Origin of the sequence: Actinomadura spongiicola (genome assembly GCF_003432485.1) — a bacterium.
In the GTDB taxonomy this organism is placed as follows: domain Bacteria; phylum Actinomycetota; class Actinomycetes; order Streptosporangiales; family Streptosporangiaceae; genus Spirillospora; species Spirillospora spongiicola.
The window spans coordinates 54,032-108,033 of sequence record NZ_QVNQ01000005.1 but is presented as its reverse complement, the minus strand read 5'-3'; the positions used below and the strand labels follow the sequence as shown (position 1 = coordinate 108,033).

The following is a 54,002-nucleotide window of genomic DNA, read 5'->3' as shown; positions in this document are numbered from 1 at the left end:
CTGGGCTCCGATTCTGTTGATGGCGAGGCCATGTGGACGATATCGGGGCAGGTGGAGTCGTTGTTCGCCTGGGTTCGGCGTTCACCGTCCGGTCGGCGGCCGTCGGGCTCGCAAGATCGTGTCGTGGGTGTGGTGTGTGCCCGCGGGGGCGGGGGTGGTCCGTCGGCGGGTTTCGTTGATCAGGACGGTCCAGTTCTGGTCGAGGAGTTCGGCGATGTCGCCGGGCTGGTAGTAGTCGCCGTAATCGACGCCGTTGTCGTCGCGCGGGGGGAGGCCGGCGAGGTCGTGGCCGACGACGAGGAGGGTGCCGCCGGGTGCGACGGCGCCCAGCAGGCCGCGCAGCGCGGTGTGGCCGGGCTGGTGGGCCAGGGGGAAGTACTGGACGGACACCAGGTCGAACGCGGCGGAAGGGGGTGGCGTGACGGTCAGGTCGGCCCGCGCCCAGGCCACCCGGCCGGCGACGTCCCCGGCCGTGGCGGCGGCGCGTCGCAGGGCGGTCAGGGAGATGTCGACGGCGGTGACCTGCCAGCCGTGGCGGGCCAGCCAGAGCGCGTCGGCGCCCTCACCGCATCCCACGTCGAGGGCCTGACCCGGCGGCAGGTCGGTGATCTCGGTGACGAGCACCGCGTTGGGCGCGCCGCTGAAGACTCGGGCGCGGCCGGAATACCGCTCTTCCCAGAACCGAGCGACCTTTTGTCTGTCCATTTGCCCGTCCACTTTCCGGTCCATGGTGGTGACCACCTCCGCCGGCGACCCTGCTCCTTCCTCGACGGGTTGGCAAAGTTCTTTGCGAGAAGTGCAAAGCGTGGGCACAGTGGCCTGTATGAGCGAGGAGTTCGATGCCGTGGTGGCCGCGGTCGGACCCCGGTTGCGTGCGTTGCGTCGCCGCCGCGGAGCCACCCTGACCGCCCTGTCGGAGACCACCGGTATTCCGATCAGCACCCTCTCCCGGCTGGAGTCCGGGCAGCGCAAGCCGGGCCTGGATCTGCTGTTGCCCCTGGCGAAGGCGTACGGGATGCCGCTCGACGAACTCGTCGGCGCGCCCGCCCGCGTCGATCCCCGGGTGTTTCTCCGGCCGTTCACCCACGAGGGCATGACCGTCATTCCGTTGACCCGCAAGCCCGGCGGGTTGCAGGCGTACAAGCAGATCCTTCCGGCGGGCCCGATCGATCGTGAGCCCGATCCCCGGTCACATGAGGGGTATCACTGGCTGTACGTCCTCAATGGGCGATTGCGCCTGGTGCTCGGTGACCAGGACTTCGTCCTCAGCGCCGGTGAGGTCGCCGAGTTCGACACTCACCTCCCGCACTGGTTCGGCAATGCCGACGCGGAGCCGGTGGAGTTCTTGAGCATCCTGGGGCCGCAGGGTGAACGCGTTCACATCAAGGCTCGTTTCCGTCCCGTCTGATTTCCCGCACAGGGTGTCGGGACGGTCAGGTGGTCCAGTCGCGCCGGCGGGCCTCGGCGAGGGCGATGGCGGCGGCGACGGCGACGTTGAGGGAGCCGACGCGTCCGATCTGGGGGATGTAGGCGACGGCGTCGGCGGCGGCGAGCAGGGCGGGGGAGCAGCCGTGGTCCTCGCCGCCGACGGCGAGGCAGACGTCGCCGTCCAGGGGCGCCTCGTGGAGGGGGACGGCGTCGGCGGTGAGTTCGACGGCGACCAGCCGCAGGCCTTCCTTGCGGACGGCCGCGGCGGCGTCCGCGGCCCCGCCGGCGTGTTCCCAGGGGACGAGGCGGGTCGTGCCGAGCGCGGTCTTGTCGACGCTCTTGTGGGTGGGGGGTGTGGCGTTTCCGGCGAGCCAGAGGCGTTCGACGCCGAACGCGGCGGCGCTGCGGATGATGGAGCCGATGTTGAACGGCTGGGTGACCGATTCCACCAGCAGGTGGAGGCGGGCGTCGGTGCGGCGCCGCCAGTCGCGGTTGAGGCGCTTGACGTCGGTGCCGCGCAGTTGCCTGCGTCCCTGCGCGGGAGGGTGCGGGCGGTGCGGGTCGCTCATCGGGTGCCGCCTTCGACGCGGGGCGCGACGCGCAGGACGCGGTAGGCGGATCGGGACGCGATCCGCTCGGTGGGGTGGCCCTGGTCGTTCAGCCAGCGTTGCAGGGAGTCGGAGCCGAGGTGCTTCTGGACGACGAGGTGGGCGAGGCCCGTGGGGGTGAGGCGGCCGAGCCAGGTGAGCAGGAGCTCGTGGAGGGCGTTCTTGCCGATGCGGATCGGCGGGTTGGACCAGATCGCGGCGAAGCGCAGGTCGGGGTCGAGGTCGTCGATCAAGCTGAACCTTACATTGTCAAGGCCGGCGGCGTGAGCATTATCCTCAGCGAGTTCCAAGGCTCGCTGATTAACATCCACACCCCAAATACTCGCCTGAGGGGAACGCTTCCCGAGAGTGAGGGCGATGGGGCCGTATCCGCAGCCGAGGTCGAGGAGGTCGCCGTGCTGGGGCGGCGCGGGGACGGTTTCCAGCAGGATGCGGGTGCCGGGGTCGATGCGGTCGGGGGAGAACACGCCGCTGTCGGTGTCGAGCCGCAGGTGCAGGTCGGGCAGGACGAGGTCGACGGTGCGGCGGTTGGACGCCGCGTCCGGCCGTGCGGCGAAGTAGTGTTCCCCCACGTCGGTCGACCGTATCAGCGTTCGGCGGGTCGCGGGGCCGTCAGGGCAGGCGGGAGAACCAGGCCAGGGAGGCGCCGGCGGCGGCGAGCGCGAACAGCAGCGCGACGCCGGTGTAGCGGGCGGCGACGTCGCGGTGCTCGATCTTGAAGCCGAGGCTGGTGCCGATGTTGCCGTAGACGTCGCGGAGCTCGTCGGAGTCGGCGGCCTCGTAGGCCTTGCCCTCGGTGCTCTCGGCGAGGCTGCGCAGGGTCTCCTTGTTGACCGAGACGCTGGTGGTCTCGCCTTCGATGTCGACGGTGCCGTAGGGGGTGCCGAACGCGATGGTGGAGACCGGGACGTGGGCGGCGCGGCTGGCGTCGATGGCCTCCTGGACGGAGCGTCCGGTGGTGTTGTCGCCGTCGGACAGCAGGACGATGTGGGCGGGTGGCGGGTCCTGGGAGGCTTCGGCGTCGAAGGATCGGACGGCTTGGAGGCCGGTGAAGACGGCTTCGCCGATGGCGGTGCGTTTGGCCATGACGAGCTGGTCGATGGAGGCGATGGCGGTGGCGCGGTCGGTGGAGGGCGCGGCGATGAGGTTGGCGCTGCCGGCGAAGGCGACGACGCCGACGTTGAAGCGGGCGGGAAGGTCGTCGATGAACTTCTTGGCGGCGGCCTTGGCGGCGTCGAAGCGGCTGGGTGGGACGTCTCTGGCCATCATCGACAGGGAGACGTCGATGGCGACGAGGATGGTGGCGCGGTCGCGGGGGACCTTGACGGAGTCGGCGGGGCGCGCGAATCCGATCATCATGAGGGTCATCATGACGAGGAAGAGGGCGGCGGCGAGGTGGCGGCGCCAGCCGGGGCGGCGGGGGGCGACCTGGGAGAGCAGGGCGAGGTTGGTGAAGCGGACGGCGTGCCGGCCGCGGCGTAGTTGGAGCAGGACGTAGAGGGCGGCGAGGAGGGGCAGTACGCCGAGGAGCCAGAGGCGTTCGGGTGACAGGAAGGTCATGGGCGCGCTCCCGCGGTGGTGGCGTGCCGGCCCGCGGCGCGGCGTTGGCGGAGGGCGAAGCGTGCGATGTCGGCGATCCAGTCGCGGTCGGTGCGCAGGACGAGGTGGTGGGTGCCGGCGCGGCGTAGGGCGGCGCGGATGTGGTCGCGTTGCGCGGTGGCGGCGGCGGCGTACCGTTCGCGGACGCGGCGGTTGAGGACGATCTCGTGGACGGTTCCGGTTTCGGGGTCGGTCATCTCGACGAGTCCGACGTCGGGGAGGTCGAGTTCGCGGGGGTCGACGATCTCGATGGCGAGGACCTGGTGGCGGGCGGTGAGGCGGCGGAGGGGGCGTTCCCAGTCGGGTCGGGCGGGGTGGTCGTGGCCGGTGGGGGTTCCGGTGGGGATGGGGCCGGTGCCGTCGGGGGCGAGGAAGTCGGAGATGACGACGCGGAGGCCGCGTCGGGTCTGGCCGCGGTCGAGGGAGCTGATGGCGGTGGCGAGGTCGGGGGACGGTGCGGGGCGGCGGGTGGGGGTGCGGGGGGTGCCGTCGTCGGCGGATTGGGAGTCCAGGGCGGCGTGGAGGAGGGCGTAGAGGGCGGCTTTGCCGGTGCGGGCGGGCCAGCGGCGCGTGCCGTCGGTGTGGAGGAGGTAGGCGCCGGCGCGGTCGCCGAGGCGGACGGTGAGGAATCCGACGGCGGCGAGGGCGGCGACGGCGAGGTCGCGTTTGGTCATGGTGGCGGTGCCGAAGTCCATGCTGGGGGTGAGGTCGAGGAGGGCCCAGGCTTCGAGTTCGTGGTCGGCGATGAGGTCGCGGACGTGGGGGGTGGTGGTGCGGGCGGTGACGGCCCAGTCCATGTGGCGGACGTCGTCCTCGCCGGGTTGGTAGAGGCGGGCTTCGGCGAGTTCGGTGCCGGGGCCGGGGAGCAGGCCGAGGTGTTCGCCGCCGAGGAGGCCGTCGAGGCGGCGGGTGACCTGGAGTTCGAGGCGGCGCAGGGTGCGTTCGGGGGCGAGGTGGGCGAGTTTGCCGCCGTGCCGTCCGGTGCTGTGCCGTCCGGTGCCGTGCCGTCGGGTGGTCATGCGGTGGTCACCGCCGCCGCTCCGTGGTTCCACACGACGCGGGGTGGGGGGACGGCGGCGAGGATCTGGTTGGTGACGTCGGTGGCGTCGATGCCGTCGGCGAGGGCGTCGAAGGTGAGGACGAGGCGGTGGGCGATGACGTCGCGGGCGACGGCGCGGACGTCGTCGGGGAGGACGTAGTCGCGTCCGGACAGGAGGGCGAGGGCGCGGGCGGTGGCGGCGAGGCCGAGGGTGGCGCGGGGGCTGGCGCCGATCTCGATGACGCCGCGGAGGTCGGGGAGGCGGTACTGGTCGGGTTCGCGGGTGGCCATGACGAGGCGGACGATGTAGTCGGCGATGAGTTCGTGGACGGCGACTTCTTCGGCGGCGCGTTGGAGTCCGGCGAGGCGGTGGGTGTCGAGGATCTGGGTGGCTTCGGGTGGGTCGACGCTCATGCGTTGGAGGATTTGGAGTTCTTCGTGGGCGGCGGGGTGGTGGACGTCGATTTTCATGAGGAAGCGGTCGCGTTGCGCTTCGGGGAGGGGGTAGACGCCTTCGGATTCGATGGGGTTCTGGGTGGCGAGGACGATGAAGGGGGTGGGGAGGGGGTAGGTGTTGCCGCCGAGGGAGACCTGGCGTTCGGCCATGACTTCCAGTAGTGCGGATTGGACTTTGGCGGGGGCGCGGTTGATTTCGTCGGCGAGGACGAAGTTGACGAAGACGGGGCCGAGTTCGACGTCGAACTGTTCGGTGGAGGGGTGGTAGATGCGGGTGCCGACGATGTCGGAGGGGACGAGGTCGGGGGTGAACTGGAGGCGGGCGAAGGTGCCGCCGACGACGTGGGCGAGGGTGTCGACGGCGAGGGTCTTGGCGACGCCGGGGACGCCTTCGACGAGGCAGTGTCCGCGGGCGAGAAGTGCGACGATCATGCGTTCGACCATGTGGTCCTGGCCGACGATGACTTTTTTGACTTCGGCGAGGGTGGTTTGCAGGAGGGCCGCGGCTTCGTCGACGTCGGTGGCGGCGATGGTCATATGGGGTGCTATCATTGTCGTCCCTTGGGTGCCGGGCTCGGGCGCCTTTTGACCCTACGCGATCGCTTGTACCCGTTCGCTGGGGATACGTGCGTGGTGGTGGTGATCGGTTCGGGGTGGTTGGGGGAGGTGGGGGTTGGTGCGGTTCGGTGCAGGTGGGGGTGGGGGGTGGGGGTCGGCGGGGTCGCCGGTGGGGGAGTCGGTGGGGGTGGGGGGTTGTTAGGGTTGCGGCCATGTCGAGGCCGTTGCCCCCGGGTGATCCTGTTCGGCTGGGGCCGTTTCGTTTGTCGGCGCGTTTGTCGGAGTCCGCGGCTGGGATCGTGTTCCTGGGGGTGGACGACGAGGGGCGTCGGGCGAGTGTGGCGGTGTTGAACCGTGGTGCGGCTGAGGACGCGGCGGCGCGGGATCGTTTTCGTGCGGCGATCAACGCGGCGGTGCCGGGTCCTGGTGGGCGGTCTGGTGAGGGGGGTTCGGCCGGTGGGGGGTCGGGTGGTGTGGCGCCGGTGGTGGCGGCGCAGCCGGAGGGGTCGGCGCCGTGGGTGGCGACGTCGTACGAGGCGGATCGGGTGGGGGCGGAGCGGTTCTTGGAGCCGGTGGAGTTCCAGGGGCCGGGGGGTTCGGGTTGGGGTGGTCGGTGGTTGGGGCGGAGGCGTGGGCCGCAGTTCCAGCCGTATTGGTCGGGGTCGGCGGAGCCGGCGTTGGAGGGTCCGGTTCCGCGGCCGGGGCCTCCGGTGGGTGCGGGGCCGGTGTCGGAGGTGGCGCCGCGGCGGAGTGCGGTGAGCGTTGTGTTGACGTTGGTGGCGTTGTTGGTGGTGGTGGCGTTGCTGATGGGGGTGTTGTTCGCGTGTCAGCCTGAGGTGAAGGCGCCGCCGCCTCCGCCGCCGGAGCCGACGCCGTCGTTTCCGTCTCCGTCGCGGCCGCCGGGGTCGCCGCGTCCGTTGCCGTCCCCGTCTCCGTCGCGGCCGCCGTCGACGCCGCCGAGTGTCCCGCCGGGTGACGGCGGGCCGCTGTGACGGTTGTCTGAGACGTTTCGTGCGGGGGGAAAGGGGTTTGCCGGGGCGGTGGTGAAGCGGCCAGCATGGGGTGATGCTGGAGACTTTGGTCGCTTTTGTGGGTGCGGCGGTGTTGATCGCGATGGCGCCGGGGCCGAGCACGGTCGTGATCATGCGGGAGTCGATGCGGTCGGGGCGGCGCGGGGGTGTGGCGGCGGTGCTGGGGAACGAGACCGGGGTTCTGGCGTGGGGTGTGGCGGCGGCGGTGGGGTTGTCGGCGTTGCTGGCGGCGTCGCGGGTGGCGTATGACGGGTTGCGGGTGGTGGGTGCGGTTGTGCTGGTGTGGTTCGGGGTGCGGGCGTTGTGGCATGCGCGCCGCGGCGGCGCTGCTTCGGCGGACATCGGGGACGGGAGCGGTGTCCCGTCGGATGCTGGGCGGCGGGGTGGTGGACGGTCGTGGTGGGGGTCTTACCGGTTGGGGCTGGTGACGAATTTCGCCAATCCGAAGGCGGGGGTGTTCGCGGTGTCGTTCCTTCCGCAGTTCGTGCCGGAGGGGTGGTCGGTTCCGGTGGCGCTGGTGGGGTTGTCGGTGCTGTGGGCGTTGATCGATCTGGTCTGGTACGCGGTGGTGGTGTGGGTGGTGGGTGCGGCTCGGCGGGTGCTGGGCCGTCCGGGGGTGCGGCGGCGGTTGGATCAGTTGTCGGGGGTGGTCCTGGTGGCTCTGGGTGTGCGGTTGGCGGCCGAGACACGGTAGGGAGCCGCCGCTGCCGGAGGACATGTGCGCGGACACGTGCGCGGGCGGCGTGTGCGGGGACGGGAAAGGGCACGTGGAAAGGCACGTCGTGGGGTCCGCCGCTTTGGCACATTTTCATGATCGATCTTTGGGTGGGTGAGCCTTAGCCTGGGGCGGTGAACGCACTGGATGACCTCGCAGACCGGTATGTGGACGAGTTCGCCGCGGTGGACCCGTGCCTGGCGGCGATCATGGGGATCGCCGGTCAGGACGGGCGGTTGACCGATTACGGGCCGGAGGGGTCGGCGGCGCGGGTGGAGCTGGCGCGGCGGACGTTGGGGGAGTTGGCGCGGACGCCGGTGGAGGGTGACGCGGGGCGGGTCGCGGCCGCGGTGTTGCGGGAGCGTCTTGAGGTCGAGGTGGAGGTGGCGGAGTCGGGGGTGTCGGAGGGTTTTCTGGACACCACCGACGGTCCGGTTCAGCGGCTTCGTACGGCGGTGGAGTTGTTGGATCAGGGGCCGGCGACGGACTGGGAGTCGGTTCGGGCGCGGGTGGCGGCGTTGCCGGGGGCGTTGGGCGGGTTGCGGGTGTCGTTGCGGCGGGCGTGTGAGCGGGGGCGGGTGGCGGGGCGGCGGCAGGTGGTGCGGAACGCTCGTGAATGCTTGGACACTCCGGCGTATCTGGTGGAGTTGGCGGGCCGGTATGGGGACGGGCCGTTGCGGGACGGTTTGGACGCGGCGGTGCGGTCGGCGTCGGCGGCGTTGGGGGAGTTCGCGGCGTTCCTGACCGGTGAGCTGGCGTGGCGGGCGCCGGAGCGGGACGCGCTGGGCGAGGACCGGTACACGCTGGGGGTGCGGGATTTTCTGGGCATGGAGCTTGATCTGCGGGAGACGTACGTGTGGGGGTGGGAGGAGCTGGCGCGGGTCAAGGCGGAGATGGCGGAGGCGGCCGGGCGGGTGATGCCGGGTGAGCCGCTGCCGGCGGTGGTGGCGGCGTTGGACGCCGACCCGGCGCATCGGCTCAAGGGCGCGGACGCGTTCCGTGGGTGGATCCAGGAGTTGGCGGACCGGGCGATCGCGGACCTGGACGGGGTGCATTTCGACATTCCGGAGCCGTTGCGGCGGATCGACTGCCGGATCCCGCCGGTGGAGTCGGGGATCTACTATCTGGCGCCGGCGGAGGACCTGTCGCGTCCGGGGACGGTGTGGTGGACGGTGGACGACCCGTTCGGGGAGATCGTGACGTGGAGTGTGCCGTCGACGATGTTCCACGAGGGGGCGCCGGGTCATCATCTGCAGTTGGGTGTGACGGCGTTGAACCCGGGGTTGAACCGGTACCAGCGGGTGGCGAGTGAGCTGCATCCGGGACATTGCGAGGGGTGGGGCCTGTACGCGGAGCGGTTGATGGACGAGTTGGGGCTGTACAGGGATCCGGCGCATCGGCTGGGGATGTTGGCGGGTGGTCAGCAGTTCCGCGCCGCCCGGGTGATCCTGGACATCGGGATGCATCTGGAGTTGGAGATCCCGGCGGGGACCGGTTTCCATGAGGGGGAGCGGTGGACGCCGGAGTTGGGGCTGGAGTTCCTGCGGGCGCATCGGCCGGGGACGGACGCGGAGGCGGCGTTCGAGATCGACCGGTATCTGGGGCGTCCGGCGCAGGCGATCGCGTACAAGCTGGGGGAGAAGGTCTGGTTGGAGGCGCGGGAGGCGGCGCGGCGGCGGGACGGGGCGGCGTTCGATCTGAAGGGGTTCCATCGTCGGGCCCTGGATCTGGGTCCGATGGGTTTGGACGCGCTGCGCGCCGAACTGGCTCATTCCTGACAGAGGCCGGGACGTCCGCCGGTGCCCGGGCCCGGGGGGCACGTGCCGCGCGGTCGCCCGTCAGAGGGTTACCAGAGGGGTTCTGCCGGAGGGGTTCTGTCAGAGGGGCTTCGTGGGGCCGAGGTGGGTCCGTGCGGGCGGCGGCGTCGACGTTGGGGCCGACGCCGGGGCCGGTGACGCCGCCGCCGCGGGACCGTGCGGCGGGGCGGGCATGTCGTAGACGCCGGTCTCGCGGAGCCAGCGGCGCGCGTCGCGCCACTGCCGTCGACCGGTCTCCTGCCGTTGCCCGGTCGTCACCGGGGGGACGGTGGCCGGGTCGTCGGCGGCGCGGCCGACGTGGCAGGCCCGTTCGTCGCCGGTTTCCATGACCTGTTTCTCGTAGTGCGGAGGCCAGCGCAGGAGTATCCGTCGGCCGCAGGTGGGACAGGCCCATTCCTCGCGCCCGGACTGTTCGGTCCGGATTTTCCGCATCTCGTGTGTTCGGTACACGACGGGTCCTCCTTGACCTCGGCGGGTTCCGGTCACCGGGGGTTGTGGTTTTGTGATTGCCCACGTCAAGAGGGTTAAACGGGGAGTCGGGCGGGCTTTAACTACGAAAAATCCGGTGGGGGCGGCGGTGCGGGTCGTCTACCCTGTCGGTCATGTCAGCTTTTACCAAGAGCGCGGTCCGGGTGACCGTCTTCGTGGCCGCGTACGTACGGCTGCGTGAGGGTCGTCCCGTCCTGGACCGCCCGGTGCGCCTCGGCGCCTGACTCTTCTGACCCTTTCCGGCGGTGCACGGTCGTCGTGGCCGTCCGCCGATGTCGACGGGCACGCGTGTCGTGCCCGTGGGCGACGCCGCCGCGTCGCGGCGTGGCCCGTTTCAGGGTGCTTCCCCGTGCGGTGTGTCCCGCGTGGGTGTCGGTTTCACTCGCGGTGTGTCCAGGGCTTCCGAGCGTCCCCCGACCGTTTCGGACGGGCCGCCCGGTCCCGGGTCACGCCGCGCGCCTGTCCGGTGAGCCTCGGGTGAGGCCCGTCCCGCCCGGCCGTCCACGGCCGGAATCCGAGGACACCCACCGTGAACCCACGCACCCGCAACACCCGCAACACCCGCAGTGCCCGCGCCACGCCCAGCACTTCGGGCACTTCCAACACCCCGGGCGCGGCCCGCGGCGCCCGGAACGGCACCGCGCGTGGTCGTGCGCGCCGTGAGCTGTCGCAGAACTTCCTCGCCGACCCCGCCGTCATCGCCCGCTACGCCCGCGCCGTCGGTGACGGGCCGGGCGACCTGGTCGTGGAGGCCGGTGCCGGCGACGGCCGGATCACCGCCGCGTTGGCGGCCCGGGCCGGGCGCGTCATCGCCTACGAGATCGACCCGGTCCTGGCGCGGCGGCTGGCCGAGCGGTGCCGGGACCTGCCGAACGTCCGGTACGTGACCGGTGACTTCCTGCGCGCCCGGCCCCCGCGCGGCCCGTTTCACCTGGCGGGCAACATCCCGTACGCGGCCACGTCCCGGATCGTGGCGTGGGCGCTGGACGCGCCCGGTCTTGAGTCGGCGACGCTGGTCACGCAGGTGGAGTACGCCCGTAAACGCGCCGGGGACTATGGGCGGTGGAGCCTGGTGACGGTGCGGACGTGGCCGGTGTTCTCCTGGCGGATGGGCATGCGCGTGCCCCGTGACCGGTTCCGTCCGGTCCCGCGGGTGGACTCGGCGGTGCTGCGGTTGGACCGCCGGGACCGGCCGCTGCTGCCGCCGACGGCGATGGACGCCTACGTCCGGTGCGTGGAGGTGGGGTTCACCGGTGTGGGCGGCACCCTGCACGCGTCGCTGCGGCGGGCGTATCCGCGGGCGAGGGTGGACGCGGCGTTCGCCGTGGCGGGGGTGCCGCGCGGCGCGGTCGTCGCGCACGTTCACCCCGACCAGTGGGTCGCGGTGGCACGCGTCCTGCACGGGCACGCCCCGTGAAACGTGCCGGGTCAGGACAACGCGTGTCCGGGTCCGGGGCCTTCGAGGTGGATCTCGGCGTTGCCTCGCGCAGCGAGCCATCGGCGAGCCGGCCCGCGGCCCGCTCGCTCGTCACGCCGCTCGTCACGCCGCGTCCCGGCGCGTGACCAGTTACGCGGCGCCCGGTCGCGGCGGCTGCGGCCGGTCTGCGTCCAGGTCACGCGCACATCCCCCAGCGACCTCGGCGCGGGCGGAAGGACGCGGCGGGAAGGTGGGGTCAGAACGGGTAGGTGGGGATCTTGTCGCGGACCGTGACCCACTGGGTCTCGGTGAACGCCTCGATGTTGGCGTCGGCGCCGCCGAACCGGGCTCCGTTCCCGGACGCGGCGACGCCGCCGAACGGGACGATGGGTTCGTCGCTGACGGTCTGGTCGTTGATGTGGACCATGCCGGTCGGGACCGCGTCGGCGATCCGCATCGCCTGCCCGACGTCGCCGAGGATGCCGAGGGACAGGCCGTACTCGCTGGCCGAGGCCAGCGCGATCGCCTCCTCGGTCGTGGTGAACGGCACGACCGGCGCGACCGGCCCGAACACCTCCTGCGCGTAGGCGGGCATGCCGGGGGTGACCTCGGCCAGGACGGTCGGGCGGTAGAACAGGTCCTCGTGGGTGCCGCCGGCCGCGAGCCGGGCCCCGGCGGCGACGGTGCGGCGGACCAGGTCGTGGACGCGGTCGAGCTGGGTGTGGTCGATGAGCGGGCCGAGCGCGACGGGGGAGGTGGCGGGGTTCCCGACGGGGAGTTTGTCGGCCTTGTCGGCGAGGGCGGCGACGTACTCCTCGTGCAGGCTCTGGTGCACCAGGTGCCGTCCGGCGGTGACGCAGATCTGCCCCTGGTGCAGGTAGGAGCCCCAGGCTCCGGCCGACACCGCGTCGGTGACGTCCGCGCCGGGCAGGACGATCAGGGCGTTGTTGCCGCCGAGTTCCAGGTGCGCGCGTTTGAGGAGCCGGCCACAGCTCTCGCCGATGGCGCGTCCGGTGGTGGTGGAGCCGGTGAACGACACCACCCGCACCTCGGGCGCGGCCACGACCGCCTCCCCGGTCTCGCGGCCGCCGGGCAGCAGGTGCAGCAGCCCCTCGGGCAGCCCGGCCTCCTGGAAGATCCGCGCGATGATCACGCCGCCGCTCACCGCGGTGCGCGCGTCGGGTTTCAGCAGGACCGCGTTGCCGAGCGCGAGCGCGGGCGCCACCGACCGCATCGCCAGGATGAGCGGGAAGTTGAACGGGGAGATCACGCCGACGACGCCGGCGGGGCGGCGTCGCGCCAGGCTCCACCGGGGTTGTGTCGACGGCAAGACCAGGCCCTGGGGGTGGGAGGCCAGGGCCGCCGCCTCGTGGCACAGGCTCGCGGCGAAGTGCGCCTCCACGTCCCCCTTCGCCGGGATCGACCCGGCCTCGCGGACGATCCAGTCCTGGATGTCGGAGGTGTGGGTCTCGAACAGCCGCCCGGCGCGGCGGAGCACGGACGCGCGTTCCTCGTAGGAGCGGGCGGCCCAGTCCCGTTGCGCGGACGCCGCGGTCTCGGCGGCGTGCTCCACGTCGGCGGCGTCGGCGCGGCCGAGGGCGCCGAGCGTCGCGCCGGTCGCGGGCTCGGTGACGTCGTAGACGCCGCCGGCGGCGGCGGCCCAGCCGCCGTCGAAGACCTTGCCGGTCCACACGCCGGGGTCGAGCAACGCCATCGTTCCTCCTCGGTGCCGGGCACGGGCCCGCGCGTGGCCCGCGGATCCCCGGGTCCAGCCTCGCCGGGCCGGCCGGCGCGCCGGAACCACTCCGTTCCACTCAGTGGAAAGTTCGCCACCGGCGATACCGCGTCGCGGGCGATATTGCGTTGCGGGCGGCGGTGCGGGCGGGGCACCCTGAGGGTACTCCGGGCGGTCCGGTTGGACCGTATCCGGGGCTTTCGGGCAGCCCCGTCCCCGCTGTCACCCTGGGGGCGGGGTCCGCCTCCCCGTAGCTCAGCGGACAGAGCACCGGCCTCCGGAGCCGGGAGCGCAGGTTCGATCCCTGCCGGGGAGACCCCGCACGCCACGTCCGGCACCCCGGACCCCGCGACCCCGCTCGCCGGGCCCACCACTGCGCCCACCGCCGTCCGCGCGCCGGTCAGCGGGTCAGGTGACGGCCGCCCGTCACGGCCAGAACCTCACCGTTGACGTGCCCGTTCGCGGCCGAGCCGAGGTAGGCGACGGTGGACGCGACGTCCTCGGGGGTGCCGATGCGGCCGGTCGGCGTCTTGGCGGCCTCGGCGTCCACCGCCTTCTGCCCGAGCCAGGGCGTGGTCAACGCCCGCTCGGTCAAGGTGAAGCCGGGGCGGACGACGTTGGTGAGGACGCCGTGCCGGGCCTCACGGACGGCGAGCACCTTCGCCGCCGTCTCCAACGCGGCCTTGGCCGCGGGGTAGGCGACGGCGACGGGCACCGGCTGGTCGACCACGTCGGAGGAGACCAGCACCAGCCGCCCCCAGCCCGCGCTCCTCATCCCGGCCAGGACCGCGTCGACCACCGCCAGCGGCCCGACCGCGTTCGCGGTGAGGCCGTCGGTCAGGGTGTCCCACGTCTCCGCGGGCCCCGCCGGCCAGGAGACGGCGTTGGCGACCAGGACCTCGACGTTCCCGAGTTCACGCTCGACCTGACGCACCGCAGCGTGGATCGTCCCCTCGTCCCGCTGGTCGATCCGGACCGTCGTGCCCGTCCCGCCCTCCCGGGTGACCGCGTCGATGAGGGCCCGGGCGCGGTCCTCGCCACGGTGCCAGCCCGCGGCCACCACGGCGCCCTCCCGCGCGAACGCCCGCACGACCGCGCCGCCGATGGCGCCGGACGCACCCGTCACCAGGACGACCCGCCCCTTCACTCCGAGATCCACGATCCCTCCAATGGTTAGCCGACTAATTATTAGCCGACTATACACCCGTATGATCGGTGCGTGGATGTCAGCGAGGCGATCCGCGTCAACCGGGCGCTGAACAAGATGAGCAAGCTCTACCGTGCCGCGAAGGCCCGCGAGCTCGCCGCGCTCGGACTGCACCCGGGACAGGACGTCCTGCTGTGGATCCTGGCGCAGGAGCCCGAGGGGATGACGGTCTCGCAACTGGCGGCACGGCTCGGCATCGAGCCGCCGACCGTGACCCGCAGCCTGGCCCGGCTGGAGACGGGCGGCTGGTTCCGGCGCGAGAGCGTCCCCACCGACCGCCGCCGGGTCCGCATCGTGGTCACCGACGCCGGACACCGCCTCGTCCCCGCCATCGAACACGCCTGGGCCCGGCTCGCCGACCAGACCCTCGGCCCGGCCACCGCCCACGAGCGCGAGATCACCCTCACCGCCCTCGAAAACGCCAACGACCGCCTCCGCGGCCTCGTCGGAGAGGTCGCCCTCACCGAAGAATGAGACCCCACGCCCCGGCACGTCGCGGCACGTCGCGTCCCGGCGAGCGGCCGCGATACCGAACACGGCGGGCTCCAGGACGGCGTTCACGACGCGCGGCCCTCGAAGAAGCGGCCCGGGTCCACACCACCGGCGAGGACGCACCCAACGCGAGATCGTCCACGGCGTCGCCCGCCGACACCGGCACTCGTCGCGGCGGAGAACGGCCGCGACGCCCTGGCGCGGACGAGGGTCGACCGTGCCGACATGCGACCGCCTCGGCCACGTGGCGCGGCCACGTCGCGCGGCCGCGCCGGCTTCCGCAGCGGAATGCCGACGCGAGGTGGGACAAGGTCGTGCCGCCACAAAGCGGTCGGCGGGTGCTCGGCCGAGCGCGGGGAAGCCGAGCAGCTCCGGGACGCGATGAAGGAGAACGACCGGCGTCCCTCGACGCGGTGGGGCGGCGCGCGGCAGGGCCGCCACGACGCCGGCGAGATCGCCGGCGACACACCGTGTCGGGGCGCGGGGCGTCCCGAAGCGGGACGCCGTAGGATCGCACCGGCGACCCGGATGTGCGGCACCGAGCGGAAAGAGCCACGGCCCGACCCATGTTACGGACATCCCCCCACACGGCACCCCACGGACACCGCCGCGGACACGGCCGTGCGAGCGGACCGGCACTGCTGGGCGCCGCCGCGCTGGTCCTGGCGGCCGGTACGGCCTGCGCCGCGGCGCAAGAGCACGGCGACGCCCGGCCACCGCCCGCCGAGTCTCCCGGCTGGACGGCCACCGTCTACTACACGGCCGTGGAGTCGTTCCACCACGGCCCCCGGCGCGCCGTGCGGGGATGCCCCCGACTGGAATGCCACCGCGGACGCGACGCCCTCGGCGCCTACCCGGCCGACTTCGTCCAGGCCGTCCACGACGAGGGCACCGGACGCATCACCAGCGGCCCCCACCGCGGCCGCTACCTCAACTGGTCCTACGACGTCGGCTACTGGCTGGACACCGCGCCCCGCGACACCGCGGGCCGCCCCCTGCGCCCCTGGCGGTCGGCCGCCGCCGACCGCTCGGTGCTGCCGCCCGGCCACCACTTCACCATCACCCGCTGCGGCCACGACGACGACGGCGCCGCCATCGACGACGCCGTCTGCGCCCGGTTCCGCACCACCCGATGGACCATCGTCGACGAGTTCACCCCCGGCCTCGGCGGCACCCGCCACATCGACCTCTACATCGGCGAGGAGACCGGCCCCGGGTTCACCGACACCCCCCTCTACACCACCCTCCGCGACGCGTCCCTACGCCCCGCCCCCACCTGACCCACCCTGAGCCGACCCGCTCTGACTCGACCCATCCCGACCTGAAGCGGACGTGCCCCGATCTGCCCCGTCGTGACCCGACACGGCATGACCCGACACGGCATGATTCGGCCCGCCGTGATGGGACCCGCCGTGATGGGGCTCGCAGGGGTCGGTCAGGCCGTGGCGCATGAGCGCCAGCAGGTCGCGGGCGTGGTCGGGGCCGTGACCGGCCACCGCCACGGCCGACGCCAGCGCCAACAGGTCCTCGACCGACACCTCGGCGCGCACGCCGCCCTCGCCCCGGGCCCGTTCCAGCAGCCGACCGGCGGTCACGCGCATCGCCTCGTGCCAGCGGCCGAACAGCGCGGTCCGCCGCCCCGCCGCGCCCGCGGTGCCCGCCAACGCCAGGTCCCGTTTCGTCGCGACATGGACGACGAAGCCGTCCAGCCACCCGAACAGCGCCTCCACCGCAACCGGGGCGTCGAGCAGGGCGGCGCCGCGTGCGCACAGGGCGTCCACCTCGTCGGCGTACACGGCGACCAGCAGGTCGCCGCGCGTGGGGAAATGCCGGTAGAGGGTCGCGTTGCCGACCCCCGCGCGCCGCGCGACCTCGTCCAACGCGACCTCGGGACCGTGCTCGTCGAACAACTCCCGGGCCGCGGCGAGCAACAACCCGGCGTTGCGGGCGGCGTCGGCCCTGCGCGCCATCACACGGCTCCATCGGCAGCGAAACGGGGAACTCCCCACCTATGCTAGGACACGAATGAAAACGGGGATATCCCCGTTTCGGCGCGGCGAGGGAGTTCGCATGGACGTGACGCACGAGGACCGGGCCGCCATCACCGAGGTGCTCCACCTGCACGGACACCTGTGCGACGCCGGGGAGCTCGACCGGCTGGACGAGGTGTTCACCCCCGACGTCGTCCACGACCTGTCGGGCCTCGGACGGCCGCCGCTGCGCGGCGTCGCGGCCTGCGCGCGGGCGGCGCGGGAACTCGGCGCCGGCAACCCGGTCGGACACCACGTCACCAACGTGGTGCTCACGGCGCTCGGCGACGGCCTGGTCGGCGCCCGCTCCAAGGGCATCGGCGTCGGCGCCGACGGCACCTGCGCGAGCGTCACCTACGAGGACACGCTGGTGCGCGGCGCCGACGGCTGGCGGATCCGCCGCCGCGCCGTCGTGCCCCGGGGGGTGCCGCTCGGCGGATGACCCGGCCCCGGGAACGGGGATGACCCGGCCCGGGGAACGTCGCGGGACGGTCAGCGGGACGGGAGGGTGGCGGCGATGCAGTCCAGGACGCGGTCCAGCCCGTAGCGGAAATGCTCGTCGGGGGTCATGTGCGGCAGGCGCGCCTCCCTGATGAGCCGTTCGAACATCGGGTACGCGCCGGACGCCAGCAGTTCGCGGACGTAGGGGGCGCTGAGCATCATCTGGCGTTCGGGCGTCAGGCCGCTTTTCTCGGTCTCGCGGGTCCAGTCCAGCTCGCCGCGCACCGCCCGCTCGACATAGCCGTTCAGCATCTCCAGCAGCGCGAACATGTCGTCGATGGGGATGCCGAGGTCCAGGGCGCCGAACGCGAACTCCGTCAGCCGCAGCCGGTTGGGGCCGAGCGCGGGGCCCGGCCGGCGCAGGGCCGCCAACCAGGGGTGGCGCAGCCACAGCGCGCGGGTCCGGTCGGCGATCAGGGTGAGGTCGGCGCGCCAGTCGCCCGAGGGGCGGTCCGGGATGTCCATCTCGGCCAGGACGTGGTCGGCCATCAGGTCGAGCAGGTCGCCGCGGGAGGGGACGTACCGGTACAGCGACATCGCGCCGGTGCCGAGCTCGGCGGCGATGCGGCGCATGGACGCGGCGTCCAGCCCGTCGGCGTCGGCGACGCGGATCGCCGCCTCGGTGATCCGCCCGCGGCTGTAGGCGGGGCGGGGGCCGCGGCCCCGCCACTCGGGGACCGACCAGATGCTGACATGGTCGCCGGTCAACGAACCTCCTCCTCGTCGATCTGAGCAGTCTAGTTGCGTACGTCGTACCCAGATGTCTACCCTGGCGGCACACCCGTTGCGTACGCCGTACCCAGAGGAGGTTCCCGTGACCGACGAACCGGCCGTGGTCGCCGAGGCGCTCCGCAAACGCCACGGCGACGTCCAGGCCCTGGACGGGCTCGACCTCACCGTCCCCGCCGGAACGGTCTGCGGGGTCCTCGGCCCCAACGGCGCCGGAAAGACCACCGCCGTGCGGATCCTGGCCACCCTCGCCGACGCCGACTCCGGCCGCGCCCGCGTCGCCGGATACGACGTCGCCCGGCATCCCGACCAGGTGCGGGCCCGGATCGGCCTGGCCGGGCAGCGCGCCGCCGTCGACGAGAAACTCACCGGCCGCGGCAACCTGCGGATGTTCGGCCGCCTGCACCACCTGTCGCGCCCCGCCGCCCGCCGCCGCGCCGACGAACTGCTCGAACGCTTCGGCCTCACCGCCGCCGCCGACCGGCGCGTCGCCGGCTACTCCGGCGGGATGCGCCGCCGCCTCGACCTGATCGCCAGCCTCATCCTGCGGCCCCAGGTGCTGTTCCTGGACGAACCCACCACCGGCCTGGACCCCCGCAGCCGCGGCGACATCTGGGACAACGTCCGCGAACTCGCCGCCGACGGCACCACCGTCGTCCTCACCACCCAGTATCTGGACGAGGCCGACCGGCTCGCCGACGACATCGCCGTCGTCGACCACGGCCGCGTCATCGCCACCGGCCCACCCGACCGGCTCAAGGCCTCCATCGGCGACCGCCTCGACGTCGTCCTGGACGACCCCGCCACGGCCGGCACGGCCGCCGCCCTCCTGCACACCCTCACCGGAAACCACCCGGCCCTGGACGGCGACCGCCTCACCGTCCCCCTGGCCCCCGGCACCGTCCGGCTCGCCGACGTCGTCCGCGAACTCGACGGCGCCGGCGTCACCGCCGCCGACGTCGCGCTCCGCCGCCCCACCCTCGACGAGGTGTTCCTCCGCCTCACCGACACCCCCCGCCCCGACACCGACACCGCCGTCACGGGTCCCGCGCCGGTGAACGGCGGCACCCGATGACCGCCGCCCCCGCCACCGCCTGCCCGTCCCGGGCGGCGCGGGCGCGCTGGGCCCTCACCGACGGTCTCACCCTCGTCGAACGCGAACTCGGCCGCCTGCGCCAGGAACCCGGCCAACTCATCACCGCGCTGATCTTCCCCGCGATCATGGTGGTGCTGTTCGGGTACGTGTTCGGCAGCGCCATCGACGTGCCCGGCGGCGGGAACTACCGCGAATACCTGATGCCCGGCCTGTTCGCGATGGTCACCTTCACCTCCACCATGGCCGTCACCCTCCGCGTGGCCACCGACGCCTCCCGCGGCGTCATGGACCGGTTCCGGGCCCTGCCCATGGCCCGCTCCGCCGTCCCGTTCGGGCACACCGGAGCCGAGGCCCTCAACGGCGTCCTCGGCCTGACCATCATGGCCGCCACCGGGCTCGTCGTCGGATGGCGCGCCCACGGCGGCCTCGTACCGACCGCCCAGGCGTTCCTGCTGCTGCTCCTGGCCCGGTACGCGCTGAGCTGGGTCGGCTGCTACCTCGGCCTGGTGGTGAAGAACGAGCACACCGCCGACCAGCTCCTTCCCCTGGTGTTCCCGATCACCATGCTGTCCAACGCGTTCGTCCCGACCGGCGAGATGCCCACCGTGCTGCGGGTCATCGCCGAATGGAACCCCGTCAGCGCCCTCACCGCCGCCTGCCGCGACCTGTTCGGCAACCCCGGCGCGCCCACCGCGGGCCCCACCGTCGACCCGGCGGCCGGCCCCGCGGGCGATCCGGCGTGGCCGCTGGCGCACCCCGTCGCAGCCACCCTCGGCTGGACGGCGCTCCTCCTGGTGATCTTCGTTCCGCTGTCGGTGCGGACCTACCGCCGCCGCGGCCGCTGACCGACCGGCCGACCCGGGATCGACGATCTCGGGTCGACCGGCCGGTCACCGGTTCAGGGGCCGCGCCCGGTCACCGCCGGACGCTGCCCCCCGGCCTCACCCGCGCCCTACGGGTTCGGCACCCCGAACGGCGCCGGATAGGCGACAGGGCCGGACGGGACCGGGCCCGGCCCGTCCAGCACCATCACCATCAACGCCTCGTCCGGCACCTCAAACGCCACCGACACCCCGAGCGTCGACGCCCGCACGAACCCGAACCGCGGGTAGTACTCCGGATGACCGAGCACGACCACCAGCCGCTCCCCGCCTCCGGCCGCACGCGCCGCCGCCGCGTCCAGGACGCCCCGGACGACCGCGCCGCCACAGCCCCGGCTCTGCGCCTCGGGCGCCACCGCCACCGGCCCCAACGCCAGCGCGTCCACCCCGCCGACCCGGCACCGCGTCGCCAACGCGTACCCGGCGACACCGGTGATCTCGGCGGGACCGCCGTCCGGCGCCCCGGCGACCTGCGGCTCGGCGACCTGCGGCTCGGTTACCATCGACAGGCCCGGCACCCACGCCGCGTCACCGCGCAACGCCTCCACCAGGTCCGCCTCCGCGGGAGTGGGGAACGCCGCCGCGACCACCGCGCGCACCGCCGCCCGGTCCTGGGGCGTCTCCGGCCTGACCGTCCACGTCATCGGCCCCGTCACCGGCCCCGCCCCCGATCGCGCTCCTGGTATCTGCGTCGCTGCTCGCGCATGACGACCTTCCACCGGTTGTTGCGCTCGGCGCGCAGCCGCGCGTCGGTCCGCGCCGCCGCCCACTCGTTCTCGCGCAACAGCTTGTGGTAGCTGTCGAGGCGGCGGCGCGGCAGCACCCCGTCCTCCACGGCAGCCAGGACCGCGCAGCCCGGCTCGGCCCGGTGCGCGCAGTCACCGAACCGGCACCCGGCCGCCAGGTCCTCGATGTCGGCGAACGTCCGCTCCAGACCCGCGGACGCCTCGACCAGACCCACGCCCCGCAGCCCCGGCGTGTCGATCAGGACACCGCCGCCCGGCAACGGCAGCAACTCCCGCCGCACCGTGGTGTGGCGGCCCTTGCCGTCCCGGTCCCGGACGGCGTCCGTCGCCAGGGCCTCCGCGCCCAGCAGCGCGTTGCCCAGCGTCGACTTGCCCGCGCCTGACGGGCCGAGCAGCACCACCGTCCCGGTCAAGACGGCGCGGACCACGTCGACGCCGTCGCCGGTCGAGGCGGAGCACGCCACCACGTCCACGCCCGGCGCGACGGCGGCGACCCGCTCCAACGCCGACGCCGTGTCGTCGTCGCGGTCGGACTTGGTGAGCACGACCACCGGCCGTGCCCCGCTCTCCCACGCCAACGCCAGCAGCCGCTCCACCCGCCCCAGATCCAGGCGGGTCTCCAGCGACACCGCGATCGCGACGGTGTCGACGTTGGCGGCCAGCACCTGGCCGTGCGAGTCCCGCGACGCCGACGAACGCACGATCGCGGTCCGGCGCGGCAGCAGCGCCGCCACCGCGGGACGACCGTCCGGGCCGTCCGGACGCAACGCCGCCCAGTCGCCCGTGCACGGCGCCGCAACCGGATCATCAGACCCGGCGGTGGACCCGGTGACGGAACCGGTGACGGGCCCGAAGGTGGCCCGCTGCGGGCCGGACTCGGTGACCACGTCGCACAGGCCGCGGTCGACCGCGGCCACACGCCCGGGGACCAGCCCCGCGGCGCGGTAGGAAGTGAACTCGTTCTCCAGGGCCGTACCCCAGCCGTATGCGGCCAGGGACGACCCCGCTGATGGGGAAGACAATGCTTTGGAACCTTCGTGTGAGAGGGCCCCGGCGCGGACACGCCGCAACGACGACGACGTCGGATCGACGCCGAATCGGTGATTGCGGGGAACGGGTCAGCCGGCGGCCCGGAACATGAGGACGGGCTGAACGCTGCCGCGGGCAGCGGTCACCGCAGTGACGGCCATTCGTCCTCACCTCCTCACGGGTCCGCAGGCGACACTACCCTCCGGCGGAGGGCACCGCCAACCCCTTTTTCTCGGTCCACCGCACGGGGGACGAGGATCGGCCGCGGCGGGGAGGCACCGGCCCGCGGCCGGCGCACATGATCGGGCCATGGCCCCCATCCTCGGCAAGCACCCCCGTCCGGACTTCAGTGACCGTCCGGACCTCAATGACCGTGGTGACCGCGCCGGCACCCCCACCCCCGACCCCACCCCCGACCACGACCACGACCACGGCCGGCGCTTCGCCGCGGGCCGGGCCGCGCGGGGGCGTCTGCCGCTCGTCGCACTCGCCTGGGTCGCCGCCTACGGCGCCCTGCGCGTCCACTGGGCGTCCGGGCACCAGCCCGACGACCTGTCGCCCGTCGGCACCGACCTGGTCGCCTTCACCGGCTGGGCCGCCGCCGCGCTGTGCGGGGCCGCCGCGGTGATCCTGGCCGCGCTCGCCGTCCCGCGCGCCGACACGCTCGGGCCGCTGCCCCGCCGGGCCCTGTCGGCGGCGGCGTGGACGGCCGCGGTGTGCCTGGTCGCGTCCGGCGCGCTGCTGCTGCTCGACGTCATCGGCGCGGTCCTGCCCGGCCTCGGCGTCCGGTTCTACCCGCTCGGCGCGCTCAGCCGCGCCGCCTGCGTCACCGGCGGGATCCTCACCGGCCTGTCCGCCCGCGCCCACACCCGCCGCACCCGCCCCGGATGCATCCGCTGCGGGCGCCGCCGCGGCGCGGCGGGGCCGCTCGCGCGCACCCCCGCGTGGGCGTTCTGGGCCGCCTACCTCGCCGTCGCCGGATGCCTCACCCGCGTCGCCGCGCAGGCCGTCGTCGGGTTCGACCGGTCCCCGCTGTCCGGCGGGCCCTCGGCGGTCCTGTTCGAGGCCGGGTTCCTGCTCGGCGGCTGCCTCCTGCCGCCGGCGCTGGTGCACTCCTTCGGACGTACCTGGCCACGGTTCGTGCCCGCCCTGCGCGGACGCCGCGTCCCCCGACCGCTGGTCCTGTGGCCCGGCACCGCGATCTCCGGCGGCCTCACCGTCTACTTCGGGCTGATGCTGCTGCAGATGATCTGGGAGCGGCTCCACGGACGCAACCCGTTCCCCGCCGAGGGCGGCCTGGACCTGCCCGAGTCCTTCTTCTGGGTCGCCGTCCCCGCCTACCTGCTGTGGGGCGCCGGAATGGCCGTCGCCGCCCACGCCTACGCCCGCCGCACCCGCGTCCCCTGCCCGTCCTGCGGACACTGAGCGGACACTGGGCGGACAGTGACCGGAACCGGCGACCGACTTCGGAAGTTATGGTGAATTGGGGGCGGATCACGACAAGGGGAGTGGCCGTGGACGACAACGACACCCGGGACGACGCCCCGGACGACACCTTGCACGGCACCCTGCGCGGCACCGTGGAATCCGCCGACTCGCGCGCTGAGCGAACCGACGGCACCGGCCGTCCCGGCACCGGCCTCGCCGAACGCGCCGATCGGGCCGCCGCGGCGCGGCTGGAAGAGATCTGGGACGCCCTGGCCCCCGCCGCCGCGCGGATCGCCGCCACCGCCGGTGAGCCCGTCGCCGCGGCGGCCCGCGACGCCGCCGCGGTCGCCGCGACCCGCGTCCTGGACCAGATGGCGGGAACACCGGTGATGAGGGCGATCGAACAGGCCGCCCGCGACGCCGCCGTCCGGACCGCGACCGCCGTCGCCGAACGCGCCGTCACCGAGGCCCGCGACGCCGCCGCGGCCAACCCCGCCACCGCGACCGCGTTCGAGGCCGCCGCCACCGCCATGACCCTCGCCGAACAGGCCGCGCAGCAGGCCGCCCGGCACCCCCTCACCGCCGCCGCGCGCCGCCTGGCCACCGGCCACCCCCTCGCCCGCGCCGCCACCGCCACCGCCCGCGACGTCGCCGGACGCACCGTCACCGCGACCGTGTCCGCGACGGTGTCGACACCCATCGTGCAGGCCGCGACCAAGGCCGTCGTGGACGCCGCGGTCGACGCCGTCACCGACGCCGCCGTCGACGCCGCCATGATCGTCGGCCGGGACGTCATCGCCCGCGTCGTCCGCGAGACCGCCGAGCAGACCGCCCGCGACCTGGCCGGCACACTGCGCGACCGCGCCCGCGCCGCCACACACGCCGCCGCCCAGGCCGCCGCGCCCCCCGGCGGCGTCCCGGCCGAACTCGCGCCCCTCACCGGCGCCGCCCGCGCCGCCGGGGATCTGCTCACCGCCGCCGCGGGCAGCGACCTGGCCCGCACCGCCCGGGACCTGGCGCTGCGGACCGCCGCCCGCGCCGCGTCCGCCGCGATCGAGGCCGTCCTGCGCGAACTGATCCGCGACGCCCTCAAACTCGCCATGAAGGACGCCCTGCGCGGCCTCATCGTCGAGGTCTCCCGAGACGTCGTCGTCGACGTCGCCAAGACCACCTGGACCACCGCCACCCGCTCCACCCCGGCACCCGCCGCGCCCGGAGCGCCCGCGGGGGCCGTCGTCGTCGAGGCGACCGTGGAACCGGCCACCGACCCGTGGGCCGACGCCACCGCCGACCCCCTCGACTCCGTCGAGGTCCACGTGGAGATCACCGCGCCGACCCCACCCGACGACACCACACCACGCCCCTAGATCGTTACTGGGGGATCCCGAGTGCTCTGGTCAGTGGTCGTAGGCGATCAGTGATCGCTTGGTCGGGGCGTCGTTGAGCACCCGGCCGGGACCGCGTCCGCGGGGCCGGTCTTCACACACTGATCATGGGCGCCCCCTCACCATGCCCGCGACCTGCTCAGCAAACCCCCAACAACGATCTAGCCCGGCCCCCGACCACACGGCCGGTCCAGCCGAGGCGCCGGGCCCGTGCGCCGGCCCGCCGGACCTCACGGTCACCGACGTGCGGCTTCTCACCGACGACTACGACGCCGAGTCGTCCGCGCGGGACCCGGACGCGGCGTGTGGTCCGGCCGTCGAGTAGGGGAGTCCGCTCGGGTCGCGGGCGTTCGCCGCGCCGTCCCACGAGACCCGGCACCCCGGGCCGCTGACCTGGGCCCGGCCGGGACGACGACGCGTGATGTACTCGAAAACGGGGACCGGACGTTCCCGGACGAGCACGGGCCGACGAAACGGAGGCACACCTCATGGGCGACACCCTCGACGACACCGCCGTCACCGACCGCCTACGCGACCTGCCCGCCTGGAACCGCGACGGCGACCGGATCCACCGGCAGGTGAAAGCACCCTCGTTCCTCACCGGCATCGACGTGGTCACCGACGTCGCCCGCGCCGCCGAGGACGCCGACCACCACCCCGACATCGACATCCGCTGGCGCACCCTGACCTTCACGCTGACCACCCACAGCGCCGGCGGCCTCACCGCCCGGGACTTCGACCTCGCCGCCGAGATCGACCGGATCGCCGCCCGGCACGGCGCCCGGTAACGCTCGCCATGTCCGAACACGGAGCGGAGCGGAGGGCCGAACCCGGGGCCGTGCAGGTGGCGGTGTGCGGGCCCGCCGACTGCACGGAACGGCAGTGGGACCACGCCTACCAGACCGGGCGGCTGCTGGCCGGGCACGGCGCCGTCGTGCTCTGCGGCGGGCTCGGCGGCGTCATGGCCGCCGCGGCGGCCGGCGCCCGCGCCGCCGGAGGCGTCACGGTCGGGATGCTGCCCGCCGCCGACCGCGCCGCCGCCGGACCCGACCTGACCATCGCGCTGCCCACCGGCCTCGGCCAGGGCCGCGGCGCCGTCATCGTCAACGCCGCCGACGCCGTCATCGTCGTCGGCGGATCCTGGGGGACGCTCGCGGAACTGGCACTGGCGATGCGCCGCGGCACCGTCCCCGTCGTCCAACTCGGCGGATGGCGGATCCACGACGAGGACGGCCACCCCGTCGGCGGAATCGTCCACGCCACCGACCCGGCCGCCGCCGTCCACGCCACCGGCCTGTTCGACCCCTGACCCCGCCCTCCCAGAGCCGGGACGAGCCACCCGCCGGTTGCTCTGTCCCGGGAGGCTGTGAACGCGGCCGGCGGGTGGGAGGCCGCCGGGCGCGGTGCGACCGCGGTGGTGATCGTAGGGCGCCGACCGCTCGCCGCCACCCGACCGCCTCCCAGGGCCCAGGTGGACTGGATGAGCTGACGCCCGCTAAGGGATCACGCGGTGTGCCCCGACGACAGGCAGTCGATCCACGCGATCGTCGCGCTTCGGTCCGGTCCAGCCGCAACGGTGAACGGAACGCGGCCTGATCGTCGGGGTGTGGCCGGTGCGGGAGTGCTCGGCGGCGGTCGGTCTCGGAACGGCAGGGCCGGCAGCCACCTAGTGGGCGGAGTAGCCGCCGTCCACGAAGATCGACTGTCCGGTGACATAGGACGCCGACGCCGACGCCAGGAACACCGCCGCGCCCGCGAAGTCCACGGCCAGGCCGTTGCGGCCGGTCATCGTCCGGGCGGCCAGGGCCCGCGTCATCTCCGGGTCCGACGCCAGCCGCGCGTTCAGCGGCGTCATCACGAACCCCGGCACCAGCGTGTTGGCGGTGACACCGCGGCTCGACCACGCCTCGGCCTGCGACCGGGCCAACGCCACCAGCCCCGCCTTCGACACCCCGTAGGCGCCGCTGGTCACCGACGCCCGGAACGCCTGCTGGGACGCGATGTGGATCAGCCTCCCGAACCCCCGCGCGGCCATCGCCGGACCGAACCGCTGCCCGAGCAGGAACGGCGCGTCCAGGTTCACCGCCATCGTGGTGTCCCAGACGTCCTCACCGAGCTCGTCCATCGGCGGCCGCAGGTTCACCGCGGCAGCGTTCACCAGGATGTCGGGCTCCCCGAACGCCGCCGCCGCGGCCTCGGCGGCCCGCGCGACCCCGTCCCGCGAACCGAGGTCGGCGCTGACCCACGCCGCCCGGCAGCCGTGCCCCTCCAGGTCCCGGACGGTCGCGGTCAGCTCCGTCTCCCGCCGCGCCACCACCACGACGGACGCGCCCGCCCGTCCCAGCGCCTCGGCGATCGCGCGGCCGATGCCCGAGCTGCCGCCCGTCACCACCGCGACCCGGCCCTCCAGCGAGAACAACTCCGACAGATACGGGACCGGTGACCGGTGATCGCCCATGACCGACCAGTGTACGGGCGTCGCAGGTGCCCTCACGGATCACCGACCGGTCGTCGCCGCACGACCGCCTCCCATGGTCCAGGCGGGGGCAGGCGGTGTGCCCCGACGCCGGCCAGGCGGTCCACGTGATCGTCGCGAGCGGTTTCGGTCGCGCGGCGACGGCGGACGAACGCGGCCCCGGCCTCGCCGTCAGGTGCCCGAGGGGCGCTCCCGATCGGCGGTCCCCGCGACAGGCCGCCCGGCGGACGACGAAGAGGACGCTTCGGAGGACGCTTCGGAGGACGTTGCGTCGGGAGCCCGTTGCGGGGGCCGGGTGGTGGGCGGGGCGTCGGACCGCCCGGCCCGGCGCTTGCGGCTCCGCGCCTCCCGCGCCGCGACACCGACCGCGACCAGAATCGGCCCCCAGAACTTCGCGGTCGCCAGAATCACGGTCACCCACGGCGGAGCCGACACATCCGGCGGATCGGGCCACGGCACGTCCGGCCAGGGAATGTCCGGCCGCGGAACCGACGGCAGGTCGATGTCCGGCAACGACACGTCCGGTGACGGCAGCGCCTTCACCAGCGCCCTCACCAGCAGACCCACCCCCAGCAGCGGGAACAGGACCCGGCCGACCGCCACCGCCACATGCCGTGAGGCGTACAGGGTCGGATGCGCCCGCGCCAGCGCCTCCCGCCGCGCCGCCCGCGTCCCCTCGGGGGGCTCGAACGCCACCCGGTCCGCCTCGGCGTCCTGGTCACCGCCCCTGTCACCGCCCCGGTCACCGCCCTTGTGAGGGCCCTTTTCCAGGCTTACCGTCGGGCTCTCGCCGGCGGGGTCGGGCCCCGCCTCGTCCTCGCCGGGGGAGGACGGGACCAGGTCGCAGCGTGCCGCCTGCCCGTCGCCGTATCCGACCGCGTCGAACCCGACGACCACACTCAGCCCGTCCCCGTACGGGACGGTCGCCGTCAGCCAATCGGTCGTGGTCTCACCGGCGAGGTCGCCGTCCACGAACAGCCGCACGACCCGGTTCCACCCGACGCGCTCGGTCTCCACCTGCAAGAGGCGGCCGTCGTGGACGAGCGTCCAACGGCCCGCGGGCGCGCCGCTCGGTGAGATGCCCCCAGTCATACCGCCATCCTCGGCGGCACCGACGGTGCGGGCATCGCCCGAACGGCCACGCCCGGTAGACCAAAGTCGACACGACCGCGGACCCACGGCCGCGAACCCACGACCCGCACGGCGGGGTCACCGCGCGGACCGGTGTCAGGAGAAACGCCACCGGGTCGCGCCGAACGGCTCGCGGATACCGACCGCGACGACGGTGTGGAAGGTGAACCGGTACACGTGCCAGGGCGGCGGGCCCGCGCTCTGCGCGCTGAACGGCGCGGTGACCGCGTCACCGTCCACCCGCGCCGGCCAGCCGCCCTCCCGGTAACCGGCGGCGACCGGCTCCAGCACCGCCGGGTCGGTGACGCGCCGCGCGTCGCCCTCCAGCACCACGTCCGCGATCGGCGTGCGGATCGACAGCGTGCACGCCGGGTTCGCCGCCAGGTCACGGGACTTGCGGGTGCCGGGGCCGCTGGTGAAGTACAGGTCGCCCTCGTACCACAGCGCGCCGACGCCCGCCGCGTGCGGACGGCCGTCGGGCCGGACCGTCCCCAGGAACACCGGCGTCTCCATCTTCGGCAACGCCTCGATCAGCGCCTCACGCACCGCGTCCCACGCCAGCTCCCCACCGCCGTAGATGTCGAGGTCACGGGCCTCGCCGGGCTCACGGTCGGTCATCGTCGTCCCCGCCTTCCTCATCGGAACCGTTTCCCGCGGAACCGTTCCCGTCGAAGGTGCCCTCGTCGGGTCGGGTCTCACCCGATGTCGACCACGCCCGGCGCCCGAACTCATCGCCGCCCACCCGCCGCGCGACCAGTTCCTCCAACAGCGCCCGCACCGCCGGGGGACGCGGGCCCGCCGGGACCAGCGCGGTGATGCGGCGGCGGCCGACCCCGGGCACGTCGAGCGCCGCGACGCCCGGCTCGGTGTGCAGGCCCAGCGCCAACGCCGGGAGCGTGGTGACGGCCAGCCCCCGCGCGACCAGCCGCTGGATCGCGACGTGGTCCTCGGTGGCGTAGGCGATGTCGGGCACGAACCCGGCCCGCGCGCACGTCCACCGCAGGTGGTCGCGGCACCGCGCGCATCCCGACGCCCACGTCTCGGCGGCCAGGTCGCCCAGCCCCGGCCGGTCCGCGGCGGCGACCGGATGCCCGGCGGGGACGACCAGGCGCAGCGGGTCGTCGCCCAGCACCACCTCCCGGAAACGCCCGTCGGTGTCGGGACGCATGTGCTCGTAGCGGAACACCACCGCGATGTCGGTCTCCCCGGCCCGCAGCAGTCCCAGCGCCTCGGTCGGGTCGGCGTCCACCAGCGTCACCGACACACCCGGCGCGCGGGCCCGCAGCCCCGCCAACGCGTCCGGCAGCAGCCCGCCCGCCGCGGTCTGGAACACCGCCACCCGCACCCGCCCGGCCCGCAGCCCGGCGATCGCCGCGATCCGCTCCTCGGCGTCGTCCATCCGGGCCAGGACGTCCTCGACGTGCTCGACCAGGATCCGGCCCGCCTCGGTCAACCGCACGCCACGGCCGTGCCGCACCACCAGCGGCGTCCCGACCTCGGCCTCCAACCGCGCGATGTGATGCGACACCGCCGGCTGGGTGTAGGCCAGCGCCCGCGCCGCCGCGGTCATCGACCCCAGCCGCGCCACCTCCCGCAGGATCCGGCCCCGATGCAGGTCCAACATCCCCACAAACTATCAACGCCGTTTATGGGTCACCCAGGGAACCGTACTTTGTGCTATGGCGGGGGGTGGTCGACGATCAGTGCATGACCCTCTCCGTGCAGGACGCGCAACGCCGGTTCGGCGCCGACGTCGCCTACCTCAACACCGCCACCTACGGCCTGCCGCCCCGCGCCGCGCACCAGGCGATGCTCGCCGCCGAACGGGACCGGGCCGCCGGCCTGATGACGCCCACCCTGCTGGACGAGGCGGTCACCCGGTCCCGGGAGGCGTTCGCGCGGCTGCTCGGCGTCCCCGCCGCCCGGGTCGCGTGCGGGCCGCAGGTGTCCTACTTCGTCGGGCTGGTCGCCGCGTCGCTGCCGCCCGGCGCCACCGTCCTGGTCGCCGACGGCGACTTCACCTCGCTGCTGTGGCCGTTCGCCGCCCGCGCCGACCTCACCGTCCGGTCGGCCCCGCTGGACCGGATCGCCGACCACGTCGACGACACCACCGACCTGGTCGCGGTGTCGGCCGTGCAGTCCGCCGACGGCCGCGTCGCCCCCCTCGACGCGGTCATCGGCGCCGCCCGCGCGCACCACGCCCGGATCCTGCTGGACGCCACCCAGGCCGCCGGGTGGCTGCCGCTGCCCGCCGACCGCGTCGACTGGCTGGTGTGCGGCGGCTACAAATGGCTCCTCGGCCCCCGCGGCACCTGCTTCCTCACCGGCACCGCCGAGGCCCTGGACGCCCTGCCCGCCCTCGCCGCCGGATGGTACGCCGGCGCCGACATCTGGGACTCGGTGTACGGGCTGCCGCTGCGCCTGGCGCGGGACGCGCGGCGCCTGGACCTGTCCCCGGCGTGGCAGTGCTGGGCCGGGCACGCCCCCGCCCTGGAACTGCTGGAACGCGTCGGCGTGGACGCCGTCCACGACCACAACGTGCGGCTGGCGCGGCGTTTCCGCGCGGCGCTCGGCCTACCGTCCGGCGGGTCGGCGGGCGGGTCGGCGATCGTGTCGGTGGCCGTCCCCGACGGCACGGCCGACCGGCTGCGCGCGGACGGGGTGATCGCGTCGATGCGGGCGGGACGGCTGCGCTGCGCGTTCCACCTCAGCACCACCGACGCCGACGTCGACAGGGCCGCCGCGCTCCTCGCGCCCCTGCTCACCGCCGCCTGACCCCCGGCGGGTGGGCGGCAAGTCCTTACAAGGTGCGAACGGCCCGCGCAGGGCCGGCCCGGTCCGGCCGTGGCGGCGCCCGCGGCGTTCTACGTTCGTCGGCATGAACGTACTGCTCACCGGGTCGGCCGGGTTCATCGGCTCGCACATCGCCGAGGCCCTGACCGCCGCCGGCCACCACGTCCGCGGCCTCGACACCCGGCCCGGCCCCCACGGCACCTCCACCGGCGTTCCGGGCGGCCCGGCGGACGGCCCGGCGGTCGGTGACGTCAGGGACGCCGACGCGGTGGCGCGGCGGCTGGAGGGCGTCGACGCCGTCTGCCACCAGGCCGCCAAGGTCGGTCTCGGCGTGGACGTGTCCGACCTGCCCGACTACGCCTCCGTGAACGTGCAGGGCACCGCCGTGCTGCTGGCGCAGATGGCCCGCGCCGGAGTCGGCGTCCTGGTCCTGGCGTCCTCGATGGTGGTCTACGGGGAGGGCGCCTACACCTGCGACCGGCACGGCGCCGTCCGCCCCGGGCCCCGCCCGGAGGAGGCGCTGCGCGCCGGACGGTTCGAACCCGGCTGCCCGGCCTGCGGGCGTCCCCTCGACCCCGCCGCCGTGGGGGAGGACACCCCACCCGACCCCCGCAACGCCTACGCCGACACCAAACTCGCCCAGGAGCACCTGGCCGCGTCGTGGGCGCGGGCCACCGGCGGGACCGTCGCGGCGCTGCGGTACCACAACGTGTACGGGCCGCGGATGCCCCGCGACACCCCCTACGCGGGCGTCGCGGCGATCTTCCGGTCGCGGCTGGCGAACGGCCGGGAACCGCTGGTGTTCGAGGACGGCGGACAGCGCCGCGACTTCGTCCACGTCCGTGACGTCGCCCGCGCCAACGTCCTGGCCCTGGAACACGCCGCCACGACCAGCCCAACCACGACCAGCCCAACCACGACCGGACCGGGGGCGCTCGGACCGGGGGCGCTCGGACCGGGGGCGTTGCGCGCCTACAACATCGCCAGTGGCCGGCCCCGCACGGTCGGGGACCTGGCCGCCGCGCTGGCGGCCGCGGTCGACGGGCCCGCGCCGCGCGTCACCGGCGACTACCGGCTGGGGGACGTCCGCCACATCGTCGCCCGCCCCGACCGGGCCCGCCACGAGCTCGGGTTCACCGCGACGGTCACGTTCGAGGACGGCATCGCCGAGTTCGCGCGTCGGCCCGTCACCAGTTCGTAAGGGTCGCGCGACCGTCACCGACAGTAACGTCAGATCCGTGATCGATGTGATTCTTCCGTGCCTCAACGAAGCCGAGGCGCTGCCGTGGGTGCTGACCCGGATGCCCGCCGGGTTCCGGCCGCTGGTCGTCGACAACGCCTCCACCGACGATTCGGCCCGCGTCGCCGCCGGGCACGGCGCCCGCGTCGTCGCGGCACCCGACCGTGGTTTCGGCGCCGCCTGCCACCAGGGGCTGCTGGCCGCCCGCGGCGACGTGGTGTGCGTCATGGACGCCGACGCGTCCCTGGACCCCGCCGATCTGCCCCGCCTCACCGCCGCGCTCGACGCCCTGCGCGAGGGCGGCGCGCCGGGGCTGGTGCTCGGGCGGCGCCGCCCGACCGGGCGCGGCGCGTGGCCGCCGCACGCCCGGCTCGGCAACGCCGTCCTGGCCCGGTCCCTGAACCGGCGCGCCGGCACCCGCCTGCGCGACCTCGGCCCGATGCGCGCCGCCCCCCGCGACGCGCTCCTCGCGCTCGACCTGGCCGACCGCCGGTTCGGCTACCCGCTGGAGATGGTGCTGCGCGCCGCCCGCGCCGGATGGCCGATCGGGGAGATCGACGTCGCGTACCGTCCCCGCACCGGGTCGTCCAAGGTGACCGGGACCGTCGGCGGGACGGTCCGCGCCGTCCGCGACATGCGCCGCGTCCTGACCGAGGTGACACCATGAGCGCCGCCGCCGACCCGGCCGCCGAGTTCCCGGGCGGGGGCCCGGCGGACCTGATCGTGATCGCCAAGGAGCCCGTGCCGGGGCGGGTCAAGACACGGCTGACGCCCGCCTACACGCCCGCCGAGGCCGCCGCGCTGGCCGAGGCGGCGCTGCGCGACACCCTCGCCGCCGTCGCCGCCACCCCGGCCGGGCGCCGCACCCTCGCGCTGGACGGCGCGCCCGGGCCGTGGCTGCCCGCGGGGTTCGCCGTCACCGCCCAGCGCGGCGGCGGCCTGGACGAACGGCTGGCCCACGCGTTCACCGACGCCTGGGCGGGCCGCCCCCTGGTCCTCATCGGGATGGACACCCCGCAGGTCACGCCCGCGCTGCTCACACGGGCCCACCGGGCCCTGCGCCGCCATGACGCGGTGTTCGGCCCGGCGACCGACGGCGGGTTCTGGCTGCTGGGGCTGCGGCGCCCCGACGCGCGGCTGCTGCGCGGCGTCCCGATGTCACGCCCCGACACCGGCGGCGCGCTGCTGGCGCGGCTGCGCGCCGCCGGGCTGGACGTCGGCGAGCTGCCCGCCCTCACCGACGTCGACACCCCCGCCGACGCCGCGTCCGTGGCCGCCGCCCTCACCCGCGGCGGCCGCCCGTGGAGCCGGTTCGCCGCGGCCGTCCACGCACTCCGCCCCGATCCCGCCACCCGCGCCGACCGGGCCTTCTCGGCATGATCGGCGAACTGTACGAGGACGCGTTGCGCGGCGGCGGCCCCGTCGAGATCGAACACGCCGACGGGCGCCGCAGGCCCCTGCCGGTGCGGGAATGGCTCGCGGCCCGCCCCGGCGACGGCGGGCTGCTGGACCGCTGTCACGGCGCGACCTTGGACGTCGGGTCCGGGCCGGGCCGTCTCACCGTGGCGCTGGCACAACGCGGCGTCCCGGTGCTGGGCATCGACATCGCGCCCGCCGCGGTCGCGTTGACGGTCGCCGCGGGCGGCCCCGCCCTGTGCCGGGACGTGTTCGGCCGTGTCCCCGGCACCGGACGGTGGCGGACCGTGCTGCTCGCCGACGGCAACATCGGCATCGGCGGCGACCCGGCCGCGCTGCTGCGCCGCGTCCTGACCCTGCTCGCCCCGAGCGGCCGGGCGTTGGTCGAGGTCGACCCGCCCGGCGCCGCGTCCCACGTGGAGCCGCTGCGGTTGCGGTCGGGCCACGCGGTCGGCGCGTGGTTCCCCTGGGCGCACGTGGCGGCCGACGCCGCCGCCGGGCTCGCCGCCGCGTGCGCCGCGACCGTCACCGACACCTGGGAGGAGGCGGGCCGATGGTTCGTCGCCCTCCACCGCTGACCGTCCCCGCGGCCTTGGCCCGCCTGGCGACCCGCCGACCGTGGACGGGACTGCGGGCGATACCGGAACGGCTGCTGCGGGTTGGGCCGGACGGGGTGTCGAGGCGGTTCACCAGCCGCCTGCACGACGAGCGGGTCGCGGCGTGGCTGGGCATGGCGCTGGGCGTGAGCATCGTGTCGGCGTTCGTGACCGGGCTGATCTCCCACTACATGCAGCACCCGCCCGGCTGGGCGCAGTGGCCGTCGCGTCCGGTGAACCTGTACCGGGTCACCCAGGGCGTCCACGTGATCGGCGGGTTGGCGACGGTGCCGCTGCTGCTGGCCAAGCTGTGGACGGTCTACCCGAAGCTGTGGCAGTGGCCGCCCGCCCGGTCGCTGACGCACGCGCTGCGCCGGCTGGCGATCTTCGTGCTGGTCGGCGGGGCGCTGTTCCAGACCGTCACCGGCGTGCTGAACATCGGGTACTGGTACGCGTTCCCGTTCCCGTTCACCACCGCGCACTACTGGACCGCCTACATCGTCGTCGGCGCGCTGCTGATCCACGCCGCCGACCGGTGGCCCGCCACGCGGCGCGCGGTGATGACCCGCCCGCAGGACGCGGTGGGCCGCCGCGGGTTCCTGCTCACCGTCGCCGCCGCGAGCGGGGTCATCGCCGCGACCACGGTCGGGGAGACGTTCGCGCCGCTGGCGCGGCTGGCGGTGCTGGCGCCGCGCCGCCCCGGCCACGGAACCCCGGCCGGGCCGCGGGACCTGCCGGTCAACAAGTCCGCCGCCGCGGCGGGGGTGACCGCGGCGGCCCGCGACCCCGAATGGCGGCTGACGGTCACCGGACGCGTCCGCCGCGAACTCGTCCTGTCGCTGGCGGAGCTGCGCGCCCTCCCGCAGCACTCGGCGCGGCTGCCGATCGCGTGCGTGGAGGGCTGGAGCGTCGACGGCGACTGGCGCGGCGTGCGGCTGCGGGACCTGCTGGCCCTGGCCGGCGCCCCCGCCGACGCGCGGGTGCGGGTGGAGTCGCTGCAGGCCGCCGGGATCTACCGCACCTCGCTGGTCAGCGCCCGGCACTGGCACGACCCGCTGACCCTGCTGGCCCTGGACCTGGGCGGCGCGCCCCTCGACCTCGACCACGGCCGTCCGTGCCGCCTGATCGCGCCCAACCGGCCCGGGGTCATGCAGACCAAATGGGTGCACCGGCTGGTGATCACATGAGGGTCGTGGTGGCCGTGGCTGGACTGGCGCTGATCGCCTGGGGCGCCCGCGGGATCGCCGCGCACGTCGACGCCGCCGCGTGGGCGGTGTGGTTCGCCGGCGCCGCGGTCCTGCACGACGCCGTCCTGGTCCCGGTGGTGCTGGTGGTGGGCGCGGCGACCGGGCGGCTGCCCGGGCCGTGGCGGCGCGCCACGCGGACCGCGTTGGTCGTCGGGGGAGCGGTGACCGTGGTGGCGGCGCCGCTCGTCCTCGGGTACGGGCGCCGCGCCGACGAGCCGTCCCGCCTGCCGCTGCCCTACGACCGCAACCTGGCGGTGGTGCTGGCGGTCGTGGTGCTGCTCTGCGCGGCCGGGCCCGTGGCCGGGTCCGTGACGGGGTTCGCGGGGAAGGTCGTGGCCCGCCGGGACGCCGCGCGGCGGGGGAGGCGTCGGTGACGCCCACCCAGACCCGCGACCAGACCCGCGACCGGATCAGAACCCGGGCCCGAAGTGCGCCATGGGGGCGGGGGAAGGGAGGGAGGAGGGCCGGGTGGGTCGCCGTGGCGGTGTGGGCGGCCGGGATCATCGCGGCGTTCACGGTCGGCTGGTATCTGCGCCGCGCCGGCCTGGCCACCGAAGACGACCTGCCGCCCCTGCACGCGCGGGCGCGGGAACGGCCGCTGACCTGGCGGCTGCTCCCCGCCGCCGCGGCCGCGGCCGCCGCCGTGGCGTTCCTGCCGGTGCTGGCGGCGCGGCTGCCGTGGCGGGCCCTGCCACCGGTCGCGTGGGCGGCCGCCGCGGTGTGGACGGTGGCGCTGGCCACCACCGACGGGTGGGACGCGCTCGCCCGGCCCCTGGACGCGCCGACCGAATACCCGGCGGGCCTGCCGCAGCTGCGACCGGACCCGCTGCTGTGGGTGGAAACGTTCACCGAACGCCTCGGCGGCTACACCACCCACGTGCGGGGGCATCCGCCGCTGCCGACCCTGGCGCTGTGGGCGCTGGAACGCGCCGGGCTCGGCGGCACCGGCTGGGCGGCGGCGATCGTCATCGCCGCGGGCACCTCCACGGTCGCCGCGGTCGCGTTGACGGTGCGGTGCGCGGCCGGGGAACGCGTGGCGCGGGCGGCGGTGCCGTTCCTGGTCCTGGCGCCGCTGGCGCTGTGGGTCGCGACCGCGATGGACGCGTTGTTCATGGCCGTGGGCGCCTGGGGCACGGCGCTCCTCACGGTCGCGGCCCGCCGCGGCGGCGGGCCCGGCGCGGTCACCGCCGCCGCGGGCGGCGGGCTGCTGCTGGGCTGCCTGCCCTACCTGAGCTACGGGCTGCTGCCGCTCGCGGCGGTTCCCCTGACGGCCGCGGTCCTGGCGGGGGTGCGGGCGGCGCGGGCGCCGCGCCGGGCACGCGCGGCGCTGGTGGTCGCGGCGGCCGGGGGCCTGGCGGTGGTGCCGGCGGTGTTCACGGCGCTGGGGTTCTGGTGGCCGGACGGTGTCCGCGCCACCCTGGACACCTACCTGGTCAGCCGCGGGTCCGCGCAACGCTCCTACGTGTACTTCTCGGCCGCGAACCTGGCCGTGCTGGGCCTGCTGACCGGCCCGGCGGTCGCGCACGCGCTGCCCCGGGCGGCGGCCGCGCTGCGCGACGCGGCCCGGAACCGGGCCCGCACCCCGCCCGCCGCCGTCGCGGCGCTCGCCGCGGCCGGGCTGGTGGGGGCGCTGGCCTTGGACGTCTCCGGCGTGACCAGGGGAGAGGTGGAACGGATCTGGGTGCCGTACGCCGCGTGGCTGATGACCGCCGCGGCCCTGCACCGTCCCCCGGCCAGGGCGTGGCTGGCGGCGCAGGCCGCGACCGCGGTGACCGTCCAGGCGCTGGTGCTGTCCCCCTGGTGACCGCCCCCGTGGGGCGTTCACCGCCCCTCACCTGCGCCGACAGCCTCTTCGAAGATGAATTTCGAGGAGATAGTCGGCGGCATGCCGAACCGGTGAGGGGCGTCAGCGACGCGTCAGTGAAAGGCCGATGAGACCCGCACGGAAGGCCCCCGTCACGACCGCCGCGCAGACCCCACCATCGGCACCCCCACCCCGGCCTCCAAGGCCGCTTCCTCCCAGGCCGCTTCCACTACCGCCGGCCGCTGCCGAGGGAAGCGGGCGGCGACCGCTGCGGAAGGTGCTGTGAGCCGCGCGGATCCTCCTGGCGGCGTTCCTGTTCTTCGCCTCGGCGCTGCCGAAGTTCGCCGGGCGGACCGACGCCGTCACGACCTTCACCGAGTTCGGCTGGGGCCAGTGGCTGCGGTACGTGCCCGGCACGGTCGAGGCGGCCGGGGCGATCGGCCTGGTGGGCGGCGCCGTCCTCACCCGCCCGCTGCGCTGGCGCCGGAGCCGCTGTGGAGCCCGCTGCCCGTCGTGTTGCCGTCGTGTTCGCCGCGGTCGCCTGGGACCGCCGCGCCGAGTCCCGCCGGGTGCTGCGGTCGGCGACGCGGTCCCTGACACGCGCCCGTCGACACTGATCATCGGCGCCCGCGACGGAAGAAAAAACGCACGCCACGCTGTGGACTTTGCCAAGGAGGCGGGGGAACCAGCGCAAGATGGCTACCGTTCTCGTTAGACAGACGAACACGAGCGGGTGGTAACCAGCCCGCACGGGCCATATGGAGGTAGACACAGTGGGAGTCAGTCTGAGCAAGGGCGGCAACGTCTCGCTGACCAAGGAGGCTCCAGGACTGACCGCTGTCGTGGTCGGTCTGGGCTGGGATGTGCGGACCACGACCGGGACCGACTTCGACCTCGACGCGAGCGCGCTGCTGTGCTCGACGGAGAACAAGGTCTTGTCGGACCAGCACTTCGTGTTCTTCAACAACCTCAAGAGCCCCGACGGCTCGGTGGAGCACACCGGCGACAACCTCACCGGTGAGGGCGAGGGCGACGACGAGCAGATCAAGGTGAACCTGGCCACCGTCCCGGCCGAGGTCTCCAAGATCGTGTTCCCGGTGTCCATCTACGACGCCGACGGCCGCCAGCAGAACTTCGGTCAGGTCCGCAACGCCTTCATCCGCGTGGTGAACCAGGCCGACAACAGCGAGATCGCGCGCTACGACCTGTCGGAGGACGCCTCGACCGAGACCGCGATGGTGTTCGGCGAGCTGTACCGCAGCGGCGCGGAGTGGAAGTTCCGCGCCGTCGGCCAGGGGTACGCCTCCGGCCTGTCCGGCATCGCGTCCGACTTCGGCGTCAACGTCTGAGCGTCACCGGTTCCGCGTCAACGCGGCGGCGGGGCGTCCCCGGGGCCCGTCCCCGGGGACGCCCCGCTTTCCTGTGTCGGGCCTTCGCGTGTCGGGCGGGTCCGGAACGGGTTGGGTCCGGAACGCGTCGGTGTTCAACTGTGTGTGCGCCCGAGGAAGACGCGGCGGGCCCGGCCGTCGCGGCTCAGCGCGCCGATGATGCGGCGGGTCGTCGCGTTGGTCGGTCCCGCCGGGCCGAGGCCGATCCCGGGCGCTTTCGGGTGGCGGGGCGTGAGCGCGCCGGTCACGGTGACCGGGGAACCGTCCGGGCGACGATCTCCGCCTGCGACACTGGGGACATGAGCGAGCGTGGGCCGATCGATTACTGGCTGTCGGACATGGACGGGGTGCTGGTGCACGAGGGGCGTCCCGTCCCCGGCGCGGAGGAGTTCATCGGCCGGCTGTCGGCGTCCGGCAAACCGTTCCTCGTCCTGACCAACAACTCGATCTACACGCGCCGGGACCTGTCGGCGCGGCTGGCAGCGGCCGGGCTGCGGGTCCCGGCCGAGTCGATCTGGACGTCGGCGCTGGCGACGGCACGGTTCCTGGCGGACCAGCGACCCGAGGGGTCGGCGTACGTGATCGGCGAGGCGGGGCTGACGACCGCGCTGCACGAGGCGGGGTTCGTGCTGAGCGACATCGACCCCGACTACGTGGTGCTCGGCGAGACCCGCACCTACAGCTTCTCCCAGATCACCCGGGCGATCCGGCTGATCGAGGGCGGCGCCCGGTTCGTGGCGACCAACCCCGACCCGATCGGCCCGTCCCCGGAAGGGTCCCTGCCGGCGTGCGGCGCCGTCGCCGCGATGATCACCCGGGCGACGGGGGTGGAACCCTACTTCGTCGGGAAGCCGAACCCGCTGATGATGCGGACCGCGCTGAACGTCGTCGGCGGGCACAGCGAACGCACCGCGATGGTCGGCGACCGGATGGACACCGACATCGTCGCCGGTGTCGAGGCCGGCCTGGAAACGATCCTGGTTCTGACCGGAGTGACCGGCAAGGACGAGATCGCCCGGTTCCCGTTCCGGCCGCACCGCGTCGTCGCGTCCATCGCCGACCTCATCGACCTGGTGTAGCGCGAGACCCGTCGGGGGCGGGACCGGTCTCGGCCGGGACGGGCGCCCGCCGGTGCGCTCGACCGGGCACGACGCCGTACACTCGGGGCGGCCATGCGCACGATCCGACAGGCGGGTACCCGGGAGCTGGAGGTCCGGCGCTCCCGGTTCGTGTGCACCCTCGCCCGCGCCGCCGACGAGGACGAGGCGACCGAGTTCCTGACCCGGCACCGGCGGGCGCACCACGACGCCACCCACAACTGCACCGCCTACGTCGTCGGCGAACAGGGCGAGATCACCCGGAGCAACGACGACGGCGAGCCCGCGGGCACGGCGGGGATCCCGATGCTGCAGGTGCTGGTGCGGCGCGGCCTGACCGGCACCGTCGCGGTCGTCACCCGCCACTTCGGCGGGGTGAAGCTCGGCGCGGGCGGACTGGTCCGCGCCTACGGGCAGGCCGTCGCCGACACCGTCGACGCGGTGGGGGTGGTGGAGCTGCTCCCGGTGGTGACGGTCACGGTGGGCGTGGAGCACGAGCTGGCGGGACGGTTCCTCGGCGACCTGCACGGGCGGGGCGTGCGGCCCGGCGACGTCCGCTACGGACGCGACGTGCAGGCCGACGTCGCCGTCCCGGCCGCGGACCTGGAGGAGTTCGAGGCGTGGGCGGCGCGGATCACCGCTGGCCGGGTGACGGTGCGCCGCGGCGCCCACGGCCACATCGAGGTCCCCACCACCCCCTGACCACGCTCACGACGCGGATCGGGCGCCTCGGCCGGACACGCCGCGCCCCGCCGGGACGGGGTTCGACGCCGGTACCGGAGAAACGTGCCGGTCAGCCGCCGAGGTTCTCGAACGCGACGTCCAGGCGCTGCGCGAGGTTCTCCAGCTGTTCCTCGTTGGCGCCGGTGTCGAGCTCGGCGATCACCGCGTCGCGGGTCGTGATGACCAACGCGTCCTCGGGGCCGTCGCCGCGCCCTGGATCCGCCGGGACCACGGTGGCGCGGCCCTCGACCACGACGAGCGCGGCGTCGCGGTGGGCCGAGCCCAGCAGGGCGTGCAGATGCTCGGCGGTGATCGTCGGCATGGGTGACCTCCAGGTTCGTCCGCACCGGGCACGCCGGTGGCGGGGCGGTCAGGGGCGGCGGCCGACACCGGTGGCGAACTCGCCGACCCGGCCCGGCCCACCGGTTCCGGGGGACAGCGGCGGGGTGCCGCGCCCGGCTCCGGTCCGCAGACCCTCCAGAAACTCGGTGATCGCCTCCCGGGCGGTGTGCCGCGGCGCCCAGCCGAGCACGTCACGGGCCCGGGCGGTGTCCATCAAGGGGACCTGCAGGACCAGGTCGAACAGGCCCGGGGACGCGGGAACCAGGTGCAGCGTCCACGCGGCCGCCAGCGCGGCGCGCACCCCCCGCACCGGGACACGGACGGTGCGGGCGCCGAGGATGTCGGCGAGCTCGGCGGCGTCCAGCACCGGCTCGGCGGCGATGTTGAACGCGCCGCGGGCCTCCCCGGACACACCGCCGGTGACGGCGAGCCGGAACGCCTCACCCGCGTCGGCCGAGTGCAGGGCCTGCAACCGCAGCCCCGGCAGGTCCGGCACCACGGGGATCGCCCCGGGGCGGACGAGACGGCCGGGCAGCAACGGCCCGGCGAACAGGCGCCGCTGCTGCGACGCGGACTGCCGCTCGAAGATGAACCCGGGACGCAGCCGCACGACCCGGCACTCCGGGTTCGCCGACTCGAAGGCGTCCAGGAGCCGTTCGACATAGGCCTTCTCACGGCTGTAGGCGGCGCCCGGCCACCCGTGCGTGGGCCACGACTCGTCCACCGGACGGTCCTTGGGGCCCGGCGAGTACGCCCCGATCGACGAGGAGTACACCAGCGCGGACACCCCCGCCCGCGCGGCGGCGTCGAACACGCGGGAGCTGCCGACGACGTTGGCGTCCCAGGTCACCGCCGGGCGGTGCGTGGGCTGGAACAACCACGCCAGGTGCACCACGACGTCCGCGCCGCGCATCACCGGGACCAGGTCGCTGTCGGTGACGTCCGCCTCGACCCACTCGACCTTCCCGCCGCCCTCCGACCCGCCGTCCGGGTCGGGTCGGCGGCGCGCCAGACCGGTGATCGCGGTCACCGACGGGTCCGCGGCGAGCGCGCGGACCGTGTTGGTTCCGATGTTCCCGGTGGCGCCGGTGACGACGACGCGCATGTCACCCTCCCCTTCGTCGGACCACCCACGGGACCGCCCCATTCCCCCCACACGCCGATATATGCCCACCACGGCCCGCACATCCCGGTCGATCCCCGGACCCCGGCCGGGCCGAGGCCGGGATGTGCGGCCCCGAACCGGAACCGGACGCCAGGCGAACGCCCATCGCGGCCCGGGCATCTCGAAAACGGCCGGGACGCCCAGGCCTCGGGCCGGGCGGGCATCCCGGGTCTCCCGGGCCGGAACACCGCGCCGATCCGGATGTCCTGGGACGCGGTGCGCCGTAGCGGGCCGGCGCGGCGAACGCGGTCCGCTCCTCGTCCCGCGCCCGCCGGGCCTTCGCCGCCGTGCACCGGAGCGCGTCTCCCGACGGCGGGTCGGGATCGGGGCGGGACGTCAGGTGGGGGTGGCGTCGCCGGGCCGGCAGTGCAGGCACGGCCGATACCCGGCGGCACGCGCGGCGGCCAGATCCCGGAACCCGCGCCGGTGCCCGGGGGTGATCCGCCGCGCGTCCCCGCACGTCGGGTAGCACACGACGCCGGTGGTGTCGCTGCCCACCAGCCGCACCCCGCGCCGCGCCAGGTCCACGACCTCCTCGACGTCGACGTTCTCGGCGCGCAGCAGCCGCTCCTTGGCGGCCGCGCCGAACACGTAGTCGCCGAGCGTCCCGTCCGAGCGGGTGACGCGGTGGCACGGGATCAGCAGCGGGACGGGGTTGCGGCCCAGCGCCGACCCCACCGCGCGGACCGCCCGCGGCCGTCCCGCCGCCCGCGCCACCCACGCGTACGGGCGGGTCTGCCCCCGCGGAATCCGGGCCGCGGCGCGCAGCACGGCCGCCTCGAAGTCGCTGAGGCCGCGCAGGTCCAGCCGCAGCCCGCCGAGCCGCCCGCCGCGCAGCGCCGGCACCAGCCCGGCGGGCGGGCGGGACGCGGGCAGCAGCGGACGCGCGAACCGGGCCCGGAACGATGCGGCGAACTCCTCGTCGTCCATCCCGGCGCGCAGGTAGGCGACACCGTGGTCGGTGAACGCGACCTGCAGCCCCTCCAGCGGCCCGGCGACGTGGACGCGCCGCGCCGCGATGCGGTCCAGCAGGGACGGGGGAGCGTCGGCCGCCAACCCTGCCAGCTCACCCGCCAGCTCACCCGCCAGCTCACCTGCCAGTTCAGTCGTCAGCTCATCGGTGGGCTCCCCGGCCAGGGGGTCGGGTGCCCCGTGGGCGGGGTCGGTGCGGTTCATCGGGTACCCCCTCGCTGGTCGAAACGCCCCGAACCCGGATCGGCGCCGGGGTCGGGGCGGAGTGGTGTGGTGCGCCGTTCGGTGCGCTGTTCGGTGCGCTGTTCAATGTGTTGTTCGGTGTGTTGTTCGGTGCGCTGTTCGGTGCGCAGGGCCCGTAGTCGTGCCAGGCCCCGGGAGATGTGCGACTTGACGGTGCCTTCGGGCAGGCTCAGCACCGTGGCGATCTCCGCGACGGGCAGGTCGGTGACGTGGCGGAGCACCACCGCGGCGCGCTGGGCGTGGGGGAGTTCGGCGAGCAGCCCGGCCAGTTCCCGGCCCGTCTCGTGGCGGGTGGCGGTGTCCTCCACCTCCTCGCCCGGGTCCGGCGGGTCCGGGGCGTCCTCCAGCGGGCCGGGTGGGGGGCGCCGCGCCGCCGTCCGCAGACTGTTGCGCCACACGTTCGTCAGGATCGTCAGCAGCCACGCCCTGGGGCGCAGCTCCGCGATCCGCTCCGGCCCGTACCCGCACAACGCCCGGTAGGCGCGCAGGAACGCCTCGGCGGACAGGTCCTCGGCCTCGGCCCACCGCCCGCACAGCCGCAGCGCCGTGGAGAACACCGCGCCCCGGTACGCCTCGTAGAGGGCCTCGAACCCGGTGTCCAGGTCACGCGCCAACGCCGCGGCGACCCGGGCGCCGGCGGGGTCGGTGCCCCGGTCGGCTCCGGGTCGGGCGTGGTCGAGAGCTTCGTCCGTAACCGTCACATCCGTTCAACACCGCCGTCACCGGCCAGGTTGCGGCCCCCGCCCACCCGGCGGGTGGGCGGGGCGGCCGGTTCGGGCGGGTCAGCCGAGCCATCCGGGACGGATCATGCCCGTCTCGTAGGCCAGCACCACCAGCTGCGCCCGGTCCCGCGCCCCGAGCTTGGCGAGGATCCGGCTGACGTGGGTCTTGGCGGTGGCGGGCGACAACACCAGCCGCCCGGCGATCTCCTCGTTGGACAGGCCCGCCGCGACCAACTCCAGCACCTCCCGCTCCCGGTCGGTGAGAACGTTCAGCTCCGCGGTCGGCGGCGGCGCCGAGATCCGCGACGCGAAGTCGGCGATGAGCCGCCGCGTCACCGTCGGCGCCAGCAGCGCGTCGCCGCGCGCCACCACCCGCACCCCATGGATCAGTTCGGGCGGCTCGGTGTCCTTCACCAGGAACCCGCTGGCCCCCGCCTTGATCGCCCCGTACACGTAGTCGTCCAGGTCGAACGTCGTCAAGATCACGACTCGGACGGCGCCGAGCCGCGGGTCGCCCATGATGCGGCGGGTGGCCTCCAACCCGTCCAGCACGGGCATGCGGATGTCCATCAGCACCACGTCGGGCAGCAGTTCCGTCGCCTGCCGGACCGCCTGTTCCCCGTCCCCGGCCTCGGCGACGATCTCGATGTCGTCCTCGCCCTCCAGGATCGACCGGAACCCGGCCCGCACCAGCGTCTGGTCGTCGGCCAGCGTCACCCGGATCACGCGTCCCCCTCCATCGGCTCCCGCTCCTCGTCCAGGCCGCCCAACGGCAGCCGTGCCCATACCCGGAACCCGCCCGCCGGGCCGGGCCCCGCCGTCAACCGTCCGCCGACGGACGCGGCGCGCTCACGCATGCCGCGCAGCCCGTTCCCGCCCGCTCCGCCGGTGCCCCCGGCCCCCGGGCCGCCACCAGCCGTGGGATCGGGGTCGGGGTCGGTGGGGCCGGAGCCGTCGTCGTCGACCTGCACGATCACCGCGCCCGGCACCCGCCGCACCTCCACCGTCACCGCTGCCGCACCCGAATGCCGGACGGCGTTGGTCAGCGCCTCCTGCACGATCCGGTATCCGGCGAGCCCCACCGGCGCGGGCAGTTCCGCCAGCGCCGCCGGCCCCGCCGATCCCGGTTCCGCCTCGGCGGGACCGTCCGCCCGTTCCCCGCCGGACGCGCTACCGGGCGTTTCGGCGGGTGGTTCGGCGAGGTCTCCGGCGCGGCGCACGGTCAGTCCCGCCGCCGCGGTCTGCTCCAGCAGCTCACCCACCCGCGCCAGCGACGGTTGCGGCGCGACCGGCCCGGCCGTGTCCTGACCGTCCCCGGCGCCGTCGACCTGCCGCAGCACCCCCAGCACCCCGCGCAGTTCCCGCAGCGTCTCCTTGCTCGCCGCTTTGATCGCCTCCAACGCCTCGTAGGCGCGGCCCGGATCGTCCCGGCGGTGCAGCGCCGCCCCCGCCTGCACGTTGATCAGCGAGATCTGGTGGGCCAGCACGTCGTGCAGCTCCCGCGCGATCCGCAGCCGCTCGGCGATGGCGCGGCGCCGCGCCTCCTCCTCCCGGCTCCGCTCGGCCTCGGCGGCGCGCCGCTCGGCCGCCGCGGCCTGCAGGTGACGGCTGCGCACGTACTGCCCGAGCGCGACCGCCAGCAGCAACGCCAGCGACAGCGTCGCCACGCTCCGGCCGTCCACGACCGCGTCGGGGTCGCCGCCCCCTCCGTCGCCGCCCACCCACGCCGCCAGCAGGAACCCGGCGTTGGCGACGATCACCGCGCCGAGCGACACCGCCAGCCCGCACTCCACCGCCGCGGTGAACAGCGCCACCCACAGCACCAGCGCGATCGGCCCGTCCGGATACCCCAGCGGGTAGTACAGCGGCGGCGCCGCCACCCCCACCACCAGGACCGGCACCGGGTATCGGCGCCGCACCGCCAGCGCCAGCGTCGCCACCACGATCACCGCGAACCCGCCCGGCCACAGCGCCCGATCCTCGGGCTTCGCGGCGTTCACGCTTATCACCAGCGTGAACGCGCAGGCCACCACTGCGAAGGCGACGTCGGCGCCCTGCCCCCACCCCGGCACCCGCACCGCCGGGCCCGCCGCCGTGCGCACGGCCCGGAGCCGGCGCCGAAGGCCGCGGCGCTCCCGGGCCGGGGGAGCCGGTGGAGTCGGGGGAGTCACGGTCACGCGCCAACCGTAGTTCACGCCCGTCCCATTCGGCGCCGCCCCCTTCCCGGCGTCACGCCCGCTTCCGCCGCTCCCTGACTTTCGTCAGTAACCCCGCAGCTCACCGGCTTGTAGCGTGGAGCGCGTGAACAACCCGGCGACCACCGCCCACGACCCCACCCGCCCCGCCGGCGCCACGTCCCGCCCGGTCCCCGCCGGCGCCGAGGCCGGACGATCGGTCGGCGCCCTCGGCCCCGCCACGCGCACCTCCCTCCGCGACACTGTGCGCGCCGCAGTGCGCGACACGGGGGACACCGGGTTGCGCACCGGGTTGCGTCGCGCGGTGCGCACCGCGCCGGGGGCCGTGCGCAGCGCCGTTCACCGCCCGACACGGTCCGCGCTGGTCAAGGATCTTCTGCTGTACGGGGTGGTGGCGTTTCCCGTCGCCGTCGGGCTCCTCCCACCCTCCGACCCCGCCCCGTCGACGTGGTGGCCCCTGGCCGCCGGGCTCGTCGCCCTCGCCGCCGCGATCGCCGTGTGCCGCGCCTGGCCCACCGCCGCGCTGCTCACCGCCGTCTCGCTGACCGCCGTCCACGGCAACTTCCTGTTCGCCATGCCGGTCCTGTCCTACCTGACGGGACGCCGCACCCCCCGCGCGCAGCCGCCGCTGTGGACGTTCACCGCCGTCCTGGTCGGCGGCGCGGCCCTGGCGACGATCCGTGGCCTGGACGTCACCGCCTGGTTCCCCTTCACCATCTGGCTGGTGCTGCTCGGCGTCATGCCCTGGCTCGTGGGCCGCTACTGGCGCCAGTACCAGGAGCTTCTGCGCGCCGGATGGGAACGCGCCGAACGCCTCGAACACGAACAGCGCATCACCGCCGAACGCGAACGGCTCCGCGAACGCGCCCGCATCGCCCAGGACATGCACGACTCCCTCGGCCACGAACTCGCCCTCATCGCCGTCCGCGCCGGCGCGCTCCAGGTCGCCCCCGGGCTCGACGAGCCGTACCGGGACGCCGCCGCGCAGCTCCGCGCGGGCGCGGCCGAGGCCACCGAGCACCTCCGGGAGATCATCGGTGTCCTCCGCGACGACACCACTCCCGCCGGTTCCGGCGCGGACCCGGCCGCACCGGTCCGTCCCACCCGCGAAAGCATTCCCGACCTCGTCGAACGCGCCCACGCGTCCGGCGTCCCCGTCCGCCTCGTCACCGCCCCCGACCCCCACGCCCCGCCCGCCGACCTGCCACCGATGGTCGCGCTCGCCGCCCACCGCGTCGTGCAGGAGGCCGTCACCAACGCCGCCAAACACGCCCCCGGCGCCGCCGTCACCGTCCACCTCACCCACCGCGCGCCCGACGACGCGGACACCCCCACCGGGCCCGGCGCCGCCGGGGGGACGGTCGTGGTCACGGTCACCAACGACCCGCCCCCCGGCGGGCCGCCGCTGCTGCCGTCCGGCGGCCACGGCCTCACCGGCCTCACCGAACGGGTCCGCCTCCTCGGCGGCACCCTGCGCGCCGGTCCCACCCCGGCGGGCGGCTTCACGGTCACCGCCCACCTGCCCACCGCGCCGCCCGCCGTGCCCCCGGCACCGCCCGCGCCCGCGGCCGGGCACGCGACCGGGCCCGTAGCGTGGACCGGGTCCGATCTGACCGACACCAGGCCGGGGGAGTGGGCCTCAGAGTCGGCCCGCCACCTCGCCGACGAACGCCGCCGCCTCCGCCGCGGCCTGATCACCGCCATCGCCGTCCCCACCGGGCTCATGGCCGTCATCGGCGGCATCATGGTCGGCTACTACGTCTACGTCACCCTCAACTCCGTCCTGCCGCCGGCCGACTACGCCGCGCTGCGCGTCGGCGCCGCCCAGGCCACCGTGCAGGACACCCTGCCGCGCATGCAGGCCATGGGCACCGGCGAGATCCGCGCCGCCGTCCCCGAGCCCGCCGGCGCCGACTGCCGCTACTACCGGCCCGACGCCAACCTTCTCGGCATCAACCGCTACTACCGGCTGTGCTTCACCGACGGCCGGTTGACCAGCAAGAACTCCTTCGACACCGCGCAGCTCAACGCACGACAACGCGACCACGACACCACCGACCGGAAGGACGACGAGTGATCCGGGCACTGCTCGCCGACGACGAGACCATGATCCGCGCCGGGGTCCGCGCGATCCTGGCCGCCGACCCCGGCATCGACGTGGTCGCCGAGGCCTCCGACGGGCACGAGGCCATCGACCTCACCCTCCGCCACCGCCCCCGAGTCGCGCTCCTCGACATCCGCATGCCCCGCCTCGACGGCCTCGCCGCCGCCGCCGAACTCCGCCGCGTCGCCCCCGACACCGCCGTCATCATGCTCACCACGTTCGGGGAGGACGAGTACATCGCCCGCGCCCTGGCGGGCGGCGCCAGCGGCTTCCTCCTCAAGTCCGGCGACCCCCACGAACTCATCGCCGGGGTCCGCGCCGTCGCCGACGGCGCCGCCTACCTGTCCCCGAAGGTCGCCCACCGCGTCATCACCGAACTCGGCGGCGGACGCCTCACCGGCGTCGCCCGCGAACGCTCCCGCCGCCGCACCGCCGGCCTCACACCCCGCGAACGCGACGTCCTCGCGCTGCTGGGCGCGGGCCTGTCCAACGCCGAGATCGCCGCGCGGCTCCACCTCGTCGAGGGCACCGTCAAGGCCTACGTCAGCGCGATCCTCACCCGACTGGACGTCCGCAACCGCGTCCAGGCCGCCGTCATCGCCTACGAGGCCGGACTGGTCGACGGGATCGACGAACCCACCTGACCCGGCCCACCCCGCCCGCCTCGCGTCCGCGTATCAGGGGGCGTGTCAGGGGCGCGGGTCCTGCCGGCGGGTCAGGCCGCCCATCACGTCGGGCACCGTCACCTCCGACTGCCCCGCCACGTCGGGCAACGCCAGGTCGGGAATCGTCACCGACGCGCCCACCGCGGCCCCGCCTGTGTCCGCGAGCGGCGCGGCGCGCCCGACGCCCAACAGCGCCGCGCCCACCGCCACACCACGCACCGCGTCCACCAACCGGCCCGCCACCACCGCGAACACCAGCACCGCCAGCGGAGCCACCACCACCCCGACCAGGAACCCCGCCGCCACGTCATGCGGATAGTGGACGCCCACGAACACCCGCGAGAACGCCATCAGCGCCGCCATCGGCAACACCACCGGCGCCAACGCCCGCCACGCCACCACGATCACCGCCGCGGACGCCGCCGCGATCGTCGCGTGATTACTCGGAAACGACCAGTCGCCCGGCGACGGACACGCCGCGATGTGCACCGCACCCGACACCGCCCGGCACGGCCGCTCCTCCTCCAGGAAAGTCTTGGACACCTCACTCACCAGATACGCCGCCACCACCGCGAACGGCGCCGCCAACGCCAACCCCATCGCCCGCGCGTCCCGCACCCGTGCCCGCCACCAGCCCGCCACGAACAACACGGCGAACAGCAACAGCCCCGCGTCGGTTCCCACCTCCGCCGCCGAATGCACCCACGACGGCGTCCCCTCGGCGAACTCCGTGATGTCCCGGTACAGTTCGGCGCTGAAATCCGGCGCTTCCATGCTCTCCCTCACGAATCGAAAGCGGCCCCCGCCCGACATCCGTGAGACACCGCGAAGACCGCTGAAGTTCACCCTAGGGCCACCGGGACGTCACGTCCGCCCGCCCCGCCGATCACCACTCGTCACCGTTCGGACAACGCCCCCACCCGATCGGTGACCTTCCCCGCCTCCGCACCCTCCCGGGCCGCCCCCGCGCCCCGGCGGCGCCGCAGGAACCGCGCACCCTCCACGACCGCCGTCACCGACAACGCCAACCCGATCCCGACCGCCACGCCCTTCAACGGATCGTCCTCGAACGCCACCCCGCCCACATACCCCAGCAACCCCCCGTACACCGCCCACGACACCGCCGCCACCGCCGCGAAAATCGAGAACGACCGCGGCCGGAACCCCACCGCGCCCATCGTCAACGTCACCGCCGTCCGCCCGCCCGGCACATACCGCGCCACCACCAAGATCAATCCGCCTCGCTCCGCCATCTGCCGCTCCGCCCACGCGAACGCCGCCGCCCGCCGCGACCCCGGACGCAACCCCCGCGCCACCCGCCCCCGCGACCCCCGTCCGATCAGATACGACACATGGTCACCGGTGAACGCCCCCACCGCCGCCAACACCACCACCAACCACAACTCCGGCTGACCCGACGCCGCGTACACGCCCCCCGTGATCACCATGCTCTCGCTCGGCACCACCGGGAAGAACCCGTCCAACGCCGCCACGACGAACAACGCCAGATAGAACCACGGGGACGTCACCGCCGTGTCCAACAAACCCATCACTTCGTCCATGCACCGAGGTTAGGAAGCGACCCTCCACCTTCGAATCCGCCGAAAGACCGGCACCACCCCCGACTTTCGACAGGGCCGCTCCCTCCCCCCGACGAACGACGCCCACCCGCATGGCCACCACCGCGGGGGAGCGGACCACCTACGAACCGCCGGTGGTAAGCGGGGAACCGGAGGCGATGAGGCTCGTCACGCTCGTGCGGGCCTTGTCCAGGTCGGCCATGCGAGCCTCCAGTCCGGCGAGATGGTCGGTCAGGTGGTGGTGGACGCAGGGCTGGAGGGCGTCGCCTTCGAAGCAGGGCATCAGCTCACGGATCGTCCGCGTGGGAAACCCCGCCGCGAGCAGCCGACGGATGCGGGCGACGGTGGCGGGCGCCTCGGGGGAGTAGACACGATGACCGCCGTCCGTCCGCTCCGACGCAAGAAGCCCCTGCGACTCGTAATAACGCAACAGACGGACGGCGACGCCCGTCTCCCGGGACAACTGCCCGATCTTCATGTGAGCGACGACACCGGGATAAGAAGTTGAAGCTGACACCAATGTCACGTCCTAACCTCAGCCGCATGACCACTACAGCAGTACAAGCACCGGTTTCACTCTACGGATTCCTCACCCCCAAGCCCGGCCACGCGGACGAGCTGCGGAGGCTTCTGCTTGACCTCGTCGAGCCCTCCCGCGCGCACGAAGGCAACCTCGAATACCACCTGCACGAACAAGAAGACGGACGATTCTTCCTGTACGAGGTGTGGCACTCCCAGGAGGCCCTGGACCGGCATCACGCCACCGAGGTGGTGAAGACGTTCATGCAAGCCCTGCCCAAGCACCTGGCAACAGAACCGGAGGCCTACTCCGGGACGATGAAGAGCCTCTACCCCAAGGAGGCACCACACGACGAACGCCCATGACGTCCACGCCGACCACCCGACCCGAAACACCACCGGACGGCCCTGCCGCCGCCAACGATGCCACCCGGGCCGACCCCGGCCCGGGTGGCATCGACCTGATGATCGTGGTGGCGGCGATGACGGTGCCACGACGAAGAACCCCACGGCCGACCCGGCGGGTCGGCCGCCAGCTCACGCAGAACGGCTTGCACGCGGGTCTCGCCCGGCTTGAGACCACCTCCGGGAATCGCCCAGAACACGCCCGCGCCTTCGTCGTAGCGCAGCAGAAGCACCTGATCGGTGTCGCTAAGGACCATCAGGCGGGCGGCTTCACGAGAACGCACGATGGACGACATGGCCCCTACCGTCCCTGGCAACCACAGAACACAGGCGGCTCCACTCCACGCTACTGATACCCGCTCGCCACGGGCGACCAGGCGCCCCCAACACCCTGAGCAGCCTGGACACCGAATATGACGCGCCCCGCGCGGCCTCATCCACCGACCGGCACCCCTCCCGCGAAAGGGTTCATGTAGGCCAACTCCCACGACGGACGCTGAGCGTGCCAAGGACTACCGACACCCGCCGCTCCGGCACCCGCGATCGTGTGACCACAGGACCGGCCGTATTTTCGGGCCGACCCGCCGAGGCGGCCGAATAACTCGCGGCGTGACCAAGCTTTTCTTGACATGGTGGCCATGTTCTGACCTGATTCGGAAGGAAACGACCGTGGGCCATGCCGTCACATTGATCCGCTCGTCCTCCCTGTCCGACGTCGCCGAGTACGCCTACGCGGCCACGGCACCCGCCGGATCCCGCCTGATCTTCCTCGCCGGGGCCTGCCCGCTGAACAAGGACGGATCCACGGCGGCGGTCGGAGACTACGCAGGCCAGGCGGCAAAGGCCGTCGAGAACATGCAGACCGCCCTCTCGGACGCCGGCGCGTCCTTGCATGACGTCATCAGCACCAGGGTCCTCGTCGCGTCCAGCAGGCAACGGGACCTGGTGACCGCCTGGGAGGTGGTTCGAACCTCCTTCGGAGATCACGACGTTCCCAGCACACTGATGGGCGTCACAGTGCTGGGTTATGACGATCAACTCGTGGAGATCGAGGCCATCGCAGCCGTACTCGACACCTGAGGCGGCGATCAACCCAAGCCGGCGGGCACCCCATTTGCTACCGCCTCGCCAACGTTGACCAACACGCTCAGCGGTGCGAGGGGATGCGGAGGGTCTGAGGCTCGCGGGCTTTGGTCAGGTGGTGCTGGACGCAGAGCAGGAGGGTGTCACGTATCAGGGCATCAGCTACGGGCGTGCGCGCCGTGAAGCCTGCAGCGAGCAGAGGACGGAGGCGGGCGACGATGGCCGGGGGAGTAGCCACGACGGCCCTTGTCCGTCCGCTCTGAGGCAGGAAGCCCCTGCGTCTCGTGGTCACACAACAGACGGACGGCAACGCCCCTCTCCTGAGACAACTACCCGATCCTCCTGAGCGAAGAACCGCTACTCCAGTCAGCGCCGCTCGTCCGCTCAGCGGCCCCGGTCATTGCGAGCGCGACGCTTCCTCCCCGTGACCCGGCGCCGACCCATACGAACGGCGCCTCCCACCCCCACGTCCGAGCAACCCACCGCACAAGGACCGACGTCCGCCCAGAGCCACGCAGACCCGCTCGACAGCGCGGCATCGACCCGCTGTCCACCGCAGAAACCGCACCTGCCCGGAAGGCAGAACGGGGCGGGGCCGCCGCTGGACGAGGCCCTCCACACCGTGGAACCCCGCCGTTCCTGGACACCACCCTCCTAACCACGAACGGCGCTTTCCCGGGTGGCTCCAGGTGGACGGCGGCGTCCGACGCCCAGAACATCGCTGTCGGCGCCCTCGACACCGGCGCGGCCTACGTACTCACCCCCACACGCCATGATGGACACTCGCCACAACACGGGAGTACCCATGACGTCCACGCCGTCCACCCAACCTGACACACCCCCGGACGGCCCCTCCACCACACCCCCGGCCGCGCCCACGCCGCCCAGCCACCGCCACGGACACCCCGTGCGCTGGCTCACCGCCTGCGCCCTCCTCTACACACTCACCCACCACATCGGCTTCGGCCTCGCCGGACTGGGCACCGTCGGCCGCACCCGATGGGCCGACTGGATCGACATCCTCACCCCCTACACCGTCCTGCTCACCGCCGCCGCCGCACTCCACACCGCACGAGCCGGACGCCGCGCCTGGACCCTCTACCTCCTCGGCGCGGTCACCTACGTCGAAGGCCACGGCATCCACCTCGCCGCCAACTCCGTCGGCAACGACGCCCCCGGCGACGTCGCCCACCTCTGGGACGAGGTCACCGGCCACTACCTCTGGTACGCCGGAACCGCCCTCGTCGCCGCCGCCCTCACCGCAGCACTCGCCCACCGGCCCGCCCCACCCGCCTACCTCACCCTCCTCCCGGCCCTCGGCATCGCCTTCACCTGGACCAGCAACTCACTCGAAGGCGGAACCGCCGTCATGGGCCTCATCATCGCCATCGCCTTCACCGCCTGGGGCCTCCGCACCCGCCATCACCTCGGCCGCGTCCTCATCCCCGCCTTCGCCCCAGCCATCGTCATGCTCACCGGCTACGGCATCTGGCACCAAGGCTTCCCCCAACCCACCGAACTCGGCTGGGTCTGAACCCCTTCACCCGTCCCGGCGGCCCTCCACCGACCCCAACAGCGGATGAACCCGCATCGCCGCCTCCAACTCACCCGGCAACTCATCCCGGTAACGCCCCAACGTCGCCAGATCCGCGTGCCCCAACACCCGCCGCACCGCATCCA

Annotated in this window: 59 protein-coding genes and 1 tRNA gene (1 of these 60 cut by a window edge); 31 read left to right on the top strand and 29 right to left on the bottom strand. The window is 74.2% G+C overall.

Going from position 1 to position 54,002, the window contains the following annotated elements; genetic code table 11:
- Positions 1-81 precede the first annotated feature (81 nt).
- Complete coding sequence (locus tag D0T12_RS16960) at positions 82-705, bottom strand: class I SAM-dependent methyltransferase (RefSeq protein ID WP_117401059.1); 624 nt, start codon at positions 703-705, stop codon at positions 82-84.
- A gap of 118 nt (positions 706-823) precedes the next feature.
- Between D0T12_RS16960 and D0T12_RS16955 the strand changes: the two genes are divergently transcribed.
- Entirely contained in the window at positions 824-1,408 is a 585-nt protein-coding gene (locus D0T12_RS16955; protein ID WP_117400583.1) for a helix-turn-helix domain-containing protein, read from the top strand.
- Between the two features lie 25 nt (positions 1,409-1,433).
- Here the strand turns inward: D0T12_RS16955 and D0T12_RS16950 are convergent, their stop codons facing one another.
- From D0T12_RS16950 to D0T12_RS16930, 5 genes are read right to left on the bottom strand one after another with little or no spacing between them, the layout of a single operon-like run.
- On the bottom strand, positions 1,434-1,997 hold the full coding sequence (locus D0T12_RS16950; RefSeq protein ID WP_117400582.1) for a TrmH family RNA methyltransferase: 564 nt from the start codon (positions 1,995-1,997) through the stop codon (positions 1,434-1,436).
- Positions 1,994-2,608 carry a class I SAM-dependent methyltransferase gene (locus D0T12_RS16945; RefSeq protein ID WP_117400581.1) on the bottom strand — a complete coding sequence of 205 codons (615 nt, stop codon included), beginning with the start codon at positions 2,606-2,608 and terminating at the stop codon, positions 1,994-1,996. The genes D0T12_RS16950 and D0T12_RS16945 overlap by 4 nt, the downstream gene beginning before the upstream one ends.
- Positions 2,609-2,648: 40 nt before the next feature.
- Positions 2,649-3,596 (bottom strand): VWA domain-containing protein, encoded by a 948-nt coding sequence (locus D0T12_RS16940; RefSeq protein WP_117400580.1) that lies wholly within the window; start codon positions 3,594-3,596, stop codon positions 2,649-2,651.
- Positions 3,593-4,654, bottom strand: a complete 1,062-nt coding sequence (locus tag D0T12_RS16935) for a DUF58 domain-containing protein (protein ID WP_117400579.1) — start codon at positions 4,652-4,654, stop codon at positions 3,593-3,595. Before D0T12_RS16935 ends, D0T12_RS16940 begins: the two co-directional genes overlap by 4 nt.
- Positions 4,651-5,667, bottom strand: a complete 1,017-nt coding sequence (locus tag D0T12_RS16930) for an AAA family ATPase (RefSeq protein WP_117400578.1) — start codon at positions 5,665-5,667, stop codon at positions 4,651-4,653. The genes D0T12_RS16935 and D0T12_RS16930 overlap by 4 nt, the downstream gene beginning before the upstream one ends.
- A 1,086-nt stretch (positions 5,668-6,753) precedes the next feature.
- Between D0T12_RS16930 and D0T12_RS16920 the strand changes: the two genes are divergently transcribed.
- Both D0T12_RS16920 and D0T12_RS16915 read left to right on the top strand, forming a co-directional pair.
- On the top strand, positions 6,754-7,413 hold the full coding sequence (locus D0T12_RS16920) for a LysE family translocator (RefSeq protein ID WP_117400576.1): 660 nt from the start codon (positions 6,754-6,756) through the stop codon (positions 7,411-7,413).
- Positions 7,414-7,568: 155 nt separating this feature from the next.
- Positions 7,569-9,212 carry a DUF885 domain-containing protein gene (locus D0T12_RS16915; RefSeq protein ID WP_117400575.1) on the top strand — a complete coding sequence of 548 codons (1,644 nt, stop codon included), beginning with the start codon at positions 7,569-7,571 and terminating at the stop codon, positions 9,210-9,212.
- 99 nt (positions 9,213-9,311) lie between these two features.
- Here the strand turns inward: D0T12_RS16915 and D0T12_RS16910 are convergent, their stop codons facing one another.
- Positions 9,312-9,701, bottom strand: a complete 390-nt coding sequence (locus D0T12_RS16910) for a hypothetical protein (RefSeq protein WP_147339537.1) — start codon at positions 9,699-9,701, stop codon at positions 9,312-9,314.
- Between the two features lie 568 nt (positions 9,702-10,269).
- Between D0T12_RS16910 and erm the strand changes: the two genes are divergently transcribed.
- Positions 10,270-11,157 (top strand): ErmE/ErmH/ErmO/ErmR family 23S rRNA (adenine(2058)-N(6))-methyltransferase, encoded by an 888-nt coding sequence (gene erm / locus D0T12_RS16905; RefSeq protein WP_267900409.1) that lies wholly within the window; start codon positions 10,270-10,272, stop codon positions 11,155-11,157.
- 256 nt (positions 11,158-11,413) lie between these two features.
- Here the strand turns inward: erm and D0T12_RS16900 are convergent, their stop codons facing one another.
- Positions 11,414-12,871 carry a benzaldehyde dehydrogenase gene (locus D0T12_RS16900; protein ID WP_117400573.1) on the bottom strand — a complete coding sequence of 486 codons (1,458 nt, stop codon included), beginning with the start codon at positions 12,869-12,871 and terminating at the stop codon, positions 11,414-11,416.
- 265 nt (positions 12,872-13,136) lie between these two features.
- Here D0T12_RS16900 and D0T12_RS16895 point away from each other — a divergent pair.
- A tRNA-Arg gene (locus D0T12_RS16895) sits at positions 13,137-13,208 on the top strand.
- 84 nt (positions 13,209-13,292) lie between these two features.
- Here D0T12_RS16895 and D0T12_RS16890 read toward each other — a convergent pair.
- Positions 13,293-14,051, bottom strand: a complete 759-nt coding sequence (locus D0T12_RS16890; protein WP_117400572.1) for an SDR family NAD(P)-dependent oxidoreductase — start codon at positions 14,049-14,051, stop codon at positions 13,293-13,295.
- A gap of 60 nt (positions 14,052-14,111) precedes the next feature.
- Here D0T12_RS16890 and D0T12_RS16885 point away from each other — a divergent pair, with 60 nt between their 5' ends.
- Both D0T12_RS16885 and D0T12_RS16880 read left to right on the top strand, forming a co-directional pair.
- On the top strand, positions 14,112-14,573 hold the full coding sequence (locus D0T12_RS16885; RefSeq protein WP_117400571.1) for a MarR family winged helix-turn-helix transcriptional regulator: 462 nt from the start codon (positions 14,112-14,114) through the stop codon (positions 14,571-14,573).
- 584 nt (positions 14,574-15,157) lie between these two features.
- Positions 15,158-15,871: an RlpA-like double-psi beta-barrel domain-containing protein gene (locus tag D0T12_RS16880; RefSeq protein WP_233526119.1), complete on the top strand. Its 714-nt coding sequence runs from the start codon at positions 15,158-15,160 to the stop codon at positions 15,869-15,871.
- Here the strand turns inward: D0T12_RS16880 and D0T12_RS16875 are convergent.
- Entirely contained in the window at positions 15,851-16,561 is a 711-nt protein-coding gene (locus D0T12_RS16875) for a TetR/AcrR family transcriptional regulator (RefSeq protein WP_117400570.1), read from the bottom strand. The two genes, D0T12_RS16880 and D0T12_RS16875, sit on opposite strands and share 21 nt — an antisense overlap.
- 100 nt (positions 16,562-16,661) lie before the next feature.
- Here D0T12_RS16875 and D0T12_RS16870 point away from each other — a divergent pair, with 100 nt between their 5' ends.
- Positions 16,662-17,063, top strand: coding sequence for a nuclear transport factor 2 family protein (locus tag D0T12_RS16870; RefSeq protein WP_117400569.1), 402 nt, complete (start codon positions 16,662-16,664; stop codon positions 17,061-17,063).
- Between the two features lie 50 nt (positions 17,064-17,113).
- On the opposite strand, the gene D0T12_RS16865 is transcribed toward D0T12_RS16870, so the two are convergent.
- On the bottom strand, positions 17,114-17,830 hold the full coding sequence (locus D0T12_RS16865) for a TetR/AcrR family transcriptional regulator (RefSeq protein ID WP_117400568.1): 717 nt from the start codon (positions 17,828-17,830) through the stop codon (positions 17,114-17,116).
- Between the two features lie 106 nt (positions 17,831-17,936).
- On the opposite strand from D0T12_RS16865, the gene D0T12_RS16860 reads away from it, so the two are divergent.
- Positions 17,937-18,926: an ATP-binding cassette domain-containing protein gene (locus D0T12_RS16860; RefSeq protein ID WP_233526118.1), complete on the top strand. Its 990-nt coding sequence runs from the start codon at positions 17,937-17,939 to the stop codon at positions 18,924-18,926.
- Positions 18,923-19,792 (top strand): ABC transporter permease, encoded by an 870-nt coding sequence (locus D0T12_RS16855; protein ID WP_117400566.1) that lies wholly within the window; start codon positions 18,923-18,925, stop codon positions 19,790-19,792. The genes D0T12_RS16860 and D0T12_RS16855 overlap by 4 nt, the downstream gene beginning before the upstream one ends.
- Positions 19,793-19,899: 107 nt before the next feature.
- Here the strand turns inward: D0T12_RS16855 and D0T12_RS16850 are convergent, their stop codons facing one another.
- Positions 19,900-20,472 (bottom strand): GNAT family N-acetyltransferase, encoded by a 573-nt coding sequence (locus tag D0T12_RS16850; protein ID WP_117400565.1) that lies wholly within the window; start codon positions 20,470-20,472, stop codon positions 19,900-19,902.
- An 8-nt stretch (positions 20,473-20,480) separates the two neighbouring features.
- Positions 20,481-21,596, bottom strand: coding sequence for a ribosome small subunit-dependent GTPase A (gene rsgA / locus D0T12_RS16845; protein ID WP_199487507.1), 1,116 nt, complete (start codon positions 21,594-21,596; stop codon positions 20,481-20,483).
- Positions 21,597-21,912: 316 nt separating this feature from the next.
- Here rsgA and D0T12_RS16840 point away from each other — a divergent pair, with 316 nt between their 5' ends.
- Positions 21,913-23,028, top strand: a complete 1,116-nt coding sequence (locus D0T12_RS16840) for a hypothetical protein (protein ID WP_117400563.1) — start codon at positions 21,913-21,915, stop codon at positions 23,026-23,028.
- 89 nt (positions 23,029-23,117) lie between these two features.
- The gene (locus D0T12_RS16835) at positions 23,118-24,398 is read left to right on the top strand and encodes a hypothetical protein (RefSeq protein WP_147339536.1); all 1,281 of its coding nucleotides are present in this window, start codon (positions 23,118-23,120) and stop codon (positions 24,396-24,398) included.
- 282 nt (positions 24,399-24,680) lie between these two features.
- Here D0T12_RS16835 and D0T12_RS35375 read toward each other — a convergent pair whose 3' ends face one another.
- Complete coding sequence (locus tag D0T12_RS35375; RefSeq protein ID WP_158581519.1) at positions 24,681-24,878, bottom strand: hypothetical protein; 198 nt, start codon at positions 24,876-24,878, stop codon at positions 24,681-24,683.
- Positions 24,879-24,904: 26 nt separating this feature from the next.
- Between D0T12_RS35375 and D0T12_RS16830 the strand changes: the two genes are divergently transcribed.
- Together D0T12_RS16830 and D0T12_RS16825 are read left to right on the top strand one after the other, a co-directional pair.
- Positions 24,905-25,204, top strand: coding sequence for a 4a-hydroxytetrahydrobiopterin dehydratase (locus tag D0T12_RS16830; RefSeq protein ID WP_117400561.1), 300 nt, complete (start codon positions 24,905-24,907; stop codon positions 25,202-25,204).
- A gap of 8 nt (positions 25,205-25,212) precedes the next feature.
- Positions 25,213-25,725, top strand: a complete 513-nt coding sequence (locus D0T12_RS16825; RefSeq protein WP_117400560.1) for a TIGR00725 family protein — start codon at positions 25,213-25,215, stop codon at positions 25,723-25,725.
- Positions 25,726-26,082: 357 nt separating this feature from the next.
- Here the strand turns inward: D0T12_RS16825 and D0T12_RS16820 are convergent, their stop codons facing one another.
- From D0T12_RS16820 to D0T12_RS16805, 4 genes are all read right to left on the bottom strand, one after another.
- Complete coding sequence (locus tag D0T12_RS16820; protein ID WP_117400559.1) at positions 26,083-26,874, bottom strand: SDR family NAD(P)-dependent oxidoreductase; 792 nt, start codon at positions 26,872-26,874, stop codon at positions 26,083-26,085.
- A gap of 189 nt (positions 26,875-27,063) precedes the next feature.
- A complete protein-coding gene (locus D0T12_RS16815; RefSeq protein WP_117400558.1) occupies positions 27,064-27,984 on the bottom strand; it encodes a hypothetical protein in 921 nt (306 codons plus the stop codon).
- 135 nt (positions 27,985-28,119) lie between these two features.
- On the bottom strand, positions 28,120-28,641 hold the full coding sequence (locus D0T12_RS16810; RefSeq protein WP_117400557.1) for a pyridoxamine 5'-phosphate oxidase family protein: 522 nt from the start codon (positions 28,639-28,641) through the stop codon (positions 28,120-28,122).
- Complete coding sequence (locus D0T12_RS16805; protein WP_117400556.1) at positions 28,628-29,647, bottom strand: LysR family transcriptional regulator; 1,020 nt, start codon at positions 29,645-29,647, stop codon at positions 28,628-28,630. Before D0T12_RS16805 ends, D0T12_RS16810 begins: the two co-directional genes overlap by 14 nt.
- An 83-nt stretch (positions 29,648-29,730) precedes the next feature.
- Here D0T12_RS16805 and D0T12_RS16800 point away from each other — a divergent pair, with 83 nt between their 5' ends.
- From D0T12_RS16800 to D0T12_RS16740, 12 genes are all read left to right on the top strand, one after another.
- The gene (locus D0T12_RS16800; protein ID WP_117400555.1) at positions 29,731-30,798 is read left to right on the top strand and encodes an aminotransferase class V-fold PLP-dependent enzyme; all 1,068 of its coding nucleotides are present in this window, start codon (positions 29,731-29,733) and stop codon (positions 30,796-30,798) included.
- A gap of 103 nt (positions 30,799-30,901) precedes the next feature.
- Positions 30,902-32,017, top strand: a complete 1,116-nt coding sequence (locus D0T12_RS16795) for an NAD-dependent epimerase/dehydratase family protein (protein WP_117400554.1) — start codon at positions 30,902-30,904, stop codon at positions 32,015-32,017.
- A 37-nt stretch (positions 32,018-32,054) separates the two neighbouring features.
- Entirely contained in the window at positions 32,055-32,723 is a 669-nt protein-coding gene (locus tag D0T12_RS16790; RefSeq protein ID WP_199487506.1) for a glycosyltransferase family 2 protein, read from the top strand.
- Positions 32,720-33,436 (top strand): TIGR04282 family arsenosugar biosynthesis glycosyltransferase, encoded by a 717-nt coding sequence (locus D0T12_RS16785; RefSeq protein WP_117400553.1) that lies wholly within the window; start codon positions 32,720-32,722, stop codon positions 33,434-33,436. Before D0T12_RS16790 ends, D0T12_RS16785 begins: the two co-directional genes overlap by 4 nt.
- On the top strand, positions 33,433-34,050 hold the full coding sequence (locus D0T12_RS16780; RefSeq protein WP_117400552.1) for a class I SAM-dependent methyltransferase: 618 nt from the start codon (positions 33,433-33,435) through the stop codon (positions 34,048-34,050). The genes D0T12_RS16785 and D0T12_RS16780 overlap by 4 nt, the downstream gene beginning before the upstream one ends.
- Positions 34,026-35,255, top strand: a complete 1,230-nt coding sequence (locus D0T12_RS16775; RefSeq protein ID WP_117400551.1) for a molybdopterin-dependent oxidoreductase — start codon at positions 34,026-34,028, stop codon at positions 35,253-35,255. Before D0T12_RS16780 ends, D0T12_RS16775 begins: the two co-directional genes overlap by 25 nt.
- Positions 35,252-35,689 carry a hypothetical protein gene (locus D0T12_RS16770; protein ID WP_117400550.1) on the top strand — a complete coding sequence of 146 codons (438 nt, stop codon included), beginning with the start codon at positions 35,252-35,254 and terminating at the stop codon, positions 35,687-35,689. The genes D0T12_RS16775 and D0T12_RS16770 overlap by 4 nt, the downstream gene beginning before the upstream one ends.
- The gene (locus tag D0T12_RS16765; RefSeq protein WP_147339535.1) at positions 35,686-37,119 is read left to right on the top strand and encodes a hypothetical protein; all 1,434 of its coding nucleotides are present in this window, start codon (positions 35,686-35,688) and stop codon (positions 37,117-37,119) included. Before D0T12_RS16770 ends, D0T12_RS16765 begins: the two co-directional genes overlap by 4 nt.
- Positions 37,120-37,414: 295 nt before the next feature.
- A complete protein-coding gene (locus D0T12_RS16760) occupies positions 37,415-37,834 on the top strand; it encodes a DoxX family protein (RefSeq protein WP_117400548.1) in 420 nt (139 codons plus the stop codon).
- 58 nt (positions 37,835-37,892) lie between these two features.
- On the top strand, positions 37,893-38,468 hold the full coding sequence (locus D0T12_RS16755; protein WP_117400547.1) for a TerD family protein: 576 nt from the start codon (positions 37,893-37,895) through the stop codon (positions 38,466-38,468).
- A gap of 338 nt (positions 38,469-38,806) precedes the next feature.
- On the top strand, positions 38,807-39,586 hold the full coding sequence (locus D0T12_RS16745) for an HAD-IIA family hydrolase (RefSeq protein WP_117401055.1): 780 nt from the start codon (positions 38,807-38,809) through the stop codon (positions 39,584-39,586).
- A gap of 93 nt (positions 39,587-39,679) precedes the next feature.
- Complete coding sequence (locus tag D0T12_RS16740) at positions 39,680-40,306, top strand: IMPACT family protein (protein WP_117400546.1); 627 nt, start codon at positions 39,680-39,682, stop codon at positions 40,304-40,306.
- A 91-nt stretch (positions 40,307-40,397) separates the two neighbouring features.
- Here D0T12_RS16740 and D0T12_RS16735 read toward each other — a convergent pair whose 3' ends face one another.
- The 6 genes from D0T12_RS16735 to D0T12_RS37040 all read right to left on the bottom strand — a co-directional run bounded on the left by D0T12_RS16735 (position 40,398) and on the right by D0T12_RS37040 (position 45,948).
- Entirely contained in the window at positions 40,398-40,649 is a 252-nt protein-coding gene (locus D0T12_RS16735) for a hypothetical protein (protein WP_117400545.1), read from the bottom strand.
- Positions 40,650-40,697: 48 nt separating this feature from the next.
- On the bottom strand, positions 40,698-41,774 hold the full coding sequence (locus D0T12_RS16730) for an NAD-dependent epimerase/dehydratase family protein (RefSeq protein ID WP_117400544.1): 1,077 nt from the start codon (positions 41,772-41,774) through the stop codon (positions 40,698-40,700).
- Positions 41,775-42,170: 396 nt separating this feature from the next.
- Complete coding sequence (locus D0T12_RS16725; protein WP_117400543.1) at positions 42,171-43,010, bottom strand: methylated-DNA--[protein]-cysteine S-methyltransferase; 840 nt, start codon at positions 43,008-43,010, stop codon at positions 42,171-42,173.
- A complete protein-coding gene (locus D0T12_RS16720; RefSeq protein ID WP_233526117.1) occupies positions 43,007-43,750 on the bottom strand; it encodes an RNA polymerase sigma factor in 744 nt (247 codons plus the stop codon). Before D0T12_RS16720 ends, D0T12_RS16725 begins: the two co-directional genes overlap by 4 nt.
- Before the next feature lie 81 nt (positions 43,751-43,831).
- Positions 43,832-44,497: a response regulator gene (locus D0T12_RS16715; protein ID WP_117400542.1), complete on the bottom strand. Its 666-nt coding sequence runs from the start codon at positions 44,495-44,497 to the stop codon at positions 43,832-43,834.
- Complete coding sequence (locus D0T12_RS37040) at positions 44,494-45,948, bottom strand: sensor histidine kinase (protein WP_267900408.1); 1,455 nt, start codon at positions 45,946-45,948, stop codon at positions 44,494-44,496. Before D0T12_RS37040 ends, D0T12_RS16715 begins: the two co-directional genes overlap by 4 nt.
- Positions 45,949-46,072: 124 nt before the next feature.
- On the opposite strand from D0T12_RS37040, the gene D0T12_RS16705 reads away from it, so the two are divergent.
- Positions 46,073-48,043 (top strand): sensor histidine kinase, encoded by a 1,971-nt coding sequence (locus D0T12_RS16705; protein WP_117400541.1) that lies wholly within the window; start codon positions 46,073-46,075, stop codon positions 48,041-48,043.
- Positions 48,040-48,714 (top strand): response regulator, encoded by a 675-nt coding sequence (locus tag D0T12_RS16700; protein WP_117400540.1) that lies wholly within the window; start codon positions 48,040-48,042, stop codon positions 48,712-48,714. Before D0T12_RS16705 ends, D0T12_RS16700 begins: the two co-directional genes overlap by 4 nt.
- A 45-nt stretch (positions 48,715-48,759) precedes the next feature.
- Here D0T12_RS16700 and D0T12_RS16695 read toward each other — a convergent pair whose 3' ends face one another.
- The 3 genes from D0T12_RS16695 to D0T12_RS16685 form a co-directional block, all read right to left on the bottom strand.
- Positions 48,760-49,509 carry a phosphatase PAP2 family protein gene (locus tag D0T12_RS16695; RefSeq protein ID WP_117400539.1) on the bottom strand — a complete coding sequence of 250 codons (750 nt, stop codon included), beginning with the start codon at positions 49,507-49,509 and terminating at the stop codon, positions 48,760-48,762.
- 122 nt (positions 49,510-49,631) lie between these two features.
- Entirely contained in the window at positions 49,632-50,297 is a 666-nt protein-coding gene (locus D0T12_RS16690) for a DedA family protein (protein ID WP_233526116.1), read from the bottom strand.
- Positions 50,298-50,436: 139 nt separating this feature from the next.
- Positions 50,437-50,793: a MerR family transcriptional regulator gene (locus D0T12_RS16685; RefSeq protein WP_117400538.1), complete on the bottom strand. Its 357-nt coding sequence runs from the start codon at positions 50,791-50,793 to the stop codon at positions 50,437-50,439.
- Positions 50,794-50,858: 65 nt separating this feature from the next.
- Here D0T12_RS16685 and D0T12_RS16680 point away from each other — a divergent pair, with 65 nt between their 5' ends.
- Positions 50,859-51,200 carry a putative quinol monooxygenase gene (locus tag D0T12_RS16680; RefSeq protein ID WP_199487505.1) on the top strand — a complete coding sequence of 114 codons (342 nt, stop codon included), beginning with the start codon at positions 50,859-50,861 and terminating at the stop codon, positions 51,198-51,200.
- On the opposite strand, the gene D0T12_RS37390 is transcribed toward D0T12_RS16680, so the two are convergent.
- Positions 51,164-51,496, bottom strand: a complete 333-nt coding sequence (locus D0T12_RS37390; protein WP_407642093.1) for an NUDIX domain-containing protein — start codon at positions 51,494-51,496, stop codon at positions 51,164-51,166. The two genes, D0T12_RS16680 and D0T12_RS37390, sit on opposite strands and share 37 nt — an antisense overlap.
- Before the next feature lie 412 nt (positions 51,497-51,908).
- Here D0T12_RS37390 and D0T12_RS16670 point away from each other — a divergent pair, with 412 nt between their 5' ends.
- Both D0T12_RS16670 and D0T12_RS16665 read left to right on the top strand, forming a co-directional pair.
- Positions 51,909-52,319: a RidA family protein gene (locus tag D0T12_RS16670; protein ID WP_117400535.1), complete on the top strand. Its 411-nt coding sequence runs from the start codon at positions 51,909-51,911 to the stop codon at positions 52,317-52,319.
- A gap of 808 nt (positions 52,320-53,127) precedes the next feature.
- Positions 53,128-53,856, top strand: a complete 729-nt coding sequence (locus D0T12_RS16665; RefSeq protein ID WP_147339534.1) for a hypothetical protein — start codon at positions 53,128-53,130, stop codon at positions 53,854-53,856.
- Between the two features lie 6 nt (positions 53,857-53,862).
- Here the strand turns inward: D0T12_RS16665 and D0T12_RS16660 are convergent, their stop codons facing one another.
- Positions 53,863-54,002, bottom strand: partial view of a tyrosine-type recombinase/integrase gene (locus tag D0T12_RS16660; protein WP_233526114.1) — the 3' portion only. 913 nt of this gene lie beyond the right edge of the window; 140 of the gene's 1,053 nt are visible here — the last part of the coding sequence; its start codon lies beyond the right edge, outside the window; its stop codon occupies positions 53,863-53,865.

Coding starts and splice junctions, on each gene's coding strand:
- D0T12_RS16960 (WP_117401059.1), bottom strand. CDS start 705: ATGGACAGACAAAAGGTCGCTCGGTTCTGGGAAGAGCGGTATTCCGGC.
- D0T12_RS16955 (WP_117400583.1), top strand. CDS start 824: ATGAGCGAGGAGTTCGATGCCGTGGTGGCCGCGGTCGGACCCCGGTTG.
- D0T12_RS16950 (WP_117400582.1), bottom strand. CDS start 1,997: ATGAGCGACCCGCACCGCCCGCACCCTCCCGCGCAGGGACGCAGGCAA.
- D0T12_RS16940 (WP_117400580.1), bottom strand. CDS start 3,596: ATGACCTTCCTGTCACCCGAACGCCTCTGGCTCCTCGGCGTACTGCCC.
- D0T12_RS16935 (WP_117400579.1), bottom strand. CDS start 4,654: ATGACCACCCGACGGCACGGCACCGGACGGCACAGCACCGGACGGCAC.
- D0T12_RS16930 (WP_117400578.1), bottom strand. CDS start 5,667: ATGACCATCGCCGCCACCGACGTCGACGAAGCCGCGGCCCTCCTGCAA.
- D0T12_RS16920 (WP_117400576.1), top strand. CDS start 6,754: ATGCTGGAGACTTTGGTCGCTTTTGTGGGTGCGGCGGTGTTGATCGCG.
- D0T12_RS16900 (WP_117400573.1), bottom strand. CDS start 12,871: ATGGCGTTGCTCGACCCCGGCGTGTGGACCGGCAAGGTCTTCGACGGC.
- D0T12_RS16880 (WP_233526119.1), top strand. CDS start 15,158: ATGTTACGGACATCCCCCCACACGGCACCCCACGGACACCGCCGCGGA.
- D0T12_RS16875 (WP_117400570.1), bottom strand. CDS start 16,561: ATGGCGCGCAGGGCCGACGCCGCCCGCAACGCCGGGTTGTTGCTCGCC.
- D0T12_RS16870 (WP_117400569.1), top strand. CDS start 16,662: ATGGACGTGACGCACGAGGACCGGGCCGCCATCACCGAGGTGCTCCAC.
- D0T12_RS16855 (WP_117400566.1), top strand. CDS start 18,923: ATGACCGCCGCCCCCGCCACCGCCTGCCCGTCCCGGGCGGCGCGGGCG.
- D0T12_RS16850 (WP_117400565.1), bottom strand. CDS start 20,472: ATGACGTGGACGGTCAGGCCGGAGACGCCCCAGGACCGGGCGGCGGTG.
- D0T12_RS16840 (WP_117400563.1), top strand. CDS start 21,913: ATGGCCCCCATCCTCGGCAAGCACCCCCGTCCGGACTTCAGTGACCGT.
- D0T12_RS16830 (WP_117400561.1), top strand. CDS start 24,905: ATGGGCGACACCCTCGACGACACCGCCGTCACCGACCGCCTACGCGAC.
- D0T12_RS16825 (WP_117400560.1), top strand. CDS start 25,213: ATGTCCGAACACGGAGCGGAGCGGAGGGCCGAACCCGGGGCCGTGCAG.
- D0T12_RS16820 (WP_117400559.1), bottom strand. CDS start 26,874: ATGGGCGATCACCGGTCACCGGTCCCGTATCTGTCGGAGTTGTTCTCG.
- D0T12_RS16815 (WP_117400558.1), bottom strand. CDS start 27,984: ATGACTGGGGGCATCTCACCGAGCGGCGCGCCCGCGGGCCGTTGGACG.
- D0T12_RS16810 (WP_117400557.1), bottom strand. CDS start 28,641: ATGACCGACCGTGAGCCCGGCGAGGCCCGTGACCTCGACATCTACGGC.
- D0T12_RS16805 (WP_117400556.1), bottom strand. CDS start 29,647: ATGTTGGACCTGCATCGGGGCCGGATCCTGCGGGAGGTGGCGCGGCTG.
- D0T12_RS16800 (WP_117400555.1), top strand. CDS start 29,731: ATGACCCTCTCCGTGCAGGACGCGCAACGCCGGTTCGGCGCCGACGTC.
- D0T12_RS16795 (WP_117400554.1), top strand. CDS start 30,902: ATGAACGTACTGCTCACCGGGTCGGCCGGGTTCATCGGCTCGCACATC.
- D0T12_RS16785 (WP_117400553.1), top strand. CDS start 32,720: ATGAGCGCCGCCGCCGACCCGGCCGCCGAGTTCCCGGGCGGGGGCCCG.
- D0T12_RS16780 (WP_117400552.1), top strand. CDS start 33,433: ATGATCGGCGAACTGTACGAGGACGCGTTGCGCGGCGGCGGCCCCGTC.
- D0T12_RS16775 (WP_117400551.1), top strand. CDS start 34,026: ATGGTTCGTCGCCCTCCACCGCTGACCGTCCCCGCGGCCTTGGCCCGC.
- D0T12_RS16770 (WP_117400550.1), top strand. CDS start 35,252: ATGAGGGTCGTGGTGGCCGTGGCTGGACTGGCGCTGATCGCCTGGGGC.
- D0T12_RS16745 (WP_117401055.1), top strand. CDS start 38,807: ATGAGCGAGCGTGGGCCGATCGATTACTGGCTGTCGGACATGGACGGG.
- D0T12_RS16740 (WP_117400546.1), top strand. CDS start 39,680: ATGCGCACGATCCGACAGGCGGGTACCCGGGAGCTGGAGGTCCGGCGC.
- D0T12_RS16735 (WP_117400545.1), bottom strand. CDS start 40,649: ATGCCGACGATCACCGCCGAGCATCTGCACGCCCTGCTGGGCTCGGCC.
- D0T12_RS16730 (WP_117400544.1), bottom strand. CDS start 41,774: ATGCGCGTCGTCGTCACCGGCGCCACCGGGAACATCGGAACCAACACG.
- D0T12_RS16725 (WP_117400543.1), bottom strand. CDS start 43,010: ATGAACCGCACCGACCCCGCCCACGGGGCACCCGACCCCCTGGCCGGG.
- D0T12_RS16695 (WP_117400539.1), bottom strand. CDS start 49,509: ATGGAAGCGCCGGATTTCAGCGCCGAACTGTACCGGGACATCACGGAG.
- D0T12_RS16690 (WP_233526116.1), bottom strand. CDS start 50,297: ATGGACGAAGTGATGGGTTTGTTGGACACGGCGGTGACGTCCCCGTGG.
- D0T12_RS16685 (WP_117400538.1), bottom strand. CDS start 50,793: ATGAAGATCGGGCAGTTGTCCCGGGAGACGGGCGTCGCCGTCCGTCTG.
- D0T12_RS16680 (WP_199487505.1), top strand. CDS start 50,859: ATGACCACTACAGCAGTACAAGCACCGGTTTCACTCTACGGATTCCTC.
- D0T12_RS37390 (WP_407642093.1), bottom strand. CDS start 51,496: ATGGTCCTTAGCGACACCGATCAGGTGCTTCTGCTGCGCTACGACGAA.
- D0T12_RS16665 (WP_147339534.1), top strand. CDS start 53,128: ATGACGTCCACGCCGTCCACCCAACCTGACACACCCCCGGACGGCCCC.